Genomic DNA, 42794 nt, shown 5'->3' on the forward strand with positions numbered 1-42794 from the left:
TGGAAAAGCCCGGTCGCCTTCGAACGGAAAGTGGCCTAAACGAGCACTTGGGGCGGCACAAAGACGTGACAGGTCCACAAACTGCAATTCGTAGCTAATGTCAGTGTCCGAAATTCGGGGGGTAGCTCAGTTTCTGTTTCCGGCAACGAATTCCGGGAGGTGTGGACTTCTTGGCCATGCGTTCTCGCCAAAGGCGTCAGTCGTGGCCGCCGGTCAACGATCGGCGGCTTGGCATCCCCGAGACATCACGGAACTTCGCGGTTATTCCTCTGGCCTTCTTTCGGCGCGTCGGCGTCTTTTGGGGGCGGGGTCGGCTCGAATCCGGTCGCTGGTACGGCCTGACAGTTGACGTGGCTGCGCTATTTCGTGTCGTAGCTTGGGCAGCGGATGGTTCTGTCGTGCGGCTATCTTGGGTCAATATTCCCGGGGCGAGGCTCAACAAGATGAAAAAACCCGGTCTCGACGCGACCGATATTCGGATCCTCAGCGCCGTTCAGAGCAACGGTCAGATCAGCAAGTCTCGGCTTGCCGAGATCGTCAACCTGTCGCCCACGCCCTGTTGGGAGCGGCTCAATCGTTTGAAGGCCGCAGGCTATATCACCGGCTATCGGGCCGATATCGCGCTGAACAAGCTGTGCGATTTCACCAGTGTGATCGTCACCGTTTCGCTGGCCCATCACCGCAAGGCCGATTTCGACCGGTTCGAGGCGCATATCCGCACGCTGGACGAGATCGTGGACTGTATCGCGACGGGGGGCGGTATGGATTACGTCATGAAGGTGATCAGCCCGAACCTGGCGACCTTTCAGGAACTGCTCGACAAGCTGTTCTCGGCCGAGGTCGAGGTGGATCGCTACATGACCTATATCGCCGTGCGGCAGGTAAAGACCGGTCACCCGAACCTGACTCGGCTGCTGGCGCGATAGCGGGTTTTACCCGGCGCGGACGGTCGGTCTGACTTGGTGGCGAATTTCAGCCCGATCAGTCCGAATCCCGCCCGTTTTTTGGACCGGTTGCCGAAAATGCAGGCGCTACATCTCGGCCTATTCGGGAGACGCCACGGCAGCAGGTGCCGTCGGCCAGCAAGGGCGAATGACATGATGCAATCGGAAGACTTCGGGTTCGGCACCCAGATCCGCAAATCCCCCTATTTCGATGCCACCGTCCGGTGGGGCGCGCAGGGATTTTCGGTTTACAATCATATGTATATCCCCCGCGACTTTGGCGACCCGGAACAGAATTTCTGGAATCTCGTCAACGACGCGATCCTGTGTGACGTGGCCGTGGAACGGCAGGTCGAAATCACCGGACCGGACGCTGCGCGCTTCGTGCAGATGCTGACCCCGCGCGATCTGTCCAAGATGGCCGTCGGTCAGTGCAAATACGTCCTGATCACCAACGCGGAGGGCGGCATTCTGAATGACCCTATCCTGCTGCGGCTGGCGGAGGATCACTTCTGGATCTCGCTCGCGGATAGCGACATCCTGCTCTGGGCGCAGGGCGTGGCCGTGCATTCGGGGATGGATGTCAATATCTGCGAACCGGACGTGTCGCCACTTCAGCTTCAGGGGCCCATGTCGGGCGAGATCATGAAGGCGCTCTTCGGTGAGAGCATCATGGACCTGAAATACTACTGGCTGCGTGAATTGGAGCTGGACGGCATTCCGCTGATCGTGTCGCGCACCGGCTGGTCTAGCGAGTTGGGCTACGAGATCTACCTGCGTGACGGGTCCAAGGGCGACGTTCTGTGGGAAATGATCATGGCTGCCGGAATGCCTTTCGGGCTGAAGCCGGGCCACACCTCGTCGATCCGCCGGATCGAGGGGGGAATGCTGTCCTACCACGCGGACGCCGACATCCACACCAACCCGTTCGAACTGGGCTTCGACCGGCTGGTGAACCTGGATATGGAGGCCGATTTTATCGGCAAGGCCGCGCTGGCCCGCATCAAGGAAGAGGGCGTGACTCGCAAGCAGGTGGGCCTGATCGTCGAGGGCGCACCGCTGAAGGGGCCGAACACGACCTTCTGGACCGTAAACAAGGATGGCGAGGCCATCGGCAATGTCACTTCGGCGGTCTATTCGCCCCGGTTGCAGTGCAACATCGCGCTGGCGATGGTGGCGGCGGATCACGCGCATCTTGGGTTCGAGGTCGAGGTTGTCACTGCGTCCGGGCCGACTGTCGCCACGATCGTCGAACGTCCGTTCTACGACCCGAAGAAAAAGATCGCGGCCGCCTGAGCGCGCTGTCAGACCACGGGAACAGACACCATGTCCGATTTGTCCATCGAACTGCATTGGCAGCGCGCCACCCCCGTCTTGCAGACGGGCAAGTATTCGAACGCGCATACGGTGCAATATAACAACAGCTATGACGTCCAAGTGGACGCCGCCCCCGATTGGGGCGGCGATCCGGCCCACACCAACCCCGAACAGGCGCTGGCCTCGGCCCTGTCGAGTTGCCACATGATGACCTTCCTCGCGCTCTGCGCCAAGGCGGGCTGGCCGGTGGCGAGCTATCACGACTATGCCGTGGCGCATCTGGGCAAGACCCCCAAGGGGCAGATGTCCGTCAGTCGGATCGACCTGCACCCTGTGGTGCGTTTCGACACCGGGTTTTCGGTCTCCGACGCCGACCTGAAAGAGATGCAGCACCGCGCGCATCGCTACTGCTTTATCGCCAACTCGCTGGCGGACAGCGTCGAGATCAACATTTTCTGACAGACGAAAAAGGGGGGCCTGCCAGTGCAGACCGACGATATCCTTCTGCAGGATCTGGATGCTGATGGCATCCTGCGCCTGACCCTTGATGATCAGGCGCGGCGAAATGCGCTGTCCGAGGCGATGCTGACCGCGCTCGCTGCGGCCTTGGCCGAGGCCGGGGCCGACCCGGCGGTGCGCGTGGTCGTGCTGGCCGCAAATGGCCCGGCCTATTGCGCCGGGCATGATCTGAAGGAAATGACCGCGGGTCGCGCCGCAACGGATGGCGGGCAGGCCTATTTCACCAAGGTCATGGCGATGTGTTCGGGCGTGATGCAGGCCATCGTGACCTGTCCCAAACCGGTGATTGCAGAAGTCACCGGTATCGCCACCGCGGCGGGGTGCCAGTTGGTGGCCAGTTGCGATTTGGCCGTCGCTGCCGACACCGCGCGCTTCAGCACCCCCGGCGTGCATATCGGGCTGTTCTGCTCGACCCCCATGGTGGCGCTGTCGCGCAACGTCAGCAACAAGCACGCGATGGAGATGTTGCTGACCGGCGATATGGTGTCGGCTGATCGCGCCGAAGGGATCGGGCTGGTCAACCGTGTCGTGTCGCCCGAAACCGTAACCGGCACCTGCATGGAAATGGCGCGAAAGATAGCCTCGAAATCCTCCTTGACGCTAGCCACCGGCAAGCGCGCCTTCTACGCGCAGCAAGAGATGCCGCTGCCCGAGGCCTATGCCTACGCCTCGCGTGTCATGGTCGAGAACATGCTGGCCCGCGACGCGGAGGAAGGCATCGGTGCCTTTATCGAGAAACGCCAACCCCAATGGCAGGACGCCTGATCCCATGACCCGGAACCCCTATAGCCAAGGGCTGGACCGCAATCCGGCGAACCACCAGCCGCTGACGCCGCTGACCTTCCTTGAACGTGCGGCGACGGTCTTTCCGCAGCATACGGCCATGGTGCACGGGGGCCTGCGACGCAGCTACGCCGATTTCTACGCACGGTCCCGGCAGCTTGCTTCGGCGTTGGCGGGGCAGGGGATCGGGCGTGGCGATACCGTGTCGGCGATGCTGGCAAACACCCCGGCGATGCTGGAATGTCATTACGGCGTGCCGATGTGTGGGGCGGTTCTGCATTCGATCAACACCCGGCTCGATGCCGCGATCATCGCGTTTCAGCTCGATCACGCCATGTCGCGGATCGTGATCGTGGATCGCGAGTTCATGCCGCTGATGCAGGAGGCGTTGCGCCTCGCCACCGTGCGGCCCCTCGTGATCCAGTATGACGACCCGGAATACGACGGGGCCATCACGCCGGTCGATGCACCGGATTACGACGCGTTCGTCGTCAGCGGTGATCCCGACTTCGCGTGGCTGATGCCCGAGGATGAATGGGACGCGATTTCCATCAACTACACCTCCGGCACCACGGGCGATCCCAAGGGCGTGGTTTCTCATCATCGGGGGGCCTACCTGCTGGCGCAGGGCAACGCGCTGACGACGTCCATGCAGAAACACGCGGTCTATCTCTGGACCCTGCCGATGTTCCACTGCAACGGCTGGTGCTTTCCATGGACGCTGTCGGCCATCATCGGCACGCATGTCTGCCTGCGGCAAGTGCGGGCCGAGCCGATCTGGGCCGCGCTGGCGGATGAAGGCGTGACCCACCTGTGTGGTGCCCCCATCGTGATGTCGCTGATGATCTCGGCCCCCGCAGAGGCAAAGCGCGCCCTTGACCGCCCAGTGCAGTTTTTCACCGCCGCCGCGCCGCCGCCCGAAAAGCTGCTGGCCGACATGAAAACCGCCGGGTTCGACGTGACCCATCTTTATGGCCTGACCGAAACCTACGGCCCTGCCGTGGTCAATGACTGGCATCGGGATTGGGATGCGTTGCCGCCCGCCGACCAAGCGATGCTGAAATCCCGTCAGGGTGTGCGCTACCTGCCGCTTGAGGGGCTGACCGTGCTGGACCCCGAGACCATGGTCCCGGTGCCACATGACGGCAACACCATGGGCGAGGTCATGTTTCGCGGCAACGTGGTGATGAAGGGCTATTTCCGAAACCCGGAGGCCACCAAAACCGCCTTTGCCGGGGGCTGGTTCCATTCCGGCGATCTCGGTGTGGTGCATCCCGATGGCTACATCCAGCTCAAGGACCGGTCCAAGGATATCATCATCTCGGGTGGCGAGAACATATCGTCCATCGAGGTGGAAGAGGTGCTCTATCGTCACCCGGCGGTGTCCGTTGCCGCCGTGGTCGCCATGCCGCACGACAAATGGGGCGAAACGCCCTGTGCCTTCATCGAGCTGGCCGAGGGGCAGGTGTTGGACGATGCGGCCCTGCGCATCTGGTGTCGCGAACATCTGGCCCCCTACAAGGTGCCCGGTCGTTTCGTCTTCACACCGATCCCGAGGACGTCAACCGGCAAGATCCAGAAGTTCCTGATGCGCGATCAGGCGCGTGCGTTGGCGGGATAAATACACGGGTCGGGACACGCAGGCGCGCGCTACTGGATTGCGGGCAACTTTGCCGCCTATTTAGGGCCGGGGCGGTCCCGAAAAACCTCATGACACGGGTGCCGATCTCGGGCATTCAGATCAAATGAATGGCTTGATCTTCACGGCGCTGCTCCTCGTCGCCTATGTGGTGGTTTTCCCGATCGTTCTTGCGGTCAGGTTGGGCCGCGCGCGGGGCCAACTCGACACCCTGACTGCCGAGATGGCAATGCTGAAAGCGCAAGTGGAGCGACTGAAAGCGTCGGGCCTGCCGCCCGAGGCGGCGGGGGCATCCGACCAGAGGCCCGCGACGACAGTGGGTCCGCGCGAGGCGGCGGAGGCAACGCGCGACGCCGTCGTTTCGGCGGCCCCTGCAACCCGGTCTCAGACAAGTGATACGCCCGCGCCAACCCCGAGCGCGCCTTGGGGCGGCGGGGGCAGGTCGACACCGCCGCCCCGGCCGCAAAAGCGGCCCGTCCCCGAGCCGCGAGGGTCTTGGGGTCTCGAACGCGTCGCCAGCAACTGGATGGTCTGGGTTGGCGGGCTGGCCCTTGGGCTGAGTGTCGTGTTCCTGTTCCGCTACGCCATTGATCAGGGCTGGCTGACGCCGCTCTTCCGGGTTGTGGCGGGGCTGGTTTTCGGCGGCGTCCTGTTGTCGGTCGCCGAGTGGACCCGAACCCGCCCGCCAAAAGCACTGGGCACCGCCATCCGTGCGGATTTCATCCCGCCTGTGCTGACCGGCACCGGGCTGTTCGCGGTCTTCGTCTCGCTTTTTGCGGCCCATGCCTTGTATGGGCTGCTTGGGCCTGCCACGGGATTTGTCGCGCTTGGGTTGACGGCCTATGCCGGGCTGGCGCTATCCTTGCGCCACGGATTTCCGGTTGCGATGATCGGGCTTGTGACCGGCTACCTCGTGCCTGCGCTTGTCACTGCGCCCGAGGCGTCGGCGCTGCCATTGTTCCTCTATCTGTTGGTGCTGACGGCGGGCTGCCTTGCGGTCATGCACTGGCGCAAGTGGTGGGTTTTTGCCTACCTCACGCTGGCCGGGGCATTCTTGTGGCCGGCCTTGTGGATGCTGTCGGACTGGAGCCCGGCAGATCAGGGCATTCTGGTCGGCTATGCGCTTGGGCTGGCTGCGCTTTTTGCGCTCCTCTCAACGGATTTGCCGGTGAAGATGCCGGACAATCCGCTCTGGCGCTACGTGGCCTCCATGCTGACGCGATCCTCGGGCGTGGGCTTCGCCTTGTCGGGTCTGTTGTTGCTTTGGCTGGCCGATGCGGCGGGATATGACATGGTTTCCTTCGGCGCGTTCGGGGTTTTTGGCGCGCTGGCGATGGGTCTTGGGGCCCGGCGCGATGCGCTGGAGGGGCTGGTGCCGATGGCGGCCATCGCCGTGCTGGCGGTGGCCCTGTCCTGGCCGTCGCCAATGGCCGTCTCTCCCCCTGAGGCGTTGCAGGCCCTTGGCCGCGACAGCGGCGGGACCGCGCTGTGGCGCTACGTGATACCGGCTGAATTCACCGTGTTTTTCCGGTCTTTGATCGGGTTGGGCGCGCTGTTCGGCATTGGCGGGTTCGTCGGGTTGAGGTGGGGCCGCAGCCCCGTGATCTGGGCCGGTGTCGCGGCCGCCATGCCGGTGCTGTTGTTCGTGATCGCCTATTGGCGCATCGCCGCGTTCGAGGTGGATCTGAATTGGGCGGCGACGGCGGCGGTGATCGCGGTTCTGCTCTTTGCGGGGGCCATGGCGGTCGCCCGGGGCGACCCGCCGCGCCGCGATGTGCCGCTTGGCCTTTTTGCCGCTGGAACGACGGCGGCCCTGTCGCTGGCCATCGCCTGCCTGCTGCGCGAAGCGTGGCTGACCGTGTCGTTGGCGGTCGAGGTGCTGGCGCTGGCCTGGATCTGGTCGAAACTGCCGCTCAGGGAATTGCGGGCGTTGACGCTGGTCCTGGCCTCTGTGGTGGTCTTGCGGCTGGGGTTGAATGCAGAGTTGTTGGACTACACCGGAACGGTGTTCGGCACCTTTCACTGGGTTCTTTATGGCTACGGTTTGCCGGCGGTGGCGCTGTGGCTGGCCTCGCGCCTGTTTCGGGCGGGGGGCGATGACCTGACCGGAACGGTGCTGGAGATCGCGGCAGCGGGCTTTGCCTTCCTGATGGTGGCGCTGCAACTGCGCCTTTGGGGGGCTGGCAGTCTGAAAGAGCCACGCTGGACCCTTTTCGATATCGCGGTTCAGATCCTGTGGTCGCTGACCGCCGCCGCCATGTTGCTGCGCCGAGAGTTGCTGGCCCGCCACGGGTGGGCGGTCAAGGCCGGGCAGGGGCTGGTTTTGCTTTCGATGCTGATGATCGTTCTTGGCAGCGTACTGGCGCAATCACCCCTATTGGTGCCGCAACAGATCGGGTCATGGCCCGTGGTGAACCTGTTGGGCTTGGCCTATCTGGCGCCCGCCGCGATCCTTTTGCTGGTCAGCCTGCGCCCCGGCTTCGTCCTGACCCAAGCACAACGTCACCTTGCCCTGGCGATGGCAGGATGCCTGATCTTCATAGACCTGACGCTGGAAACCCGGCGCGCGTTCTGGGGCGAGGCGATGGCTTGGCGCGCGCAAACGCTGCCGGAAAACGCCGAGGTCTACGCCTATTCGGTTGTCTGGATTCTATATGCCAATGCCCTGCTGGGGCTGGCGATCCTGTTCCGGGCCAGGTTGCTGCGGCAAGCCTCGATGGTGGTGCTGGTGATCGCCGTGGCCAAGGTGTTTTTGTATGACATGTCGGACCTCACGGGGTTGTATCGCGTGGCGTCGTTCCTCGGCCTCGGGGTGGTGCTGATCGCAATCGCACGCATCTACCAGCGGTTCACGCAAGTGGCCCCCTCTGCGGATGACCCTGTCCGGGATGCGTCTGCCTAGCGGCTGGGGCATCGCTCCTGGGGGTCCGTGCAAGTGGCCGTTTCAAATGTCGAACGTTTGATGCAGGCTCGGCCTTTCGACGCGCGTCCCCTGCACCTTGGCGGCGAAGCTTTCTCGTGCGCCGTCTTCGCCGTGGATCAGGAAGGTGATGTCAGGCGCACGGTTCTTGCGGTGCCATGCCAGCAAATCCTTCCGTCCGGCATGGGCGGAGAAGCCATTGATGGTGTGAATTTGGGCCCGGACAGGGATGTGGTCGCCAAACAGTTTCACCGATTTCGCGCCATCAATGATGATCCGTGCCAAGGTGCCTTTGGCGGCAAAACCCACGAAGATCAGGCTGCAATCGGCATGTGCAAGGTTGTGGCGCAGATGGTGGCGCACCCGCCCGCCGGTGCACATGCCCGAGCCCGCCATAATGACCGCCCCGGCCCGGATGCGGTTGAGTCGAATGGAGTCAGAGGCATCGCGGGTGAAATGCAGATCCGGCAGTTTGAACGGGTCTTGACCGGATCGGATCATCCGGTCGACCGCGCCCTTCATCGCCTCGGGGTGCCGGTGAAAGATCTTGGTGGCCGAGATCGCCATTGGCGAGTCCAGAAACACCCGCATATCCGACGGCAGGGTTCCCGTGACCATGCCCCCACGCAGGAAAAACAAGAGCTCCTGCGCCCGTTCAAGCGCGAATGTGGGGATGATCACGTTGCCGCCGCGCGCGTCGGCCTGACGGATCGCTTCGAAGAATTCGTCCTGGGATTCGTCCATGTTGCGGTGATCGCGGTCGCCATAGGTGGTTTCCATGACGATGATGTCGGCGTCGCCGGGGGGCTGCGGATCATTCAGAAGCGGTCGGTTGGGAGGGCCGAGATCGCCCGAAAACAGGATGCGCCGGTTGCGGTCGTCTTCGGTCACGCTTAGCAGGATGCTGGCCGACCCCAGAATATGCCCCGCGTCATGAAAGGTGGCCGACGCCCCGTGGCCAAGGTCGATGGGCTGGCCATAGGTGGCGACGCGGCCCAGTTGGTCGAAACTGTTCACCGCATCAATGGTATCATAAAGTGGGTCGGACCCACCCTTTTGCGTCGCGTGCCGTTTGCGGCGGCGCGCCTCTTCCTCGTGCAGGTGGGCAGAGTCCAGCAGCACCAGCCGCATCAAGTCCCGCGTGGCCGCCGTGCAGATTATTTCGCCCGTAAACCCCAACTTGACCAACAGCGGGATGCGACCGCAATGGTCCAGATGCGCGTGGGTCAAAAGCAGCACGTCGACCGAGGCCGGGTCGAACCCGAACGGGGCGGCGTTGTCTTCGTGCAACTCGTGGCTGCCTTGAAACATCCCGCAATCAATCAGGATTTTTCGGTCGCCCGCCGTGACCAGATGGCAAGACCCCGTGACCCCGCCCGCTGCGCCGTGAAATGAGATCTGCATACCGTGTTCCTTCCGTTCCGTGCGCCTCGTCGGACCTCCAGTTGGGCATAGGGTCGGGCGTGGGACGTTGAGGCAGGTCAATCCCAGGATTTGACGACGCGAGCGCGCCACGCCGACCGCGTGTGGTCGGATTGGTCCCGGGGACCGCCCCCGGACGGGGGTAGCGCCGAAATGCGGTCCAGCGAGGCTGGCCAAAACGTTTGGGCCAAGCGCCGGGTGGTGCTTGGCCCAGGTTCGTTCCAATCGTGGATCAATCGGCTTGTTCTGCGCCGCCCGGGTCTTTCTGGATGGTCATCGTCGCTGCCGCGTAGCCGTCCAGTTGCAGCGCGACCGTCACGTCCTTCCCCGCGACGCTGGTGACGTAGATCGAGTTCGGGTTGGCCCGCAGGTGGCCGTCGGCGCCGCTGTCATCTACATGGAAACGCGCCTCGCCCCCGGCGGGAACCACGGTGTCGGGATGGGCGATGTAGGCCTCGTGCACGCCGCTGTCCTGATCGGTCATCGTGTAAAACAGGGTAAAGCCCGACAGGTCGGTGGTGCCGTCATTGACCACGGCGATTTCAAGGTGGTCCGGCGCGTCACGATGGGCGACCGGGTCAATGTTGTTCTCGACCAGAACCTCGATAATGTGGAACGGGGCAGGGGCACCGCCCGCCACGATGGGGGTCGGGGCAATGATGGGGGCGTCGTCTTGCAGGTCGCCGATGCCGTCGCCGTCCGTGTCCGGGCTGCCCGGATCGGTGTGCAGCAACGGTTCGGCGATGTCGGGCACGCCGTCTCCATCGGTGTCATTGGATTGGGCCAGAACGGCCCCCGGCACAAGCAGCAGGGCCAGAACGATGGCGGTGGTGGGGAACGTCTTCATGATCATATCTCCTGAGTAAGACGGTCGGGGTCGATGGGGCGCAGCAGCACGATGGCCGAGAGCCCGAGGGTGAAGAGGAAAAGGAACAGGACATCGCCGCGCCGCTCGGCCCAGATTTCGCTGATGGGACGGCCGGTATAGGTGTCCTTGATGCCCAGAACGGCAAAGCTGAATCGTTCGAGGTGCTTGGTGATCGAGGCGACCTCGATGCCGTTTCGAAAGAACTCGTACCCCGCGAAGCCTGCCTTGATGCGGTCTTGCTCGACACGCGGGATCGACAGGGCGGCAAAGACCCCGCCTGAAACCTGGTTGTCGGGGTCCATGGTGTCCCCGATCTGCGGTGCGACCAGAACCAGCAGCAGCCAGAAGGCAAAGGCGTAGATCAGGCCCGCCGCCGGACGCCGCAGCCAAAGGCTGAGGGCAAAGCCAACCGTGTAGAGGCAGCTGAGGTAGAGCGTCGCCATGACCCAAACCAGTGCCAGCCGCCCGAGGTCGTTCAGCGTGAGGCCCACGCCCGAGAGCAGATGCAACAGCGTCGCGCTGACGGCGAAGACCACGGCCAGCGCCCCCGCCGACAGGCCGACCCCGCCGATCAGCTTGGCGGCCAGAACCTTCCAACGCGGCACGGGGCGGGTCAGGATCAGGGCAAGCGTCTGGCGCCCCCGTTCCGCGGCGGCGGCGCGATAGCCTGCGATCAGGGCGATGACCGCCCCCATGATCTCGATCTGCTCGATGGTGCCGCGCAACAGTTTCAGCGGCCAGAGTTCCGGCGCCGCGATGTCCGAGGCCGACCGGCCAAGCGCCAGCAACTGGTCGCGCGCGGCGGCATAGGTCGTGGCATCGCCATGCAGGGCGGCGGCCCCGGACAGGACCGACACAAGCGCCGCCGCCGCAAGCGCCAGGGTGGCGATCAGGACGAACCGGTCCCGCAGGGCTTCGCGTGCGTCACGCAGCGCGATGGTCAGGATGGGAAAACGGGCAAGATCAGGCATCGGGGCCTCCGGCATTGGGGTCGAGGGTCAGGCAGGAAACGACGGCAAAGCCACCCGCCGCGATGAACCCCGCGACAAGGCAAGCCAGCGGCGCTACCAGCCCACGCGGGGCCAGAGCGTCCGGGCGGTAGCCCATCAACCCGGCGGACAGGTAATTGAAGTGTTCGGACAGCGAGATCGGGCCAAGCCAAAACCCGAGCTGCGTGAAAAGCGGCGTGTCAGGAGCCACGGCGAGACCAGAGATCGGATTGATCGCCGCCGTCGGGTTCACGTTGCCGGTGATCGCGGGCAGCACGAAGGTGACGGCCAGCCACAGCACCGTGGCCGCCAGCAGCCCGCCCGCCATCGTGGAAATCCGCGCTGCGGCCCCAAGCGCCACCAGCCCGAAAAGGGTCATGTAGCCCCATGCCAGCAAGAAGAATGCGGCAAGCCGCCCCCACTCTGCACCCGTCACATGTGCGCCGGGCAGCACGGCCAGTGTCAGCGCCGAAACCGTGGCGGCGGTGATCATCATGGCCGTGGTCGACAGGCACAACGCCGCGATCTTGCCACGAGCGAAGCTCGCCCGGCTGAGCGGTCGTGCGCCGATCAGGGGCAACACACCTGCGCGCCGGTCGCCCTCGATCAGGCGCTGGCCGATCACGATGGCGGCGAAGGTGCCGATCAGGCCGACATAGACCGTCACATTGCGCAGAACCGCTAGCGGCGATCCGAGGCTGACGGGGTTTGGCGGCACCGGCTCGCCCACCGAGGTCAGGTAGGCCGCGGCATCGGAATAGATCGTGTTCACGGTGTGGGTCGCCGACCAGCCAAGCCATGCCGAGACCAGCACCATCAGCGAAAACAACGCGATCACCAGCAAAACCGTCCGTTCCCGAACCAGCGTCGCCAGCGATTGCGTGCAGATGATACGCGCGCCGGTCATGCCGCGCTCTCCTGCTCACCGACGCCCAGGTAAAGCGCTTCCAACGCGCGGTCGTCGCCATAGCGTTCGGTCACGGCATCCATCTGGCCCTGGAAGACCAGCTTCCCATGCGCCAGAACCGCGATCGAACTACAGGTGCGGGACACTTCCGACAGGAGGTGAGTGTTCATGAAAATGGTCATGCCGCGGGCGTTGAGCTGTTCGATGATGTCGCGCAGCAGCCGCACGCCCATCGGATCGAGGCCCGAGGTCGGCTCGTCCAGAAACAACAGCGAAGGGTCGTGCAGAATTGCCTGCGCCAGCCCCACGCGTTGCCGCATTCCCTTTGAAAACGTGCCGACGCGGCGTTCGGCCAGCGGCTCGATCCCGAGAAAGGCCATGGTGCGGCCAACCCGGTCTGCGGCGTCCGAGAGACCGGAAAGGCGGGCGAAGAACATCAGGTTTTCGCGGGTCGTGAAACGGTCGTAGAGGCGGACGTTTTCCGGCAGGTAGCCGATTGCACCGCGCAGGCCGAGCGGGTCGGTCCGCAGGTCATGTCCCGCCACCTCGGCGGTTCCGCCGCTTGGGGGCAGCAAGGTTGTCAACAGCCGGATCGTGGTGGTCTTGCCCGCGCCGTTATGCCCGAGGAAGCCAAAGACCTCGCCGTCGGGGATGTCGAGTGTCAGGGGGTGCAGAACGGTCGTGTCGCCATAGCGCTTGGTCAGGCCGCGCACGGACAGGGCCAGGGATTGGTCTGGCATGGGGTATCTCCTTGTCTGTGGAAAATTGGCCCCCGGCGGTCGGGGGCCGGAAAGGTCAGTCAGCGGACCGGCGGCGCAGGGTCATTGCCCCGACGGTCACCGCGATGATGCCAAGGAAGGCGAGGCTGGTGACGATGGTGCCAAGGCCCAAGCCGCCGTAATCGGACGGCTGCGCAAGGAAATCCCCGAACGAGGCACCGAGGGGCCGGGTGAAGATGTAGCACAGCCAGAACGCCCACAGCCCATCTAGCCCGACGGCGAAGTAGCCCATGGCAAGCGAGGCGATGATCAGCCCGAAGAGCACACCGGTCCCGGCGAAACCGACGCCGAAGGCCTCGGAAATGAGGTCGCCGACGGCGGTGCCGAGCGCGAAGGTAAACAGGATCGCCAGCCAGTAGAAAGCTTCGCGGCGGAAGGTAAAGACCTCGTGGATCGACAGCGTGCGTTCGGAAGTGAACCAGATGGCGAAACTGGCGGCCAGTGCGATGGTGAAGCCGATGGTCGAGGTCAGCAATGGAATGCCAAGCGCGTCGGTCATGTTGTCGGTGATCAGCGTGCCCACAATCGAAATCATGACCACGGCGGTCCAGTAGACCGCCGGGACGTAGCGCTGTTGCCGGAATTGCCACAGCATCGCGGCCACCAGGACCAGTGTCATCAACACGGTGGTCGCTCCAAGGCCGAGGCCCAGATTGACCGCAAGAAAATCGGCCGCTGTTTCGCCCATGGTCACGGCGGTCAGCTTGATGATCCAGAACCCCGGCGTGGCGTCGGGCACCCGGTTGGGCGTTGGGGTTTCGGCGAGCGTGTCGCGCAGGTCGGTAAAAGTTGCATCGGTCATGGGGATCATCCTTGGATCAGCGACAGGCCTTGCGCGGCGAAAGCATCGGCGCGGGCGTCGTCATCTGCCGTGCAGCGCTCAAGCGCGCGAGAGAGAAGGTCGGCCACTTGGGCCGAGGCTGTGCGGGTGGACAGGCTGTCCTGCAACTGGCCCACCAGGTCTTCACAGGGCAGGGCGCGCCCGGACTCGTCGGTTACGGCAATCCCGTTGACGTGCTGAACCGGTCCGTTGGCTGCGGCGGGAACCGGGTGGGCAAGCGCGCCTTGCAGCGCGGCAAGGGTTGCCGCGACGCGGGCAGGATCTGGACGAGGGGCCCGCAGGGCGGAAAAGGCATCATCTGCGGCGCCGTCGACCGCGCCCCACGCGGCCCGGTCCTGCTGGCGCAGCGCGCCGGCGTTCTGGTCCCACAGGGTTTCGAGATCGGTGATCCGCTGCTCGGCTGCTGTCAGGTCGCCTGTGGCGGCAATGGCCTGGGTGTCAGAGACGATCGCGGAGTACGCGGTCACGTCGCCAAGGCCGGGGCTGGCCTGGGCAGAGGCCGCCGGGGCGGGGGGCAGCAGAAAAACCTCGGTCATCGTGAAGCCGGTTGCTGGCAGGGCAATCAGCACCGTCGACAGCAGCAGGTTTCGAAGGGGGGGTGTCATGTCGGGGAACCTCATCAATCGCGGGACGGCACGCGGAAACCGCGTCCTTGCCTGCTGTTTGACGGGATCACCCGAGAATGATCTGACCGCGCCCTTACGGTTTGGTAAGGACGTCGTTTTTTAGGGAAGAGACAGGGTGGTCAGCGATCCGCCTTGGAAAACGGTCGGCGGCGCGGTTTGTGCTGCCGTAGCGGTCAGGTCGCCAAGGAATTGAGCCAGCGGATCGAGCATGTCCGCGGCGGCTGGCCCGATCTGATCCGGCGCATCACGGGGGCCTACCGTCACTACGTAAAGTCGTGCGCCATGGGGGGACAGGAATCGCGTGCGCCAGATTTCGGCCAGCAGCCAGGTCTGCCCCACCTGCCGCTCAACGCTCAGATCGCTCGGCCGACCGTTCCAGAAATGCGGGGCGAGAGGGGCGGTCGGGTCGGTCTCTTGCAAGGCCGCCTCATAGGCCAGCGAAACCAGCCGGGCGGGGCCCGGCACCAGGGCCTGTGTCCAGCCTGCCACCGTCAGCGTGTCGGGCAGCGTGCTTTCGGAAGACACCACAAGCACGGCGTTGACCTCACCGGCCGGCGTGCCAAGCAGCGTTTCGGTCCCTGTCGGCAATCCCTGTTCAAACAGCGCCGAGGGATCGGCAAGTGTCGTATCACGGGCCGGTGCGGGCGGGATTGCATGAGCCTTGTCATAGGTCACGACAGTCCAGCCCGCGATGCCTATGGCGGCCGCGACCACGGTGGCGGCGGCAAGGCGCAGGGGCAAGGGATGGCTGTCATCGGGGTGTTGCGGATGCGAGGCATGCCACCATTCCGCCGCCGTCACCGCGACGGTCAGCCAGAGCCCACCGACCAGCCAGCCATTCAGCACATCGCTGAGGTAATGTTCATTCAGGTAAAGCCGACTGGCCCCGATCAGGACAGCGATCAAGCTGGCCAAGACAATGCCGGTCGCCGCCCGGATACGATGCAAGCGCCACAGAACATAGGCAAAGGTGCCGAAAAACGCGATCGAAATCGCGGCGTGGCCAGAGGGGAAGCTGCCCGAGGTTTCAACGAAATAGGCCAGCTCCGGGCGGGGCCGCGCGAAAATGTGCTTCAACAAACTGACCGAGAGCACATCGCCCCCAACCGCAACCAGCACCGCAAGCGCCAGCCCGATGCGCCGCAGAACCAAGAGCCAGATCAACAGGGCCGCCGCAAGCGCGCCAATGACACGCGGGTCGCCAAGCGCGGTGACAAAGGCCGCGATCCGCAACAGGGTGGGCGACCAAAAGGTATGGATCAACTCGGCCACGCGCGGATCAAGCGACAGGATGGGTGCCGTGAAGACAAATTCCAGAAGTGAATCCACCCAGACGGCGAAAAGGTAGAAAAACACCATCGCCAGCATGGTCAGCGGCAGGCCGAAGAAATGGCTCTTGTCGAAACGTCCCGCGATCCAACGCCCGACCGCCGGGTGCCGGGCACGGACCCTTGCGATTGCAGGCCGTTCGCCCAAGCTGGCCAACAGGCTTTCCAATAGCGACAAGACGAGCGGTAGCAGCCGCAGGAGTCGAAAGATCAACCACCAGACCAGAAACAGGACTGCCGCAACCACAACCACAACCAGCGTAACGCGAGAGGCCATTGGCCCGATTTGCCCCAGCACGCCCCCGATGGCGAGGCCGATGGACAGTTGCACCAGCGCGTAGGGGATGCTGCCGATGATGTTCCACATCAGCACCTTTCGCCGGTCCATTCCCGCCAGCGCGGCGGCCAGCGGGACAAGGCCCGAGACCGGGCCCAGAAACCGTCCCAGCACCAAGGCAAGCCCCCCGCGCTTGGCGAACATGGCCTGCGCGCGATGGAAGGCCTTGGAATTGGTCAGCCGCGAGCCATCCTTGATCCGCGCCCCGGCCAGCCTTCCGACCCAGAAGCTCGCCTCGCACCCAAGGATCGAGCCGATGGCCACGAACCAAACGAGGTCGAAGAAATCCAGAACACCCTGGCCCACCAACAGCCCCCCGGCCTCGACGATCAGCGTGCCGGGGACGACGATCCCGGTCAGGAAAAACGATTCCAGCATCGAACCTGCCCCGATGGCCCAGTAGCCAAGAACACCAAGCGATTGGATCTGCGGCAAAATCTGGTCGAGTCCGAGGGCCATGGGTTACTTTCCGATCAGGCCGCGCGGCCCGCCCGCGATCAGCAGGGTGACATCCGACATCGCGCGGGTTGGCGACAGGCCGGGCGGCAAGGCGATGTAACACGCCCGCCAGTCGGGATGAAACTTCTGCTTGTAGCGGCGCAGCCCAACGAAATTGTAGAACGCCCCGCCGTGCCGGAAGATCAGGGCGCCAAACCGCGTCCACAACCGATCAAGCGAGCGCTCGGACAGGCCCGACAACGGCGCAACGCCAAGGCTGAATTCCTCGACCCCCGTATCGCGGAAGTGCTCGATCAGCGACAGGAACAGGAAATCCATCAGACCCGTGGCATCGTCGGGCAGGTAGCGCATCAGGTCGATGGAAACCCGTTTGCCGGTGCCCGGTGCCATAAGGTTGGCAAAGGCTAGAACACGGTCGCCCCTGCGTATAATGGCAATGGGAAAGCGGTCGAGATAGCTTGCGTCGAACGTCCCTATGGAAAACCCCCGTTCCCGCCCCGATTTGCCGCCAAGCCATGCTTGGGACACGTTGTCCAACTCGTCCAGCAGCGCGGGCGCGTGGGGCGGCTGGAGCATCTCCATCGCCAGGCCCTCGCGCTTGCACTTGTTGAAGGCCGCCCGCATGGATTTGAAGGACGATCCCGAAAGGCTGAAGCGGCGTAGGTCGATCACCGCCTCTTCCCCGATCTTGTGCAGTGACAGGCCCATTTCGACGTAAATTGCCATGTTGTCCTGCCCGACTTCATAGAAGACAGGGCGGCAATTGGCCCGCTCGGCCTGGTCAATGAAGGACCAGCACAGGTCGGCGACCTCGTCCTTCGCGCCGATGGGGTCGCCAAGCGTGACCCATGTCGCCCCGTGAACGCCATACATCACGAATGCATTGCCACGGTCTGAAAACAGGAACCGCTTGTCGCCCGCAAAGGCAAGGCACCCGCGCGGCTCATCTGACTGGCTCACGATCTGGGCCACACGATCCATGATGCCGGGGTCCAGTGGATCGACCGACTTTCGCCGCACCGGACGCGACGCGACGACGACCGAAAAGACAAGCAGAACGGCCGAGGCTGCAAGACCCGCCCGCAAGGCGCGGGGGGTGTTGGCGCCGTGGGAAATCTGGATCCAGAGGTCGTTGGAATAGGGGATTGCGCGGTGCACGAAAAAGAAGAAGGCCGCCGCAGCCAGCGCAACGCCGAAGGTCACCGCGAACCACGAGGGGCTGAACAGCCCATCCGTCAACCGGGCGCTTCGGTAGAAGGCAGCTTTGAACGGAAAGAGCAGCGCGATGCCGGCCAGCAGCACGGCAGCGCTTTCGTAATCCATATCGTTGAGCAGCGAGGCAACGATGCCGCCCACCAGCACCACGATGGTCATCCAGAACGCGCCCGACACCCGGCGCAGCAGCCCGTGCGACAGGATCAGCAGCACCGCACCCGACATGGCCGAGACCAGCGTGCCGCCCTCCAACAGAACGGCGGCGATGAAATCGCCGTCCGCCAAGGCCTCGCCCCGGATCGTGGGCACCATCGAGACCAGCAACAGGTAGGCCCCCAGACCGAACACCGCCATGGCCACCAGCGACGGGGCGACCTCGTTCAAGGCATCGACCGCCGGGCGCATCTGGGTCGAGCCGCGCCCGAACCAGCGAGCCACCGGCCCGCCGAACGCCCGCGCTTCGTTGAACGACACAAGCGCGAAGCCGAGGATGAAGGGCAGAAGGTAATAGATCATCCGGAACAGCAGCAGACCGGCCGCCGCCTCGCCGACCGGCACGCTGGCGGGCAGGGTGCCGATCACCACCGTTTCGAACACCCCGACGCCGCCCGGCACATGGCTGGCCACGCCGACCATCGTGGCAATGGCGTAGATGGCAACAAAGGCAAAGAAGGGTGGCGTGCCCTGCGGCATCAGGATCCAAAGCGTCAGGGCGGCTGCCGCGACATCAATCAGCGTCACCGCCAATTGCCCGCCAAGGCTGGCTGGCGACGGCAGGCGCAGGTCGAATTTCCAAAAGGTCAGGGACCGTCCGCTCCACGAGATCCACGCGATGGCCGCGATGGCCGCGACGGCGATCCCGCCCGCGCCGACGCCCACGGTGGTTGCAGGCAAGGGGAGGAGGTCGCCGACAACGCCCGGATATATGCTGAGCGCGACCAGCCCGATCAGCGACAGGCCCGTGCCGAGCGCCATGGCAATGTAGGTCGAGACGGCGGCGACCTCGAAGGCATTCAGCCCGAAGGCCGAGTAGATCCGGTAGCGCACGGCCCCGCCGGACACGACGCTGATCCCGATGGTGTTGCCGAATGCGTAGCCCAGGAACCCGCCAAGGGCGATCACCCGTGCAGGCAGATTGTGGCCGATGAAGCGCAGCGCGAAAACGTCGTAGCCGATCAGGGCGGTATAGGCGACGGCCGTTGCCAGTATGGCACCCGCCAGCGTCGGCAGCGGCATGCCCTTGACCTGCGCCATCACGTCTGCCGCGTCCACCGGGCGCAACAGGTGATACAGCGCATAGACCCCAAGCCCGAACAGGGCGATGCCGATCAGGATCGGCAGGGCGTGGCGCAGGCCAGAGAATGGTGTGGTCGTCATCATGCGGTCTCGGGTAAGGGCGGGCGCAGGCTGCGCCATTCTGGGCGATCCGCCCCTGTTACGGGGCAAATGTGACAGCTGTAAATCACGCTGTGGCCGTCAGGGCGAGTTGTTACAGAGAAGTAAGAACGACGAAAGGCCCGGGTGAAGTGAGGGCCCCATTTCCTGATGGCAGGCGCATAGGACCTGCTGATGGAAATGAAAAAGGAAACCATATGACCCGTACTGCACTGATCCTGCCCTCTTTGGTTCTGGTTGGTCTTGCCCCTCTGGCCGCGGCCGCCGAAACGATGGACAGCGCGGAAACACAGATGTTTCAGGCTGCCAATCTGAGCCTGCAACAGGCTGGCGACACGGCGCTTTCCGCCCATGCCGGGTCGTTGGCGGCGGTCACCTTCGGCGATGTCGATGGCCGCGCGGTCTACGAGGCGACCGTGCTCGGCGATGACGGCACGCCCTGGACGGTCATGGTGGACGCGTCGACCGGCGAGGTTCTGGCGTCGGGTAGTCACGACATGATGAAGGCCGACCCGGTTGAAGATCGCTCGGGCGATGGCGAAGCAGATGACGATGGCGCGCAGGACGACGACGGCGGCGACCACGGCGACGGCGATGGTGAAATCGCCGACTGATCCGCTCTAACCCCGATAGGGGGATTGCCCTAGATCCCCCTTGCAGCATGCCGCCCGGAACCCCAGATTTTGCCGGGCGGCATGCGATTTACGTTAAGGATACCATTGGGCCATGAACATCTTGCTTGCCGAAGACGACGCCGAGGCCGGGGCCTATATCCGCAAGGGCCTGACCGGCGAAGGCCATGTGGTCGATCACGTCACCGATGGCCGTGACGCGGTTTCGCAAGCCTTGGCGCAGAGCTATGACTTGCTGATCTTGGATCGCATGATGCCGGGTCTGGACGGGCTGTCGGTGCTGAAATCCGTCCGCGCTGCGCGGGTGCAAACGCCGGTGATCCTGCTGACCTCGATGGGCAGCGTCGAGGACCGGGTCGAAGGTCTGCGCGGGGGGGCCGATGACTACATGGTCAAGCCCTTCGCCTTTGTCGAACTGCTGGCGCGCATAGATACCATCGGGCGGCGTCCCAGCCTGCGAAACGAGGTCACGACCCTGACCGCGGGCGATCTTCAGCTTGATCTCTTGTCGCGCAAGGTGACCCGCGGCGGCGACGTGATCGACCTGCAGCCGCGTGAATTCCAGCTCTTGCGCCATTTCATGGAACGCCCGGGCCGGGTTCAGACCCGCACCATTTTGCTAGAGGCCGTCTGGGGCCTGCATTTCGACCCCAAGACCAGCGTGGTCGAAACCCATATCAGCCGTTTGCGCAACAAGATCGACAAACCCTTTGGCCGCCAGACCCTCGTGACCATGCACGGCGTCGGCTACGTGTTTCAGCCATGAATGTGAACGCCTCTTGGTCGATGCGGTTCGCGCTGGCGCTGAGCGCGGTCTTCGCCATAGGCGCCCTTGCGGCCGGTGGCATTTCATACACCCTGCAAACACGCGATCTTTCCGCCCGCCTGCAAACCGATGTTCAGGCCCTGGCCGAAAGCATTGCCTTGGTCGCCGACAGCAACGATCCGGCGGATCTGGCCGAGCAGATCAATGCGCAGGTGCAGGCGACGGGCGATCTTTCGGTCCTTGTGGCTTGGGTGAATTCCCAGACTGGCGACGTCACCGGGAATTTCGACCCGTCTGTTGCTTTCCTCGGGGCCCGGCAATTGGTTCCGGGCCGTGACCTGACCCTGCCTGGCCAGCAGGGACTCGAGGCACCAGATGCCTATGCGGCCTACGGGATTCAGACACCGCTTGGGCCCGTTTATGCCGCGCGCGATACGGCATGGATCACCGAGAGCGGCGAGATCCTGATCCAGACGATGATCTGGGGCCTGGGCGCGGCGCTGCTGCTGTCAATCGGGCTGGCAGTCGTGATCGCCCGCCGGAACGAGGCGCGCATCACCGCGATGGAAACGGTCTTGGATCGGGTCGGCAGCGGGCATTTCGAAGCCCGGATCGAGGATCATGCGGGGGACGATCTGGGCCGCCTTGCCGCCGGAATGAACACGACCTTTGACCGCTTGCAGGCGGGGGTGGAGGCGATCCGGCAGGTTTCGACCGATATTGCCCACGATCTGCGCGCGCCATTGATGCGGCTGCGGATGAGGATCGAACCCTTTGCCATCGACCCCGATATCCCAACCCCGCTGCGGCAGGCCAGTGGCACGATGCTGGAAGAGATTGATACGCTGGCCGGGTCGTTCGAAGCGATCCTGCGCCTGTCGCGGTTGCAGTCGGGCAGCGTGGCGCTGGACCCCGCCCCGGTCGACCTTGGTCAACTGGCCGCCGATGTCTACGAGTTCATGTGCCCGGTGGCCGAGGATAATGGGCAAGACCTGCGCCTGCTGCGGCCCGATGGGCCCAAGGTGGTCGAGGCCGACCGCGAGCTTTTGCTTCAGGCCCTGGTAAACCTCGTCGAGAACGCCATTTTGCATTGTCCAGCCCCGGCGACGATCGAGATCGGCGTCGGAACCCTGCACGGCAGACCGGTGTTTTGGGTTGCGGATGACGGTGCCGGGATCGCCCCCGAAGATCGAGGCCGCGTCACCGAGCGTTTTGTCCGGCTGGACAAGAGCCGGACCATGCCGGGAAGCGGTTTGGGGCTAAGCCTTGTTTCTGCCATCGCGCGGCTGCATGGCGGTCATCTCGACCTCAGCGGCAACGATCCCGGCCTGCGCGCGACGGTCGTCCTGTAGGGCTGGCGCGGGCGTCAATATCCGCGCCAGATCCAGCCGCCGCCGAAAATACGGCTGCTGTCGGGGTCGTAAAAGACACAGGCCTGACCGGGGCTGACGCCCTCTTCCGGCTCGATCAGTTCGACCTCGGCCTCGGTTTCGGACAGCGGTCGAAGGATCGCCTCGCGCGGGGGGCGGGTCGAGCGGATCTTGACCTCAAGCGGCCATTCCTTGCGCGAGGTGAAGGGCTCATCGCCGAGCCAGTTGATCTCGCGCACCGGCACGATCCGGGTCGACAGAGCCTCTTTCGGGCCGACCACAACGTGCCGGCGGTCGGGGTCGAGCTTTACCACGTAGAGCGGATCGGTCAGCCCACCGATGCCAAGCCCGCGCCGCTGACCGATCGTGTAGTGAATAACCCCCCGATGCTCGCCCAGAACTGTCCCGTCCATATCGACGATGTCGCCGGGGTCGGCCGCGCCGGGGCGCAGCTTTTCGATCACCGCGGCATAATTCCCGTCCGGAACGAAACAGATATCCTGGCTGTCGGGCTTGTCGGCGACAGGAAGGCCGTATTTCGCCGCGAGCTTGCGCGTTTCGTCTTTGGACGGAAGATGCCCCAGTGGGAAACGCAGATAGTCCAGTTGGTCCTGGGTGGTCGAAAACAGGAAATAGCTTTGATCGCGGCTGGAATCGGCGGCGCAATGCAACTCGGCTCCGTTCGGCCCGATCATCCGTTGGATATAATGCCCGGTGGCCATGCAATCCGCATCAAGGTCTTTTGCAGTTTCCAGCAAATCCTTGAATTTCACCCGCTCGTTGCAGCGAATGCAGGGCACCGGCGTGGCGCCGCCCAGATAGCTCTCGGCGAATTCGTCGATCACCGCGTCTTTGAAGATATTTTCGTAATCCAGCACGTAGTGTGGAAAGCCCATTTCCTCTGCCACCCGGCGTGCGTCGTGAATGTCACGACCGGCGCAGCAGGCGCCCGTCTTGGCCAGAGCCGCCCCGTGATCATAAAGTTGCAGGGTGACCCCCACCACATCATAGCCTTGTTCGGCCAGTAGCGCGGCAACAACCGAACTGTCCACGCCGCCCGACATCGCCACGACGACACGGGTCTCGGACGGGGGTTTGGCGAATCCGAGCGAATTCAGGGGATGCGGGTCGAGGGGCATGTCAGTCTCCGGGAGGTTCGCGCGCAATATAGGAAAATGCGTCCTATCCTCAAGGGCGGCGCTTACCGCCCGTTAAGCCTTTTGCGGTTATCTGCCTCGCATCCCCGAGAGGCAAGAGGAGCGCCATGTATATCAGACGTGTCAAAGGGCCTGTGTCCGTCACCCTTCCCGACGGCAGTCAGATGACCCGCGCAGACTTGCCTAGTCCGGACACCACCAGATGGGTTGCCCGCCGCAAGGCCTGCGTGGTTCGGGCCGTCGCTTCGGGGCTGATCGAGCGCGACGAAGCCTGCAAAACATGGGGCCTGTCAGAAGAAGAGCTGGAAAGCTGGATGCGCATGGCGTTTGATTACGGCGAAAGGGCACTCAAGGCCACAGCGCTTCAGAGATTTCGGGAATGAGCTAACATTTTGGTTGAAAAGGAAATCGTTTTCGAAAACTATCTAAAAAGATAACTTGAAATTAATAAACTGCGGTCAGTTTGGTGATCAGTGAGAGAGAATCGGAGAAAGCGTGATGCGTGTGCTGTTGGTTGAAGACGATCCTACCACGTCGAAGAGCATCGAGATGATGTTGAGTCACGCCAACTTCAACGTCTACTCGACAGACTTGGGGGAAGAGGGAATCGACCTCGCCAAACTCTATGATTACGACCTTATCCTGCTGGATCTTAATCTGCCCGACATGACGGGACATGATGTGTTGCGCCAATTGCGTCTGGCCCGCGTCGAAACGCCGATCCTGATCCTGTCGGGGGCCGACGACACGGAAAGCAAGATCAAGGGATTTGGATTCGGCGCCGATGACTACCTGACCAAACCCTTTCATCGCGATGAACTGGTCGCCCGTATTCACGCAATCATCCGCCGGTCCAAGGGGCATTCCCAATCGGTCATCCGCACTGGCCGGATCAATGTCAATCTCGATGCCAAGACCGTCGATGTCGAGGGGCGCTCGGTGCATCTGACCGGCAAGGAATACCAGATGTTGGAACTTCTCTCGCTGCGCAAGGGCACCACGCTGACGAAGGAGATGTTTCTCAACCACCTCTATGGCGGCATGGATGAACCGGAATTGAAGATCATCGACGTGTTCATCTGCAAACTGCGCAAGAAGCTGTCCGAAGCGACCGGTGGCGACAACCATATCGAGACGATCTGGGGGCGGGGCTATGTGCTGCGCGATCCGATCGAAAACAGTGACGGCCAGGGTTTCGCGGCCAGCGCCTGATTGCTTCCCGACTGGACCTCGTCCCCGCGGCCTCCTATCACAGCAGGAGGCCGTGGTTTTTTCCGAGGGGCAGATATGGCAGCAGAACCCGCGACACCCGAAGATCGGGCGGCCGCGCTGGATGCGGCAGAGGCAAGGACACGCCTGGCGGAACTCGCCCGGCTGATCGCGCGCGCCAACGCGGCGTATCATTCCGAGGACGCCCCCGAGATAACGGATGCGGACTACGATGCCCTCAAGCGCGAGAACGCGGCGCTTGAGGCGAGGTTTCCCGACCTGAAGCGCGCCGACAGCCCGTCCGAACAGGTCGGGGCCGCCCCGGCTGACGGTTTTGCCAAGGTTGCCCATGCGCAACGGATGCTCTCCCTCGCCAACGCGTTCGACGACTCGGAGCTGCGCGATTTCGTGGCCGGTATCCGCCGCTACCTTGGGCTCGGCGCCGACGCGCCGCTTGCCTTCACGGCGGAGCCCAAGATCGACGGACTGTCGCTATCACTGCGCTACGAGGACGGAAAACTCGTTCAGGCCGCGACCCGTGGTGATGGCGAGGTGGGTGAAAACGTCACCGCCAACGCCCGCACCATCGCCGATATCCCCCACCGGCTGACCGGTGCGCCCGAGGTTCTGGAAGTGCGCGGCGAGGTTTATATGAGCCATGCCGATTTCGAGGAACTGAACACCCGACAGACTGCGCGTGGCAGCAAGACTTTCGCCAACCCCAGAAACGCGGCGGCCGGATCGCTGCGGCAACTCGATCCGGAAATCACCCGCGCCCGACCGTTGAAATTCTTCGCCTATTCCTGGGGCGAGCTGTCGGCCCCGCTGGCCGAGACACAGGTCGATGCCATCGACCGACTGGATCGGTTCGGCTTCCAGACCAACCCGCACACCCGGCTGTGCCGATCCGCCGACGAGATGTTGGAGCACTACCGCCATATCGAACAGCGCCGCGCGACGCTCGGCTACGACATCGACGGGGTGGTCTACAAGGTGAACGACCTTGGATTGCAGGGCCGCCTCGGGATGCGCTCGACCACGCCCCGTTGGGCCATTGCCCACAAATTCCCGGCCGAACTCGCCTGGACCCGGCTGGAGGCGATCGACATCCAGGTGGGCCGCACCGGCGCGCTTTCCCCTGTTGCGCGGCTGGCGCCGGTGACCGTTGGCGGGGTCGTCGTGTCGAACGCTACGTTGCACAACGAGGATTACATCGCCGGGCGCGATTCCAACGGCCAACCGATCCGCGATGGAAAGGATATCCGCGTCGGCGATTGGGTGCAGGTTTACCGCGCGGGCGACGTGATCCCGAAAGTCGCGGATGTGGACCTGACCAAGCGCCCGGACGATGCCGCGCCCTATGCCTTCCCCGTCACGTGCCCCGAATGCGGGTCCGAGGCGGTGCGCGAGGAGGGCGATGCCGTTCGCCGCTGCACCGGTGGCCTCGTCTGCCCGGCGCAGGCGGTCGAGAAGCTCAAGCATTTCGTCAGCCGCGCCGCCTTCGATATCGACGGGCTGGGGGCAAAGCAGGTCGAACAGTTCTACAAGGACGGCTGGATCAGGGAACCGGCCGATATCTTCGCGTTGCAAGACCGCTACGGCGCGGGCCTGCAACAATTGAAAAACAAGGAAGGCTGGGGCGAGAAATCGGCTGACAACCTCTTCGCGGCGATTGCTGAAAAACGATCCATCTCCCTGAAACGGCTTCTTTTTTCGCTGGGTATTCGACATGTGGGCGAGGTCGCCTCAGCCGATCTTGCGCGCCATTTCGCCACGTGGACGGCGATGGCGCAAACCGTCGATGCCGCGCGTTCGGCTGGCACGGCCGCGCGCGCCGCCGAAGAGGCCGTGGCGACGGAACGCAGCCGCGCCGCCGATGAGGGGCGCCGCGCCCAGATCACCGCAACGCGCGATGCAATCTGGGCGGACGTCCCGAAAGAGGCCCGCGCCGCATGGGAAGAGATCACGGGCATCGACGGCATTGGCGGCACTGTCGCCATGGCCCTTGTCACCGCCTTTGGGCAAGAGGCCGAGCGCGCCTCGATCGACCGGCTGGTGGTTTGCCTGACGGTTGAACCAGAAGAGGCCCCCGCTACATCTGACAGCCCCGTTGCCGGCAAGACGGTCGTGTTCACGGGCAGCTTGCAAAAGATGACGCGGGCCGAGGCCAAGGCGCGGGCCGAGGCCCTTGGCGCCAAGGTCTCGGGCTCGGTCTCGGCCAAGACCGACCTCTTGGTCGCGGGCCCTGGCGCGGGATCAAAGGCCAAGAAGGCCGCTGAACTGGGCGTGGAAACGATTGACGAGGACGCGTGGCTCGCGCTCATCCGCGATGGTTGATCTGCCCAAGGGACGCCCGGAAATCCTGTTCCCGCTGTTCGCGGAGCTTGAGGGGCTGGACGGTATCGGCCCCAAAACGGCCAAAAGTTACGCCGGGCTGGGGGTCGAGACGCCCAAGGACCTGTTGCTGACCCTGCCCGTGGGCGGCACCGACCGCACTCGCCGCGCCTCGATCCGCGAGGCGATCTTGCCGGGTGTCGTCACGGTCGAGGTCGAGGTGGGCCCGCATCGCAAACCGGCCAGCCGGGGCCGCCCTTACCGGGTGCATGTGACGGATGCGGAAACCAGTTTCGAACTGGTGTTCTTTCACGCTCGCGGCGACTACCTGGAACGAATTCTGCCCACTGGCAGCCGTCGCGTGGTCTCGGGCCGGGTCGAGCTGTTCGATGGCTTGGCGCAAATGGTGCATCCCGACCACATCCTTGCCGCCGCACAAGCAGATGAAATCCCTGCCTATGAACCGGTCTATCCGCTGACGGCGGGCGTGACGCAAAAGGGAATCGCACGCGCCGTTGCCTCGGCCCTGCCGCGTGCGCCATATCTGGGGGAGTGGATCGACCTCGAACTGTTGCGCAGCCGACAATGGCCCGCGTGGCCCGAGGCGTTGGTGCAAGTGCATAACCCGACCGGCCCGGACACCCTGTCCGCCAGTCACCCCGCGCGGGAACGGCTGGCCTATGACGAATTGTTCGCCCACCAACTGACCCTCGGCCTTGCGCGCTTAAAGGTGAAACGTGGCAAGGGCGTGGTGACGGCGGGCGATGGGGCGCTGCGGCACAAGGTTCTGGCGGCCTTGCCCTATGGCCCGACCGACGCGCAGGTGCGGGCGATGGACGAAATCGCGGGTGACATGGCGGCCCCGCTGCGCATGAACAGGCTGTTGCAGGGCGATGTGGGTGCGGGCAAGACGCTGGTTGCCCTGATGGCGATGCTGGTCGCGGTCGAGGCAGGCGGGCAGGGGGTCATGATGGCGCCGACTTCGATCCTTGCCGCGCAGCATATGGACAGTCTCCAACCGCTGGCCGACGCGGCGGGCGTGCGGATCGAGATCCTGACCGGCCGCGACAAGGGTAGCGATCGGCGCCAGAAATTGGCGGCGCTGAAGTCGGGTGAGATCGGCATTCTCGTGGGCACTCACGCCGTGTTTCAGGATGACGTCGCCTTTCACGACCTGCGGCTTGCCATTGTCGATGAACAGCACCGTTTCGGCGTGCGCCAGCGGGTCAAGCTGGGACAGAAGGGGGCGGCGGCGGACATTCTCGTGATGACGGCCACACCCATTCCCCGCACACTGAGCCTTGCCACCTATGGCGACATGGATATCTCGGTGCTGGACGAAAAGCCGCCGGGGAGAAAACCCGTCCGCACGGCGCTGGTCAATGCCGCCCGGTTGGACGAGGTGATGGATCACCTGCGGCAGGCCGTGGCCGAGGGCAGGCAGGCCTATTGGGTTTGCCCGCTGGTGGGCGAAAGCGAAGTGGTCGAGATGACCGCCGCCGAGGAGCGATTCAAGCATCTGCGCGCGGCCTTGGGCGAGGGTAAGGTGGGGCTGGTGCATGGCCAGTTGCCGCCCGCCGAGAAAGACGCCGCCATGGGCGATTTCGTAGAGGGCCGCACGCGGGTGCTGGTCGCCACCACGGTGATCGAGGTGGGGGTAAACGTGCCCAATGCCACCATTATGGTGATCGAACAGGCCGAGAATTTCGGACTGGCACAGTTGCACCAATTGCGCGGTCGTGTCGGCCGGGGCGAAGGCGCCTCGACTTGCCTGCTGCTCTACCGCGCTCCCTTGGGCGAAACCGCAAGTCGGCGCTTGCAGGTGTTGCGTGACACCGAGGACGGCTTTCGCATTGCCGAGGAAGACCTGTCCATTCGCGGGGCGGGCGACCTGATCGGCACTGCACAATCGGGGCTGCCGCGCTTTCGGGTTGCCGATCTGGAGGGGCAAACAGGGCTGATGATGACTGCCCAAAAGGATGCCCGCGCGCTGCTGGATCGCGACCCGGAGCTTGTCAGCCCCCGCGGGCAATCGGTGCGGGTGCTGCTGTGGCTGATGGAGCAGGAAAAAGCGATCAAGCTGATCTCGGTGGGCTGAGAGCGGCCCTGTTATTGACCATGCGTTAACCACTTGCCTCCTGTTTGTTCTCATTTGTTCTCGTAAAGTTCTTGCTTTTGGGGGCGAGATATGAGAACAAAGCGTTAACACCGCTCTCAGATGTTCAGGAATTGGAAACCATGATTGATCAGATCCGCCAGATCCTAGACCGTTCTCGTGACTCGCTCGTTTCGGATTTCGTCGGCGTTCTCGCCATTGGCGTGACGACCGTGGTCATCCTGCATCTGCCCAGTCTGATCTGACCCCGCCTTTCTGCCTGCGGTCGTCCACCGGAGGGGTCGTGCGGGGTTTGTCCCCAAATTGATCCCGCGCTGTTTCTGCCTCAAGTGATCCGGGCTCTGCCTGCCCCGGTCCCCCTTTCCGGTCCCAGCCGACACGCATACCTTGCCGCCGCCTCCTGCCCCGGAGTGCGGCGGTTTTTTTTCGCGGGCGAAGGGTAAGGCGTCAGGCCTCGGGGAAGGTGAAGCCCGGCAGTTCGGCAAAGGCATTGCGCAGGGCGACCCCCCAGCCGGTCGAGATTTCGTCGAAATAGGGGTCATCGGCCTGAATGCGCAACTCACGTCCCATGCGCAAGCTGTCGGTGTCGTAGACATGCACGTCCAGCGGCAGTCCGACCGAGAGATTGGCCTTGATCGTCGAGTCGAACGACACCAGTAGCAGTTTCACCGCCTCTTCGAAGCTCATCGACGGATCGAACGCCCGCACCAGAATCGGCTTGCCGTATTTGGTCTCGCCGATCTGGAAATACGGGGTGTCGTCTCCCGCCTCGATGAAATTCCCCTCGGGATAGATCAGGAACAGTCGGGGTGCGCCGTCACCGACCTGCCCGCCTAGCAGCATGGTCGCGTTGAAGGTGGCGCTGGCCCGCTGCCCGGCATCCGCGTGGGTCGAGATCACTTCCTTCAGCGTATCCCCGACCAGCGTGGCCACCTGAAACATCGACTCGGCCCGGTAAATACTGGGATTGCGTGCGTCGGGGGCCTTGCCGCGTTCCTCCAGCAGGCTCACCACGGCTTGTGTGGTCGCCAGGTTTCCGGCCGTCATCAGCGTGATGCAGCGGTCGTTGGGCACCTCGAAATGGAACATCTTGCGAAAGGTCGATATGTTGTCGACACCCGAATTGGTGCGGGTGTCCGACATGAATACCAGCCCGTGATCCAGTTTCAGCCCGACGCAATAGGTCATGACGCGCTCCTTGTTCGCGGTCTATGAAGCAGGCTATTGCTGAACTTGCAAGCTGACTTGAAGGTGTTCGTCGCCAGCCCCCTGCCGGATGCCCATGATGGGGGCCGCATCGCGGTAGTCCCGCCCGGTGGCGACCCGGACATAGCGGTCATCGGGCGAAATCCCGTTCGAGACGTCGAACCCGACCCACCCCAGGGCGTCTGTCCACACTTCGCACCATGCGTGGCTGGCGGTCTGGTCGACCCGGTCGTTCATCATCAGGTAGCCCGAGATATAACGGGCCGGTTGGCCCAACAGCCGGGCCGCCGCGATCATCACATGGGTGTGGTCCTGACAGACGCCGTGCCCCTCTGCCAGCGCGGTTTCGGCGGTGGTTGAACTGTCGGTCCTGCCGGTTTCATAACGCACCTGCCCAAGGATCATATCCGAGAGCGCGTGAAGCTGCGTCAGCGCATCCGCGTCACCGTGGTCGGCCTTGAGCTGCCGTACCAGGGCCCGCAGGGTCGATCCGGGGGCGGTGAACGGGGTCGCGTTCCTATACAGCCATAGCGGCGCAAAGCCCTTGTGAATCCCGATCACGCCGTTGCGGTTCTCGGTCTCGACATGGCCTTGGCAGACGATCTCGATATGTTGTGCGCCGGGATCGACCTTGATCAGATCGGTGTGATTGACGAACTGGTCGGCATAACTGACCTGCCGCGTGCCGCCGGTTATGGACACGTCCCAATCCAGAACCGTCTGCCCGTGGCCAGAGCGGGGCGTCAACCGCAGCTTTTGCAACGCGGACCGAACCGGGGCGTCATAACTGTAGCTGGTCACATGCGTGATCTTCAGGCGCATTGGCGACCTCATTGGAAAAACCGGAAATCGGTCTGGATCAGGCTGGCCAGCGTCGCAGTGTCGTTGATCGCATTGGTCAGGAATTCGTGGAGGCCCTCGTCGAAGATTTCTTCGATGCCGCACCCCCGCAACCGCCGTCCAATGGTTTCGGCCAGATCGTGGCTGCCGTGGCGCTGGCCATAATCATCGGCCAGATCGTTCAGGTTCTCACAGATCTTCGAGTAGCAGAACGCCAGCGACCGCGGCATACGTTTGTCGATGATCAGGAATTCGGCGATGCCTTTGGGGGTGATGTCGCCACCGTTCAGCCAGCGAAAGGACCGCGCCGCCGAAACCGAGCGCAGGATCACCTCCCACTGGGCGTTGTCGATGTGGCTGCCGACGAAGGCGGCCGACGGTAGCAGCACATAGTATTTCACGTCCAGAATGCGGGCCGTGTTGTCGGCCCGTTCCAGAAAGGTGCCTAGGCGCGAGAAGGCGAAGATATCGTTGCGCAGCATGGTGCCGTGCAGCGCGCCGCGCACCACCGAGGTGCGGTAGCGGATCGTCGCCAGATGTTCATACAGGTTGCGTTCCGACACCGGCCGGGCGAGGGCGGACTTGAGCGCCATCCAGCATTCGTTCACCGCCTCCCAGACCTCGGAGGACAAGGCGGTGCGCACCATCCGCCCGTTCGATCGGGCGGATTCGATCGAGTTCAGCACCGAGGACGGGTTGTCCTTGTCCCTCAAAAGGAAGTCGATGACCGGCGCGGCCTCGTACACGTCGTGTTTCTGGCGATAGGCCACGTCCATTCCGGCGGTGATCACCACCGATTGCCATTCATTGGTGCCCTCGTCGCCGCGTGTCAGGGCGATGCGCCACCCCGCTTCCAGCAGGCGGGCGGTGTTCTCGGCGCGTTCGATATTGCGGAACATCCAGAAGAGCCCGCCCGCGGTTTTTCCCAGCATCATTGGCTCAGTCCCCCAGCACCCAGGTGTCCTTGGTTCCGCCGCCCTGACTGGAATTGACCACGAGCGACCCTTTCTTGAGGGCAACGCGGGTCAGCCCGCCCGGGGTAATGTCGATCCGGTTGGGCGAGACCAGCACGAAGGGCCTCAGATCCACATGGCGCGGCGCAAGCCCCGCCTTTGTCAGGATCGGCACGGTCGAGAGCGCGAGAGTTGGCTGCGCGATGTAGTTCGAGGGCCGGGCGCGCAGTTTTTTCTCAAAGGCGGCGATTTCCTTTTTCGAGGCGGCGGGGCCGACCAGCATCCCGTAGCCGCCCGATCCGTGCACCTCTTTCACCACCAGTTCCGACAGATGGTCGAGCACATAGGCCAGCGAGTCCGCCTCGGAACAGCGCCACGTGGGCACGTTCTTGAGGATGGCCTGCTCGCCCGTGTAGAATTCGACGATATCCGGCATGTAGGAATAGAGCGCCTTGTCGTCGGCGATCCCGGTGCCGGGCGCGTTGGCGATGGTGATGCCGCCGGCGCGGTAGACGTCCATGATGCCCGGCACGCCAAGCATACTGTCGGGGTTGAAGGTCAGTGGATCGAGGTAGTCGTCATCCACGCGGCGATAGAGCACGTCGATGGCCTGGAACCCTTGGGTCGTGCGCATCGCGACGCGGCCGTTCTCGATGCTCAGGTCGTGGCTTTCGACCAGTTCCGCGCCCATCTGGTCGGCAAGGAAAGCATGTTCGAAATAGGCCGAGTTGTGAATGCCGGGGGTCAGAACCGCCACCACCGGCCTGCCCGAGGTCGCGGGCGGGGCGCAATCGGCCAGCGACCTGCGCAGAAGCCGAGGATACGAGCTGACGGGTCGCACCTTCATCTGTGCGAACAGTTCCGGGAACATCTGCAACATCGTCTCGCGGTTTTCCAGCATGTAGCTGACGCCAGAGGGCGTGCGCGCGTTGTCTTCCAGCACGTAGAACTCGTTTTCGCCCGTGCGCACCAGATCGGTGCCCACGATATGGGTATAAACCCCGCCGGGCGGGTTCACGCCGATCATCTCGGGCAGGAAGGCATCGTTTTTCGAAATGATTTCCTTGGGAATACGGCCTGCGCGGATGATTTCCTGCCGATGATAGATGTCGTGCAGGAACGCGTTTATCGCCCGCACCCGCTGGTCGATGCCGCGTTCCAGAACGGACCATTCCCGCCCGGAAATGATACGCGGGACGATATCGAAAGGGATCAGCCGCTCATCCGCATCGGCCTGTCCATAGACGTTGAAGGTGATACCGATCCGGCGGAAGAATGCTTCCGCCTCGGACGATTTTCGGCGTAAATCCTTGAGGTCTTCGTTGGAAAACCAGCGGTGATAGGCCGAATACGGGGGGCGGGGGGTCTCCTCGCCGACGAGCATCTCGTCGAAGGTCGGGCGTGACTTTGACATGGAACCACTATGTATCGCTTTTGTGTCAATGCAATTGGCAAATGCAAGAAGGCCGGTTTCAAGCTGAGGTCGTTGCCCGCCGAGGCTGTCCGACCCGCCCTTGCCGGGTCTGCCTGTTTTTTCGGCGGTGCTGCTGAATATGGTGGCGCGCAGAGATGATCGTATCGCGTGTCCGGGGTTGACCCCCGGCCAGCGCGTGGCGCTAGGTGGCCCAGTATCGACGGAGAGACACCGAATGCGCCTTGCATGCGTGACATCCCTGCGGCGGGGCGATGTGGACCTCGTTCTGCACCGCTTTTCCGAACAGCTTCTGACCCGTGGGGTAGCGGTGGAGGGGTTGGTTCAGATCAACTCGGATTGCGGCCCCGACAAGCCTTGCGACATGGATGCGCGCGTCTTGCCAGTTGGTCCGGTGTTTCGGATTTCGCAGGCCCTTGGGGCGGGTTCGGCGGGATGCCGTCTGGACCCATCGGCCCTGGAACGGGCTGTCGGACTGGTCGGCGCGCGCCTGTCGGCGGAAACGCAGCTTCTGATCATCAACAAGTTCGGAAAGCAAGAGGCCGAGGGGCGCGGCTTTCGAGAGGTCATCGCCGAGGCACTGGTGCGGGACATTCCCGTGGTCGTGGGGCTGAGCGCGCTGAACCGGCCCGCGTTCGAGGAATTCGCAGGCGATCTTGCCCTGCCGCTTGCCCCCGACCTCGACGCCCTGATGGCGTGGTTCGACGGGATGGGCGCTGTGGCGTGATCAGCCGCGCGCCAGTATCTCTTGGCGTGCCCGTTCAAGGCTGCGCAACCCCACGAAGCGCGGCGTGCGGCGCATGTAGTCGCGGAAGGCCCGGCCATAGCCCCGCGTCAGCCAGCGTTCCTCGTTGATCGCAAAGAGGAAATAGATCCCGAAGAGCACCCCGGCGAGGCCGAGCACCGTCCAGCTTCCGGCGGTGATGGCAAGGCCAAGCGTGGCCAGCACGGACGATACGTATTGCGGGTTGCGCGAATAGGCGTAGAGACCGCCGGTCACAAGGCCATCCGCGCCGCAATAGGTGTTCTCGATCCCAAGCGACTTGTACCCCCAGAGCGTGACCCCATAGGCCGCCGCCATCACTGGCAGGCCAAGCAGATAGTGCAGTGGATGCCCCCACCCCTGCGCGATGACCGCAAGAACTGCGTAGACCACGACCGATCCGCAGAAGGTCCGAAACAGCGACATGGCGGTGATGTGCCGCCAGCCAGTCTTGTCCGGCGCGGGCCAGAACCCGAAGCCCGGGTGCAGCTTGGTCCAGATCAGCAAGCCACACAGCACTGCCGCCGCCAAAAGGCCAACGGCCAGCGTTGCCGTCAGGAGTATTGTCAGAGCGGTTTCTGTCTCGACCATCTGCGGTCCCCCATCGTCACGACTCGAGTCCGGGGCAGGCTGCCAAAAATTCGTGACAGCCAAACAACAATGCGGGCAGTTTAGGGCAAAGCGGTGCGGCGGGTCAAAAAGCCTTGAAGGTCAGCGTGGTCAGCGTGCGTTCGATGCCGTCGACATCCAGCAGGTTGTCGTTGATATAGCGTCCGATATCCTCGCCTTTTGGGATGATGAGCTTGACCAGCAGGTCATACTCGCCCGAGGTCGAGTAAAGCTCGGCATGGATTTCCTTGAGCACGATCTTGAAGGCCACGTCATAGGCGGTGCCGGGTTTGCATCGAATCTGGACGAAAACGGTCTGCATGGGTGGGAATCCTCGGCTGCACTCGGGGCGTCAGAAGACCGTGGATCGCGTCCGGGATCAAGCGGGCTTTCCGTCCGGGAGGCGTGTCATTTCCCCTCGGGGGGGGGGGGATGATGGCGGATCGCCTGCGTCCATCCGCAAGAAGAGGTGGAAGGGCAAGTCCCGGCGATGGTGCCGGATCGCGCCTATGCTGCGACAGCAGTCTATGCCGTCCGGTAATCTCGGGCTAGGGTTCTTGCCATGGACGCGACATTGCCCTTTCGATTTCTTTTGTTGCCTGGCTTTGACCTGGCCGCGCTCGGGGCCGCGTCGACGGTGCTGAGCGACGCGGGAACCGCGTTTCAGACCACGGCCCTGGGCGATGCGCCGGTGCCCGGCGACAGCGGGGTGCACGTGGCGCATGGCGGGCCGATCCCGCCCTTCGACCCCGGCGATACGCTCGTTGTCTTCGCGGGGCTGGATCTGGACGAGGACACCACCGAAGCGGCCCTCGCCCTGCTGCGCCGGGCCGAGCGGCAGGGCGGACGGTTGTGGGGGATCGGTGGTGGCGTGCTGCTGCTGGCCCAGTTGCGCCTGCCCGATGACGTCGTGCTCTCGGCCAACCCGGTCACCGCGCAAGCCTTGGCCAAACTGCGCAGGCGGCCCCGAGTGATCGACACCCCGTTCGTCTGGTCGCCCGTCATATCGACTGCGCGGGCGGCTGCGGCGGCGGCCCTGCTGCGCTATGATCTGTCGATCGCGCACCGGATCGAACCCGATGCCGCGCCGCTGCCGGCCTCGGAACGATCCGCCGAGGCCGCCCGGTCGCAGCTCTTGCCGATAGAAGATCGCTACCCCACCCGCAATGGCACCGTGTTGCGGGGGTTGGGGCTGATGCGGGCGAACCTTTTTCGCCCGGTTTCAATTGCCGCGCTGTCCTTGTCGCTTGGCCTGTCGCAGCGGCAGCTTGAGCGGCTGTTCGAACGCGAGGTAGGCGATAGCCCCGCTGCCATCTATCGCGCGATGCGGCTGGAGGCGGCCCGACTGGAAGTGCGGCAGGGGCGTCGCCCGATGCAGGATATCGCCCATGATTTCGGGTTCACCTCGGGCAGTTTTTCGAAGACCTATCAGCGCCAGTTCGGTGTGGCCCCGACGATGGACCGACGCGCGGCCATGGGTGCTTGACCCGCGGGCTTGGCTGGCCATGCTGGTCACGGGTCCGAGGGAGACGACATGAAGACACAAGACACGGGCGGGCCGTTGGCCGGGCTGAAAGTGATCGAGATGGTGGGGCTTGGCCCCGGTCCGTTTGCCGGGATGCTGCTGGCCGACATGGGGGCCGAGGTCGTGGCGGTGGATCGCCCCGGCGGCGTATCCATCACCCTATCGCATGACATCAACCGGCGCGGAAAACGGAGCGTGGAACTGGATCTGAAGTCGCGCGCGGGCAAGGCTGCGGTGCTGGATCTGGTAAGCGGTGCCGACGTGCTGATCGAGGGCAACCGACCGGGCGTGATGGAACGGCTGGGGCTGGGGCCGGAAGACTGCTGGAAGATCAATCCCCGTCTGGTCTACGGTCGAATGACCGGATGGGGGCAGGACGGGCCGCTGGCGCAGGCGGCGGGGCATGACCTGAATTACATAGCCTTGGCTGGCGCGCTGCATCCGATGGGCCCCCCGGACGGGCCGCCGCCGGTCCCGCTGAACCTTGTGGGCGATTACGGCGGCGGGGCGATGTTTTTGGCCTTCGGGGTGATGGCTGCCGTCTACGAGGCCCAGAAATCCGGCAAGGGGCAGGTCGTCGACGCGGCGATGGTCGATGGGGCCTCTTTGTTGATGAGCTTCTTTCATTCCCTACGCGCCTCGGGCTGGTGGGTGGATCGGCGCGGCGACAATTTCCTCGACGGGGCCGCGCATTTCTATGGCTGCTATGCGTGCGCTGACGGGAAATTCGTCTCGGTCGGGGCGATCGAGCTGCCGTTCATGCGCGTGCTGGTCGAAAGGGCCGGGCTGCCGCGCGAGTGGCTGGATCTGCACATGGACCGTGCGGAGTGGCCCCGGTTGAAGGCAGAGCTTGCAGCGCTGTTCGCGACCCGGCCGCAGGCCGAATGGTGCGACTTGCTGGAAGGGTCCGACGCCTGTTTCGCGCCGGTCCTGCCGTTTTGGGAGGCGGCCGAGCATCCCCATGCCAAGGCACGCGGGGCCTTCATTACCCGTGACGGTGTGGTCGAACCCGCCCCCGCCCCGCGCTTTTCGCGTTCCAGACCCCCTTTGGCGGAGTCTGGGGATGCTTGACGACATCCGGTGTGAAAAGCGGCCCGGCTATGCAGTGCTGACCATGGATCGGCCCGGCCGTCGGAATGCGCTTGGGCGCCGCTCCATGGCGGCGTTGCGGGGGGTGTTGGAAAGGCTTTCCGAAGACCCGGAGTGTCGTGCGGTGGTGCTGACCGGGGCCGCGCCGGCCTTTTGCGCGGGCAGCGATCTGCGCGAGATGGCAGCCCTGCCGCCCGAGGATCGGCCCGCGAAAGAAGCAGCGACCGCGGCGGCGGTGCGGATGCTTTCGGCGTTGCCGGTGCCGGTCATCGCAGCGGTCGAGGGCTATGCGCTTGGCGGTGGATTCGTCATTGCCACAGCCTGCGATCTGGTGGTCAGCGGGGCGGGCGCGCGCTGGTCGATGCCCGAGGTGCCCAACGGCTTTTTCCCGCCGTGGGGCATGGCGCCCCTGATCGCCCGTGTCGGTCCGGTCGCGGCGCGCCGGATCGTCTGGGGCGAACGCTTCGAGGGCGACGAGGTGCTGCGCCTCGGGATCGCGGACCGTCTGGCCGCCGACGGCAACGCGTTGGCGGTGGCCGAGAACTGGGCCCTGGATCTGGCCGCGTTGCCGCCAGAGGCGGTGCGGTCGGTGAAACGCTTTTTCGCCCCGGTCATCGCGGGGCAGGCGGAGCGGCTGGATGACGAGGCAAGCCGCCTGTTCGCAGAGGATTGCCGCAGCCCGGCCGCGCAGGCGGTTTTCGACAAATACCGCTAGGACTGCCCCTTGATCCGGCCGCGCATCAACCGGTTGAACAGGGCCGGCGACAGGCGCGAGATCAGCCATGACGCCCATGCGACACGGCCCACGGGGATGACCCGTCGCCCGCGCGCCACGCCGCGCAGGATGATGCGGGCGGCGTCGTCTGGCGTCATGTAGTCCACCCCGTCGCTGGCCGATCCGGGCCGTTGGATGCCGTCTGTGCTGCGCTCGTCCCGGCCCAGATTGGTGCCGATAAAGCTGGGCACCGCGATGGCGGTCTTGACCCCGTGCGCCACTTCTTCCGCCGCGAGCGATCCGAAAAAGCCCTGCAACGCGTGTTTCGATGCTGCGTAGGCCGTGCGGTGGTAGAGCGGCGCAAACCCGGCAACCGAAGAGATCGCGAGATGCCTCCCCCCTGCCGCCCGGACGGCGGGCAGCAACGCACGGGCCATGGCGACGGCGGCAAAATAGTTGATCTCGAAGACCCGGCGGTGGCTGTCATCTGCCGTGTCCGAGAAGGCCGCGACCTGCGATACGCCAGCATTGTAGATCACCAGATCGAGCGTGGGATGCGCGGCAAGAACATGATCACAGGCGGCTTTCAACGCGGCGGAATCGGTCAGGTCCACCTTGATCGGGGTTTGCTGGGGCGTCGCCTTCAGCCCGTCGATGTCGCGGTCCAGCAGCACCGTGTGCCAGCCACTTGCCTGCAATGCCTGGGCCATCGCCCGCCCCAACCCGCCATTGCCCCCGGAAATCACCGCTGTTTTCATAGTCCCGCCTCCCGTCGCCAGAGGTCAAAAACCTGCGCCGAGGTCAGCTCGGGCACATAGCCGAAGGTTTCCTTCAGGGCGTCATTGGCCAGAACCGGGCGATATTGCAGGAACCGGACCTGCTCGGGCCCATAGCGCGACAGGCCCAACGGACGGGCCACGGCAAGTGCGGCCTTCAAAAGGGCGGGCGGCAGGCGCAGCACTGGCTTGCCTAGCGCGCGGGCAAGATCGTCCACTGTCATTGCGCCGTCGCCTGCAACGTTGAAAATGCCAGCAGGGCCATCGGTCGCGGCACGGTGCAGGATGCGGGCAAGGTCTTTGGTCCAGATGAAGACAAAGGGGCTGTCGCAGCCACGCAGGGCCAGCAGGCGTGGCTTGCGGAAAAGCGCAGTGATCTGGTTTTCCGTGCCCGCCCCTAGAACCGTGCCGACGCGCAGGATGACCTGCTCCAGTTCTGGCGTGTCGCGCCGGGCGGTGGCCAGCATCTCTTCGACCTGCCGCTTGTGGTCGGCATAGGGAAATTCCGGGTTTCCCCGGCAGGGATCGGTTTCGCGCAGCGGCACCGGGGTATCGGCGTGATAACCATAGGCCGCGCCGGAACTGGTGACGACCAGCCGCCGCACGCCGTGCTCTTGCGCGGCGCGCAGGACGTTGCGGGTGCCGGTCACATCGACGGCGAAAGCGGCCTCGCGCCCCATGCCGGGGGGCGGTGTCACGATCGAGGCGAGGTGCACGATGACTTCGGGCTGTTCGGCGGCAATGATCCGGGCCGGGTCATCGCCCGTGACATCCATGCGTTGAAAGCGCGCCCCCGCAGGCAGGCCATCGGCGCGCAAATCGGTGGCCAGCACATCGCCGCTGTCGATGCCAGCAATCAGCACCCGCCCGACCATGCCCGCCGCGCCGGTGACAAGGATGCGGGTCATCGGGCGGCCTCATGCCGGGACATGACCGCCGCAAGGGCGAGCCCGGAAATCGCGTGCCATATGCCCCAGAACGCGGCGACCACGGCCATGCCGCCAAGCCCGCCAAAAAAGCCGAAGATCAGTACGAGTCCCAAGCCGGAATTCTGGATGCCGGTCTCGATTGTCACTGCGCGCCGGTCGAAGGGGGACAGCCCCGCCAGTGTGGCCGCCAGATAGCCACCGCCAAAAGCAAGCGCGTTATGGGCGATGACCAGCCCCGCGATGGCCCCGGCAAATCCGAGGAAATAGCCCCAGTTGGCCGCGAGCGCCAATACCACGAAGGCCACGAAGATCGCCATCGACAGCCATTGAAACGGCACCCGCAAGCGCGCCGTGATCGCGGGCCTTGCGGCGTTCAGCGAGACGCCAAGGACCAACGGCAGCCCCAGCATCAACCCGACCGTGATGGCCACCGACAGCGGGTCAATGGCGGTGTCTTGCAGGATAGCACGGGTGGGGGCATAGAGGCTGCCCCAGAACGCGATATTGAGCGGGGTCAGCAGGATCGCCCCGACCGTGGCCAACCCCGTCAGGCTGACCGACAGGGCCGCGTTGCCCCCCGCCCGGTGCGTGATGAAGTTCGAGATATTCCCGCCCGGACAGGCCGCCACAAGGATCAGCCCCAGTGCGACCGAGGGCCGGGGGGCGGTTGCCACCACCAGCAGATAGGTCAGGATCGGCAGCACCACGAATTGCGAAAGAAACCCCACGATCAGCGCTCTTGGCGCGCGGGCAAGCGCCCTGAAATCCGACGGCTTGAGGTCAATGGCGATCGAAAACATCACCACCGCAAGGATGCCGTTCAGCAGCATCAGCGAGCCGGGCGAAAAGTTGAGTTGAACCTCGTCAATCATGCCTTGGCCCCCTTCAGGCGGGAAATCCAGCCGGTGACGGCTTTGCGATAAGTGGCCTTGTCGACGTAATAGGCCATGCGCGCGAGATCGAGGTAGCTCATGCCGCCGGTGGCGCGGGTGAAGCCCGTGGATTTCTCTTGTTGCAGCGCCATGGCCTCGGGGCGGCCTTCCCGCAACCCCTTGATATAGCGCACGATCATCTCGGCCTGTTCATGGCGCCCCTGCCAGCCAAGACCACTGGCCTCCACCATCCCGAGCACGAAGAGGTCATCGCGCTCGGGATGCATGGCATTGAGGTAGAGATGCGGCGCGTCGCCCTGCCAGTTCAGCAGCGCGTCCTCGATGAACGGGTAGTCGAGCTTGTAGCCGGTGGCGGTCAGGATCATGTCGTAGTCCTGCGCGGTGCCATCGGTAAAATGCACGGTGTGGCCGTCGAGCAGGTCGATATCGGGGCGGATCGTCAGGTCGCCATGGCCTGCGTGATACAGCACCAGCGAATTCACTACCGGGTGACTTTCATAAAGACGGTAGTCCGGTTTGGGGAACCCGTATTTCTGCGGATCGCCGACAAACCATTTCAGGATCAGCCCGTCCACATGCCGTTTGAGCCACATCGGCAGCCTGATCGCCCCGCCAAGCGTGTCGGCGGGTTTGCCGAAGACGTATTTGGGCACGAAGTAGTAGCCGCGTCGCATCGACAGGTCGCAGCGGCTGCCGTGGTGGATGGCATCGACGGCGATGTCGCAGCCGGAATTTCCGGCCCCGACGATCAGCACGCGCTTGCCGTCGAACTGGCTTGCGGATTTGTAGCTGGCCGCGTGGATCAATTCGCCCGCGAAGTCGCCTTTGAATTGCGGTTTGTTGGGGGTGCTGAGCGTGCCGTTGGCAATCAACAGACCGGCGAATTCCGCGCTGTGCTCCCCTTCTGGATCGCGCCAGGTGACGCGCCAGCCATCGCCCGGACCGTCCAAAGGCTCTGCCCGCAACACCTCGGCGTTGAACCGGTAGTGGCGGCGCAGGTCGAAATGATCGGCGAAGTCCCGGAAATACTGCCGCATCTCGTGGTGCGAGGGATACTCGGCCACGTCATCGCGCATCGGGAAGTCGGCAAATTCGGTCATCCGCTTGGACGAGATCAGGTGCGCGCTTTCATACATGGTCGAGCGAGGGGCCTCGATATCCCACAGCCCGCCCACATCGGAATGCAACTCGAACCCCTGAAAGGCGAGGCCCTGTTCCGCCAGAAGTTTGGCTGTTGCCAACCCCATCGGCCCCGCCCCGATAAGGGCGAGCTTGTCGCGCGTTTCCGTCATCTGCGTCCTCCCTGTTCGCCAAGTTATCTTGAACAAATGTTCAATTTAAGGCAAGATGATTTCATGAGCGCAGGAATTGTAAAGACAAAACAAAGACAAAGGGCCCCATCCAGGCGCTCTCTGGAAACGCGAGCGCGGATTCTGGATGCCGCAGAGCGGGTCTTCGCGGCAAAGGGATTCGACGGCGCGACCATGCGCGACATCGCCTCTGAGGCTGGCGAGCCGGTCAGCCTGATCCACCATCACGGGCAGGGCAAAGAGGTGCTGTTTCATCAGACCGTTGCCCGGCGGGCCGATACGCTGGCCGAAGCGCGGCGCACAGCGTTGGAGGTTTCAAAAGCGGACGGGCCTTTGACGGTTGAGGCGGTGCTGGCGGCCTTTTTCGGGCCCTACCTGGATCTTGCCGCAGAACAACCCGAATGGTTGGCCTATGCCCGCCTGATTGCCCATGTCTCGGCCGATCCGCGATGGCGCGATCTGGCGGCGGAGTTGTTCGATCCAACGGCGCAGGTCTTCGTGGCCGAGCTGGCGGTGCTGTTGCCCGACACGCCGCCCGAGCGGATTGCGTCGGGCTTTGTCTTTGGCGTGTCCTCTATGTTGGCCTTGGTCACGTCCGACTGGCGTGTGGCGGCCCTTGGGGGCGCGGTGACGGACAGGGCAAAGGCACGGGACCGGCTGGTGGCCTATACGGCGGCGGGGCTGCGGGCGCTGTAGGCTAAAGCATGTCGCGCCATGGTGGGAACCGGTTTTTCACTCCTCGGACACGCGACATCAATAGGTTAGAACGGGGGCGTGATTGAGAATGGACGCAACACGCTCTAGTTGTGAGCTTTCAACAGGTTGTCCATTCGATCCTGACCGAGTTGGTTGGAGTTACCAAGCTTCAACACTGTTCGGAGG

At 64.0% G+C, this 42794-nt stretch carries 39 protein-coding genes; 19 read left to right on the plus strand and 20 right to left on the minus strand.

Going from position 1 to position 42794, the window contains the following annotated elements; translation table 11 throughout:
- The first annotated feature begins 443 nt into the window (after nucleotides 1-443).
- From BKY27_RS17030 to BKY27_RS17055, 6 genes are all read left to right on the plus strand, one after another.
- Entirely contained in the window at nucleotides 444-926 is a 483-nt protein-coding gene (locus tag BKY27_RS17030; protein WP_071675691.1) for an Lrp/AsnC family transcriptional regulator, read from the plus strand.
- A 171-nt stretch (nucleotides 927-1097) separates the two neighbouring features.
- The gene (locus tag BKY27_RS17035; protein ID WP_071675692.1) at nucleotides 1098-2240 is read left to right on the plus strand and encodes a glycine cleavage T C-terminal barrel domain-containing protein; all 1143 of its coding nucleotides are present in this window, start codon (nucleotides 1098-1100) and stop codon (nucleotides 2238-2240) included.
- 30 nt (nucleotides 2241-2270) lie between these two features.
- Entirely contained in the window at nucleotides 2271-2720 is a 450-nt protein-coding gene (locus tag BKY27_RS17040) for an OsmC family protein (protein WP_071675693.1), read from the plus strand.
- Between the two features lie 24 nt (nucleotides 2721-2744).
- Nucleotides 2745-3545 (plus strand): enoyl-CoA hydratase, encoded by an 801-nt coding sequence (locus BKY27_RS17045; RefSeq protein WP_071675694.1) that lies wholly within the window; start codon nucleotides 2745-2747, stop codon nucleotides 3543-3545.
- Between the two features lie 4 nt (nucleotides 3546-3549).
- The gene (locus BKY27_RS17050; protein ID WP_071675695.1) at nucleotides 3550-5184 is read left to right on the plus strand and encodes an acyl-CoA synthetase; all 1635 of its coding nucleotides are present in this window, start codon (nucleotides 3550-3552) and stop codon (nucleotides 5182-5184) included.
- Nucleotides 5185-5308: 124 nt separating this feature from the next.
- On the plus strand, nucleotides 5309-8104 hold the full coding sequence (locus BKY27_RS17055) for a DUF2339 domain-containing protein (RefSeq protein WP_071675696.1): 2796 nt from the start codon (nucleotides 5309-5311) through the stop codon (nucleotides 8102-8104).
- Nucleotides 8105-8146: 42 nt separating this feature from the next.
- On the opposite strand, the gene BKY27_RS17060 is transcribed toward BKY27_RS17055, so the two are convergent.
- From BKY27_RS17060 to mprF, 9 genes are all read right to left on the minus strand, one after another.
- Nucleotides 8147-9526, minus strand: coding sequence for an MBL fold metallo-hydrolase (locus tag BKY27_RS17060; protein ID WP_071675697.1), 1380 nt, complete (start codon nucleotides 9524-9526; stop codon nucleotides 8147-8149).
- Nucleotides 9527-9776: 250 nt separating this feature from the next.
- Nucleotides 9777-10391, minus strand: a complete 615-nt coding sequence (locus tag BKY27_RS17065) for a hypothetical protein (protein ID WP_071675698.1) — start codon at nucleotides 10389-10391, stop codon at nucleotides 9777-9779.
- A gap of 2 nt (nucleotides 10392-10393) precedes the next feature.
- Nucleotides 10394-11383 (minus strand): ABC transporter permease, encoded by a 990-nt coding sequence (locus BKY27_RS17070; RefSeq protein WP_071675699.1) that lies wholly within the window; start codon nucleotides 11381-11383, stop codon nucleotides 10394-10396.
- Nucleotides 11376-12308, minus strand: a complete 933-nt coding sequence (locus BKY27_RS17075) for an ABC transporter permease (protein ID WP_071675700.1) — start codon at nucleotides 12306-12308, stop codon at nucleotides 11376-11378. The genes BKY27_RS17070 and BKY27_RS17075 overlap by 8 nt, the downstream gene beginning before the upstream one ends.
- Nucleotides 12305-13048 carry an ABC transporter ATP-binding protein gene (locus tag BKY27_RS17080; RefSeq protein ID WP_071675701.1) on the minus strand — a complete coding sequence of 248 codons (744 nt, stop codon included), beginning with the start codon at nucleotides 13046-13048 and terminating at the stop codon, nucleotides 12305-12307. Before BKY27_RS17080 ends, BKY27_RS17075 begins: the two co-directional genes overlap by 4 nt.
- A gap of 55 nt (nucleotides 13049-13103) precedes the next feature.
- A complete protein-coding gene (locus tag BKY27_RS17085) occupies nucleotides 13104-13889 on the minus strand; it encodes a COG4705 family protein (RefSeq protein WP_071675702.1) in 786 nt (261 codons plus the stop codon).
- A gap of 5 nt (nucleotides 13890-13894) precedes the next feature.
- Nucleotides 13895-14533 (minus strand): hypothetical protein, encoded by a 639-nt coding sequence (locus BKY27_RS17090; RefSeq protein ID WP_146636284.1) that lies wholly within the window; start codon nucleotides 14531-14533, stop codon nucleotides 13895-13897.
- Between the two features lie 120 nt (nucleotides 14534-14653).
- Entirely contained in the window at nucleotides 14654-16678 is a 2025-nt protein-coding gene (locus BKY27_RS17095) for a bifunctional DedA family/phosphatase PAP2 family protein (protein WP_071675704.1), read from the minus strand.
- Between the two features lie 3 nt (nucleotides 16679-16681).
- On the minus strand, nucleotides 16682-19273 hold the full coding sequence (mprF, locus tag BKY27_RS17100) for a bifunctional lysylphosphatidylglycerol flippase/synthetase MprF (protein ID WP_146636285.1): 2592 nt from the start codon (nucleotides 19271-19273) through the stop codon (nucleotides 16682-16684).
- Nucleotides 19274-19485: 212 nt separating this feature from the next.
- On the opposite strand from mprF, the gene BKY27_RS17105 reads away from it, so the two are divergent.
- The 3 genes from BKY27_RS17105 (at nucleotide 19486) to BKY27_RS17115 (ending at nucleotide 22038) form a co-directional block, all read left to right on the plus strand.
- Nucleotides 19486-19902 (plus strand): PepSY domain-containing protein, encoded by a 417-nt coding sequence (locus BKY27_RS17105; RefSeq protein ID WP_071675705.1) that lies wholly within the window; start codon nucleotides 19486-19488, stop codon nucleotides 19900-19902.
- A gap of 112 nt (nucleotides 19903-20014) precedes the next feature.
- Complete coding sequence (locus BKY27_RS17110) at nucleotides 20015-20686, plus strand: response regulator transcription factor (RefSeq protein WP_071675706.1); 672 nt, start codon at nucleotides 20015-20017, stop codon at nucleotides 20684-20686.
- Nucleotides 20683-22038 carry a sensor histidine kinase gene (locus BKY27_RS17115; RefSeq protein ID WP_071675707.1) on the plus strand — a complete coding sequence of 452 codons (1356 nt, stop codon included), beginning with the start codon at nucleotides 20683-20685 and terminating at the stop codon, nucleotides 22036-22038. The genes BKY27_RS17110 and BKY27_RS17115 overlap by 4 nt, the downstream gene beginning before the upstream one ends.
- Nucleotides 22039-22052: 14 nt before the next feature.
- Here the strand turns inward: BKY27_RS17115 and mnmA are convergent, their stop codons facing one another.
- Nucleotides 22053-23195 (minus strand): tRNA 2-thiouridine(34) synthase MnmA, encoded by a 1143-nt coding sequence (mnmA, locus tag BKY27_RS17120; protein WP_071675708.1) that lies wholly within the window; start codon nucleotides 23193-23195, stop codon nucleotides 22053-22055.
- Nucleotides 23196-23320: 125 nt separating this feature from the next.
- On the opposite strand from mnmA, the gene sciP reads away from it, so the two are divergent.
- The 5 genes from sciP to BKY27_RS20555 all read left to right on the plus strand — a co-directional run bounded on the left by sciP (nucleotide 23321) and on the right by BKY27_RS20555 (nucleotide 29117).
- Nucleotides 23321-23596: a CtrA inhibitor SciP gene (sciP, locus tag BKY27_RS17125; protein WP_071675709.1), complete on the plus strand. Its 276-nt coding sequence runs from the start codon at nucleotides 23321-23323 to the stop codon at nucleotides 23594-23596.
- Nucleotides 23597-23711: 115 nt separating this feature from the next.
- Entirely contained in the window at nucleotides 23712-24425 is a 714-nt protein-coding gene (gene ctrA, locus BKY27_RS17130) for a response regulator transcription factor CtrA (protein ID WP_071675710.1), read from the plus strand.
- A gap of 75 nt (nucleotides 24426-24500) precedes the next feature.
- Complete coding sequence (gene ligA, locus BKY27_RS17135; RefSeq protein ID WP_071675711.1) at nucleotides 24501-26759, plus strand: NAD-dependent DNA ligase LigA; 2259 nt, start codon at nucleotides 24501-24503, stop codon at nucleotides 26757-26759.
- Entirely contained in the window at nucleotides 26752-28854 is a 2103-nt protein-coding gene (recG, locus tag BKY27_RS17140) for an ATP-dependent DNA helicase RecG (RefSeq protein ID WP_071675712.1), read from the plus strand. The genes ligA and recG overlap by 8 nt, the downstream gene beginning before the upstream one ends.
- A 140-nt stretch (nucleotides 28855-28994) precedes the next feature.
- Nucleotides 28995-29117: a hypothetical protein gene (locus BKY27_RS20555; RefSeq protein WP_267888901.1), complete on the plus strand. Its 123-nt coding sequence runs from the start codon at nucleotides 28995-28997 to the stop codon at nucleotides 29115-29117.
- 202 nt (nucleotides 29118-29319) lie between these two features.
- Here the strand turns inward: BKY27_RS20555 and BKY27_RS17145 are convergent, their stop codons facing one another.
- Genes BKY27_RS17145 through BKY27_RS17160 form a run of 4 tightly spaced genes read right to left on the minus strand, consistent with a single transcriptional unit; the run spans nucleotide 29320 to nucleotide 33285 of the window.
- Nucleotides 29320-30060, minus strand: coding sequence for a proteasome-type protease (locus tag BKY27_RS17145; protein WP_071675713.1), 741 nt, complete (start codon nucleotides 30058-30060; stop codon nucleotides 29320-29322).
- A 33-nt stretch (nucleotides 30061-30093) separates the two neighbouring features.
- Entirely contained in the window at nucleotides 30094-30900 is an 807-nt protein-coding gene (locus BKY27_RS17150) for a transglutaminase family protein (protein WP_071675714.1), read from the minus strand.
- Between the two features lie 8 nt (nucleotides 30901-30908).
- On the minus strand, nucleotides 30909-31850 hold the full coding sequence (locus tag BKY27_RS17155) for an alpha-E domain-containing protein (protein ID WP_071675728.1): 942 nt from the start codon (nucleotides 31848-31850) through the stop codon (nucleotides 30909-30911).
- A gap of 7 nt (nucleotides 31851-31857) precedes the next feature.
- Nucleotides 31858-33285 carry a circularly permuted type 2 ATP-grasp protein gene (locus tag BKY27_RS17160; protein ID WP_071675715.1) on the minus strand — a complete coding sequence of 476 codons (1428 nt, stop codon included), beginning with the start codon at nucleotides 33283-33285 and terminating at the stop codon, nucleotides 31858-31860.
- A gap of 235 nt (nucleotides 33286-33520) precedes the next feature.
- On the opposite strand from BKY27_RS17160, the gene BKY27_RS17165 reads away from it, so the two are divergent.
- On the plus strand, nucleotides 33521-34030 hold the full coding sequence (locus BKY27_RS17165) for a DUF2478 domain-containing protein (protein ID WP_071675716.1): 510 nt from the start codon (nucleotides 33521-33523) through the stop codon (nucleotides 34028-34030).
- Here BKY27_RS17165 and BKY27_RS17170 read toward each other — a convergent pair whose 3' ends face one another.
- Nucleotides 34031-34657, minus strand: a complete 627-nt coding sequence (locus BKY27_RS17170; protein WP_071675717.1) for a methyltransferase family protein — start codon at nucleotides 34655-34657, stop codon at nucleotides 34031-34033. It lies immediately after the preceding gene.
- Between the two features lie 103 nt (nucleotides 34658-34760).
- Nucleotides 34761-34997, minus strand: coding sequence for an Lrp/AsnC ligand binding domain-containing protein (locus BKY27_RS17175; RefSeq protein WP_071675718.1), 237 nt, complete (start codon nucleotides 34995-34997; stop codon nucleotides 34761-34763).
- Between the two features lie 240 nt (nucleotides 34998-35237).
- Here BKY27_RS17175 and BKY27_RS17180 point away from each other — a divergent pair, with 240 nt between their 5' ends.
- The 3 genes from BKY27_RS17180 to BKY27_RS17190 are packed head-to-tail and all read left to right on the plus strand — an operon-like array spanning nucleotide 35238 to nucleotide 38004.
- Nucleotides 35238-36161, plus strand: a complete 924-nt coding sequence (locus BKY27_RS17180; protein WP_071675719.1) for a helix-turn-helix domain-containing protein — start codon at nucleotides 35238-35240, stop codon at nucleotides 36159-36161.
- A 48-nt stretch (nucleotides 36162-36209) separates the two neighbouring features.
- Nucleotides 36210-37271: a CaiB/BaiF CoA transferase family protein gene (locus BKY27_RS17185; protein ID WP_071675720.1), complete on the plus strand. Its 1062-nt coding sequence runs from the start codon at nucleotides 36210-36212 to the stop codon at nucleotides 37269-37271.
- A complete protein-coding gene (locus BKY27_RS17190; protein WP_071675721.1) occupies nucleotides 37264-38004 on the plus strand; it encodes an enoyl-CoA hydratase/isomerase family protein in 741 nt (246 codons plus the stop codon). Before BKY27_RS17185 ends, BKY27_RS17190 begins: the two co-directional genes overlap by 8 nt.
- On the opposite strand, the gene BKY27_RS17195 is transcribed toward BKY27_RS17190, so the two are convergent.
- The 4 genes from BKY27_RS17195 to BKY27_RS17210 are packed head-to-tail and all read right to left on the minus strand — an operon-like array spanning nucleotide 38001 to nucleotide 41894.
- Nucleotides 38001-38762, minus strand: coding sequence for an SDR family NAD(P)-dependent oxidoreductase (locus BKY27_RS17195; RefSeq protein ID WP_071675722.1), 762 nt, complete (start codon nucleotides 38760-38762; stop codon nucleotides 38001-38003). The two genes, BKY27_RS17190 and BKY27_RS17195, sit on opposite strands and share 4 nt — an antisense overlap.
- Nucleotides 38759-39688, minus strand: coding sequence for an SDR family oxidoreductase (locus BKY27_RS17200; RefSeq protein ID WP_071675723.1), 930 nt, complete (start codon nucleotides 39686-39688; stop codon nucleotides 38759-38761). Before BKY27_RS17200 ends, BKY27_RS17195 begins: the two co-directional genes overlap by 4 nt.
- Complete coding sequence (locus tag BKY27_RS17205; RefSeq protein ID WP_071675724.1) at nucleotides 39685-40581, minus strand: bile acid:sodium symporter family protein; 897 nt, start codon at nucleotides 40579-40581, stop codon at nucleotides 39685-39687. The genes BKY27_RS17200 and BKY27_RS17205 overlap by 4 nt, the downstream gene beginning before the upstream one ends.
- Entirely contained in the window at nucleotides 40578-41894 is a 1317-nt protein-coding gene (locus BKY27_RS17210; RefSeq protein WP_071675725.1) for a flavin-containing monooxygenase, read from the minus strand. The genes BKY27_RS17205 and BKY27_RS17210 overlap by 4 nt, the downstream gene beginning before the upstream one ends.
- A 63-nt stretch (nucleotides 41895-41957) precedes the next feature.
- Here BKY27_RS17210 and BKY27_RS17215 point away from each other — a divergent pair, with 63 nt between their 5' ends.
- Nucleotides 41958-42608, plus strand: coding sequence for a TetR/AcrR family transcriptional regulator (locus BKY27_RS17215; RefSeq protein ID WP_071675726.1), 651 nt, complete (start codon nucleotides 41958-41960; stop codon nucleotides 42606-42608).
- Nucleotides 42609-42794: the final 186 nt, after the last annotated feature.

Source organism: Nioella nitratireducens (assembly GCF_001879715.1).
GTDB lineage: Bacteria > Pseudomonadota > Alphaproteobacteria > Rhodobacterales > Rhodobacteraceae > Nioella > Nioella nitratireducens.

Coding starts and splice junctions, on each gene's coding strand:
- BKY27_RS17165 (WP_071675716.1), top strand. CDS start 33,521: ATGCGCCTTGCATGCGTGACATCCCTGCGGCGGGGCGATGTGGACCTC.
- BKY27_RS20555 (WP_267888901.1), top strand. CDS start 28,995: ATGATTGATCAGATCCGCCAGATCCTAGACCGTTCTCGTGACTCGCTC.
- BKY27_RS17095 (WP_071675704.1), bottom strand. CDS start 16,678: ATGGCCCTCGGACTCGACCAGATTTTGCCGCAGATCCAATCGCTTGGT.
- ligA (WP_071675711.1), top strand. CDS start 24,501: ATGGCAGCAGAACCCGCGACACCCGAAGATCGGGCGGCCGCGCTGGAT.
- recG (WP_071675712.1), top strand. CDS start 26,752: ATGGTTGATCTGCCCAAGGGACGCCCGGAAATCCTGTTCCCGCTGTTC.
- ctrA (WP_071675710.1), top strand. CDS start 23,712: ATGCGTGTGCTGTTGGTTGAAGACGATCCTACCACGTCGAAGAGCATC.
- BKY27_RS17155 (WP_071675728.1), bottom strand. CDS start 31,850: ATGCTGGGAAAAACCGCGGGCGGGCTCTTCTGGATGTTCCGCAATATC.
- BKY27_RS17080 (WP_071675701.1), bottom strand. CDS start 13,048: ATGCCAGACCAATCCCTGGCCCTGTCCGTGCGCGGCCTGACCAAGCGC.
- BKY27_RS17060 (WP_071675697.1), bottom strand. CDS start 9,526: ATGCAGATCTCATTTCACGGCGCAGCGGGCGGGGTCACGGGGTCTTGC.
- BKY27_RS17075 (WP_071675700.1), bottom strand. CDS start 12,308: ATGACCGGCGCGCGTATCATCTGCACGCAATCGCTGGCGACGCTGGTT.
- BKY27_RS17085 (WP_071675702.1), bottom strand. CDS start 13,889: ATGACCGATGCAACTTTTACCGACCTGCGCGACACGCTCGCCGAAACC.
- BKY27_RS17205 (WP_071675724.1), bottom strand. CDS start 40,581: ATGATTGACGAGGTTCAACTCAACTTTTCGCCCGGCTCGCTGATGCTG.
- BKY27_RS17030 (WP_071675691.1), top strand. CDS start 444: ATGAAAAAACCCGGTCTCGACGCGACCGATATTCGGATCCTCAGCGCC.
- BKY27_RS17150 (WP_071675714.1), bottom strand. CDS start 30,900: ATGCGCCTGAAGATCACGCATGTGACCAGCTACAGTTATGACGCCCCG.
- mprF (WP_146636285.1), bottom strand. CDS start 19,273: ATGATGACGACCACACCATTCTCTGGCCTGCGCCACGCCCTGCCGATC.
- BKY27_RS17215 (WP_071675726.1), top strand. CDS start 41,958: ATGAGCGCAGGAATTGTAAAGACAAAACAAAGACAAAGGGCCCCATCC.
- BKY27_RS17160 (WP_071675715.1), bottom strand. CDS start 33,285: ATGTCAAAGTCACGCCCGACCTTCGACGAGATGCTCGTCGGCGAGGAG.
- mnmA (WP_071675708.1), bottom strand. CDS start 23,195: ATGCCCCTCGACCCGCATCCCCTGAATTCGCTCGGATTCGCCAAACCC.
- BKY27_RS17115 (WP_071675707.1), top strand. CDS start 20,683: ATGAATGTGAACGCCTCTTGGTCGATGCGGTTCGCGCTGGCGCTGAGC.
- BKY27_RS17050 (WP_071675695.1), top strand. CDS start 3,550: ATGACCCGGAACCCCTATAGCCAAGGGCTGGACCGCAATCCGGCGAAC.
- BKY27_RS17180 (WP_071675719.1), top strand. CDS start 35,238: ATGGACGCGACATTGCCCTTTCGATTTCTTTTGTTGCCTGGCTTTGAC.
- BKY27_RS17065 (WP_071675698.1), bottom strand. CDS start 10,391: ATGAAGACGTTCCCCACCACCGCCATCGTTCTGGCCCTGCTGCTTGTG.
- BKY27_RS17190 (WP_071675721.1), top strand. CDS start 37,264: ATGCTTGACGACATCCGGTGTGAAAAGCGGCCCGGCTATGCAGTGCTG.
- BKY27_RS17105 (WP_071675705.1), top strand. CDS start 19,486: ATGACCCGTACTGCACTGATCCTGCCCTCTTTGGTTCTGGTTGGTCTT.
- BKY27_RS17055 (WP_071675696.1), top strand. CDS start 5,309: ATGAATGGCTTGATCTTCACGGCGCTGCTCCTCGTCGCCTATGTGGTG.
- BKY27_RS17110 (WP_071675706.1), top strand. CDS start 20,015: ATGAACATCTTGCTTGCCGAAGACGACGCCGAGGCCGGGGCCTATATC.
- BKY27_RS17145 (WP_071675713.1), bottom strand. CDS start 30,060: ATGACCTATTGCGTCGGGCTGAAACTGGATCACGGGCTGGTATTCATG.
- BKY27_RS17070 (WP_071675699.1), bottom strand. CDS start 11,383: ATGCCTGATCTTGCCCGTTTTCCCATCCTGACCATCGCGCTGCGTGAC.
- BKY27_RS17170 (WP_071675717.1), bottom strand. CDS start 34,657: ATGGTCGAGACAGAAACCGCTCTGACAATACTCCTGACGGCAACGCTG.
- BKY27_RS17185 (WP_071675720.1), top strand. CDS start 36,210: ATGAAGACACAAGACACGGGCGGGCCGTTGGCCGGGCTGAAAGTGATC.
- sciP (WP_071675709.1), top strand. CDS start 23,321: ATGTATATCAGACGTGTCAAAGGGCCTGTGTCCGTCACCCTTCCCGAC.
- BKY27_RS17090 (WP_146636284.1), bottom strand. CDS start 14,533: ATGACACCCCCCCTTCGAAACCTGCTGCTGTCGACGGTGCTGATTGCC.
- BKY27_RS17040 (WP_071675693.1), top strand. CDS start 2,271: ATGTCCGATTTGTCCATCGAACTGCATTGGCAGCGCGCCACCCCCGTC.
- BKY27_RS17210 (WP_071675725.1), bottom strand. CDS start 41,894: ATGACGGAAACGCGCGACAAGCTCGCCCTTATCGGGGCGGGGCCGATG.
- BKY27_RS17195 (WP_071675722.1), bottom strand. CDS start 38,762: ATGAAAACAGCGGTGATTTCCGGGGGCAATGGCGGGTTGGGGCGGGCG.
- BKY27_RS17175 (WP_071675718.1), bottom strand. CDS start 34,997: ATGCAGACCGTTTTCGTCCAGATTCGATGCAAACCCGGCACCGCCTAT.
- BKY27_RS17035 (WP_071675692.1), top strand. CDS start 1,098: ATGATGCAATCGGAAGACTTCGGGTTCGGCACCCAGATCCGCAAATCC.
- BKY27_RS17200 (WP_071675723.1), bottom strand. CDS start 39,688: ATGACCCGCATCCTTGTCACCGGCGCGGCGGGCATGGTCGGGCGGGTG.